33 protein-coding genes (1 of these 33 running past the window's edge) are annotated in these 57,671 nt (G+C 45.0%); 3 read left to right on the forward strand and 30 right to left on the reverse strand.

The genetic code is table 11. The features are described 5' to 3' along the window. Positions 1–109 precede the first annotated feature (109 nt). From H8B06_RS17655 to H8B06_RS17705, 11 genes are all read right to left on the reverse strand, one after another. A complete protein-coding gene (locus H8B06_RS17655) occupies positions 110–481 on the reverse strand; it encodes a hypothetical protein (RefSeq protein WP_190995530.1) in 372 nt (123 codons plus the stop codon). A gap of 293 nt (positions 482–774) precedes the next feature. Beyond that, positions 775–1,425 (reverse strand): hypothetical protein, encoded by a 651-nt coding sequence (locus H8B06_RS17660; protein ID WP_190995531.1) that lies wholly within the window; start codon positions 1,423–1,425, stop codon positions 775–777. Between the two features lie 21 nt (positions 1,426–1,446). Beyond that, on the reverse strand, positions 1,447–2,991 hold the full coding sequence (locus H8B06_RS17665; protein WP_190995532.1) for a right-handed parallel beta-helix repeat-containing protein: 1,545 nt from the start codon (positions 2,989–2,991) through the stop codon (positions 1,447–1,449). Between the two features lie 87 nt (positions 2,992–3,078). Then, positions 3,079–4,842, reverse strand: coding sequence for a RagB/SusD family nutrient uptake outer membrane protein (locus H8B06_RS17670; RefSeq protein WP_190995533.1), 1,764 nt, complete (start codon positions 4,840–4,842; stop codon positions 3,079–3,081). Between the two features lie 24 nt (positions 4,843–4,866). Continuing rightward, on the reverse strand, positions 4,867–8,067 hold the full coding sequence (locus H8B06_RS17675) for a SusC/RagA family TonB-linked outer membrane protein (protein WP_190995534.1): 3,201 nt from the start codon (positions 8,065–8,067) through the stop codon (positions 4,867–4,869). A gap of 9 nt (positions 8,068–8,076) precedes the next feature. Beyond that, complete coding sequence (locus H8B06_RS17680) at positions 8,077–9,537, reverse strand: fasciclin domain-containing protein (RefSeq protein ID WP_190995535.1); 1,461 nt, start codon at positions 9,535–9,537, stop codon at positions 8,077–8,079. Positions 9,538–9,543: 6 nt separating this feature from the next. Next, positions 9,544–11,196, reverse strand: coding sequence for a fasciclin domain-containing protein (locus tag H8B06_RS17685; protein ID WP_190995536.1), 1,653 nt, complete (start codon positions 11,194–11,196; stop codon positions 9,544–9,546). 13 nt (positions 11,197–11,209) lie between these two features. Continuing rightward, positions 11,210–12,703: a RagB/SusD family nutrient uptake outer membrane protein gene (locus H8B06_RS17690; protein WP_190995537.1), complete on the reverse strand. Its 1,494-nt coding sequence runs from the start codon at positions 12,701–12,703 to the stop codon at positions 11,210–11,212. 16 nt (positions 12,704–12,719) lie between these two features. Further along, complete coding sequence (locus H8B06_RS17695) at positions 12,720–15,992, reverse strand: SusC/RagA family TonB-linked outer membrane protein (protein WP_190995538.1); 3,273 nt, start codon at positions 15,990–15,992, stop codon at positions 12,720–12,722. Between the two features lie 9 nt (positions 15,993–16,001). Continuing rightward, positions 16,002–18,230 carry a fasciclin domain-containing protein gene (locus H8B06_RS17700; RefSeq protein WP_190995539.1) on the reverse strand — a complete coding sequence of 743 codons (2,229 nt, stop codon included), beginning with the start codon at positions 18,228–18,230 and terminating at the stop codon, positions 16,002–16,004. A 319-nt stretch (positions 18,231–18,549) separates the two neighbouring features. After that, entirely contained in the window at positions 18,550–21,294 is a 2,745-nt protein-coding gene (locus tag H8B06_RS17705; protein WP_190995540.1) for an exo-rhamnogalacturonan lyase family protein, read from the reverse strand. 40 nt (positions 21,295–21,334) lie between these two features. On the opposite strand from H8B06_RS17705, the gene H8B06_RS17710 reads away from it, so the two are divergent. Beyond that, a complete protein-coding gene (locus tag H8B06_RS17710; protein ID WP_190995541.1) occupies positions 21,335–22,030 on the forward strand; it encodes a DUF6250 domain-containing protein in 696 nt (231 codons plus the stop codon). A 243-nt stretch (positions 22,031–22,273) separates the two neighbouring features. Here H8B06_RS17710 and H8B06_RS17715 read toward each other — a convergent pair whose 3' ends face one another. From H8B06_RS17715 to H8B06_RS17755, 10 genes are all read right to left on the reverse strand, one after another. Further along, positions 22,274–24,250, reverse strand: a complete 1,977-nt coding sequence (locus H8B06_RS17715; protein ID WP_223857750.1) for a RagB/SusD family nutrient uptake outer membrane protein — start codon at positions 24,248–24,250, stop codon at positions 22,274–22,276. A gap of 7 nt (positions 24,251–24,257) precedes the next feature. Beyond that, positions 24,258–27,323 (reverse strand): SusC/RagA family TonB-linked outer membrane protein, encoded by a 3,066-nt coding sequence (locus tag H8B06_RS17720; RefSeq protein WP_190995542.1) that lies wholly within the window; start codon positions 27,321–27,323, stop codon positions 24,258–24,260. Between the two features lie 231 nt (positions 27,324–27,554). After that, a complete protein-coding gene (locus H8B06_RS17725) occupies positions 27,555–30,443 on the reverse strand; it encodes an exo-beta-1,4-galactosidase (RefSeq protein WP_223857751.1) in 2,889 nt (962 codons plus the stop codon). 131 nt (positions 30,444–30,574) lie between these two features. Continuing rightward, a complete protein-coding gene (locus tag H8B06_RS17730) occupies positions 30,575–31,744 on the reverse strand; it encodes a Gfo/Idh/MocA family protein (protein ID WP_190995544.1) in 1,170 nt (389 codons plus the stop codon). A gap of 19 nt (positions 31,745–31,763) precedes the next feature. Next, positions 31,764–32,756: a sugar phosphate isomerase/epimerase family protein gene (locus H8B06_RS17735; RefSeq protein WP_190995545.1), complete on the reverse strand. Its 993-nt coding sequence runs from the start codon at positions 32,754–32,756 to the stop codon at positions 31,764–31,766. 34 nt (positions 32,757–32,790) lie between these two features. Then, entirely contained in the window at positions 32,791–34,074 is a 1,284-nt protein-coding gene (locus tag H8B06_RS17740; protein ID WP_190995546.1) for a Gfo/Idh/MocA family protein, read from the reverse strand. 352 nt (positions 34,075–34,426) lie between these two features. Beyond that, positions 34,427–34,552, reverse strand: coding sequence for a hypothetical protein (locus H8B06_RS20840; RefSeq protein ID WP_262891615.1), 126 nt, complete (start codon positions 34,550–34,552; stop codon positions 34,427–34,429). Further along, positions 34,542–35,858 carry a rhamnogalacturonan acetylesterase gene (locus H8B06_RS17745; protein WP_190995547.1) on the reverse strand — a complete coding sequence of 439 codons (1,317 nt, stop codon included), beginning with the start codon at positions 35,856–35,858 and terminating at the stop codon, positions 34,542–34,544. Before H8B06_RS17745 ends, H8B06_RS20840 begins: the two co-directional genes overlap by 11 nt. A 61-nt stretch (positions 35,859–35,919) precedes the next feature. Next, positions 35,920–38,610, reverse strand: coding sequence for a hypothetical protein (locus H8B06_RS17750; RefSeq protein WP_190995548.1), 2,691 nt, complete (start codon positions 38,608–38,610; stop codon positions 35,920–35,922). Positions 38,611–38,642: 32 nt separating this feature from the next. Continuing rightward, complete coding sequence (locus tag H8B06_RS17755; protein WP_190995549.1) at positions 38,643–40,487, reverse strand: rhamnogalacturonan lyase family protein; 1,845 nt, start codon at positions 40,485–40,487, stop codon at positions 38,643–38,645. 245 nt (positions 40,488–40,732) lie between these two features. Between H8B06_RS17755 and H8B06_RS17760 the strand changes: the two genes are divergently transcribed. Together H8B06_RS17760 and H8B06_RS17765 are read left to right on the forward strand one after the other, a co-directional pair. Then, a complete protein-coding gene (locus H8B06_RS17760) occupies positions 40,733–42,316 on the forward strand; it encodes a rhamnogalacturonidase (protein WP_223857752.1) in 1,584 nt (527 codons plus the stop codon). Between the two features lie 84 nt (positions 42,317–42,400). After that, the gene (locus H8B06_RS17765; protein WP_190995550.1) at positions 42,401–44,299 is read left to right on the forward strand and encodes a family 43 glycosylhydrolase; all 1,899 of its coding nucleotides are present in this window, start codon (positions 42,401–42,403) and stop codon (positions 44,297–44,299) included. Positions 44,300–44,312: 13 nt separating this feature from the next. On the opposite strand, the gene H8B06_RS17770 is transcribed toward H8B06_RS17765, so the two are convergent. From H8B06_RS17770 to H8B06_RS17810, 9 genes are all read right to left on the reverse strand, one after another. Continuing rightward, positions 44,313–44,645: a type II toxin-antitoxin system RelE/ParE family toxin gene (locus tag H8B06_RS17770; protein WP_190995551.1), complete on the reverse strand. Its 333-nt coding sequence runs from the start codon at positions 44,643–44,645 to the stop codon at positions 44,313–44,315. Beyond that, positions 44,635–44,862, reverse strand: coding sequence for a hypothetical protein (locus tag H8B06_RS17775; RefSeq protein ID WP_190995552.1), 228 nt, complete (start codon positions 44,860–44,862; stop codon positions 44,635–44,637). The genes H8B06_RS17770 and H8B06_RS17775 overlap by 11 nt, the downstream gene beginning before the upstream one ends. A gap of 363 nt (positions 44,863–45,225) precedes the next feature. Next, a complete protein-coding gene (locus tag H8B06_RS17780; RefSeq protein WP_190995553.1) occupies positions 45,226–47,181 on the reverse strand; it encodes a S8 family serine peptidase in 1,956 nt (651 codons plus the stop codon). 103 nt (positions 47,182–47,284) lie between these two features. Then, complete coding sequence (locus H8B06_RS17785) at positions 47,285–47,662, reverse strand: hypothetical protein (protein ID WP_190995554.1); 378 nt, start codon at positions 47,660–47,662, stop codon at positions 47,285–47,287. A gap of 138 nt (positions 47,663–47,800) precedes the next feature. Then, positions 47,801–48,931, reverse strand: coding sequence for a glycoside hydrolase family 88/105 protein (locus H8B06_RS17790; RefSeq protein ID WP_190995555.1), 1,131 nt, complete (start codon positions 48,929–48,931; stop codon positions 47,801–47,803). 6 nt (positions 48,932–48,937) lie between these two features. Next, positions 48,938–51,091, reverse strand: coding sequence for a hypothetical protein (locus H8B06_RS17795; protein WP_190995556.1), 2,154 nt, complete (start codon positions 51,089–51,091; stop codon positions 48,938–48,940). A gap of 33 nt (positions 51,092–51,124) precedes the next feature. Next, positions 51,125–54,715: a DUF4450 domain-containing protein gene (locus H8B06_RS17800; protein WP_190995557.1), complete on the reverse strand. Its 3,591-nt coding sequence runs from the start codon at positions 54,713–54,715 to the stop codon at positions 51,125–51,127. 10 nt (positions 54,716–54,725) lie between these two features. Continuing rightward, positions 54,726–56,417 carry a glycoside hydrolase family 28 protein gene (locus tag H8B06_RS17805; protein WP_190995558.1) on the reverse strand — a complete coding sequence of 564 codons (1,692 nt, stop codon included), beginning with the start codon at positions 56,415–56,417 and terminating at the stop codon, positions 54,726–54,728. Positions 56,418–56,581: 164 nt separating this feature from the next. Further along, positions 56,582–57,671 carry the 3' portion of a glycoside hydrolase family protein gene (locus H8B06_RS17810; protein ID WP_223857753.1) on the reverse strand. Its footprint extends 11 nt past the window's final position, so 1,090 of the gene's 1,101 nt are visible here — the last part of the coding sequence; the start codon falls outside the window, past its right edge; its stop codon occupies positions 56,582–56,584.

Genomic DNA, 57,671 nt, shown 5'->3' on the forward strand with positions numbered 1-57,671 from the left:
GCTGGCTGGAACTGTCATCACTGAAGCGGTCCTTCAGTAAAATCTCTTTCTGTTTTCCTCCTGTTGATTTTGACATCTTTTTCCTCTTTTTTACCGAAAAAGTGTCAAGCTATTCTAGGAATAGACAGAAGGACGAAAGTATCCTATCTATGCATAGAAGAACAGTTTCCCTGCACAGAGAAATAAGCGGAAAGACCATCTTTATCACTTCCCCGAACGGATTGGCCACATTTCCGTGCGACGACATTGTGTAGTTGTCCAACGAACCGTCCAAGTCGTACGACGACATGACATCGGCGTATGGAGAAACAGCAAAAAGATATTTCTTTGCGATTATGTACAAGTACATGCGAATGCCTGTACGGAACATATTTGCTTTGTACAACGTCAGCATCAACATGTCACGTGACTTTACCGCTAAATACAGAAACATATTCGTCAATGCAAGTGACATCTGAATACCTGCGGGGTACAATACCATTATAAAGCCTCATGTAATCGATCTGTTGGGGGATTGGTTCGTTATGTCAGGCAACAAGTGGATTTTGCAACGTGTCAATATCGACTTGTGCAGTATCTTATTCGTTATGTCACTGTACGTAGCCGTTATGTCACTGTACATAGCCGTCATGTACATGCTCGGCGGGCCTATGTACATGCGCAAAATTGTGCCTTTGCTTCAAGTTATCCAAACACGGAATTTAAGGTTATATCTCCAAGGAATGCGGAAGAGTTCCTGCTTTAAGGATCCTGTTATATCCGTGATGACAAGAATTACGGCAACACAAACACCAATTCTCCTTTTTGCTTTTCTTTATAAAATACTATTGTACAAAGGTTTTTACTCCGGTCGATTGTCAATATTTCCAGTTTCGTTAACGGTATATCCTGCTTATTGTCTTCTCCAATAATACGAAGCGTCGCTCTCGGCTTTACACCAACAGCAAATTCGCCATTCCATGACAACACAAATTGCTTCTTTTCGGTGACATTGGTCAGCGCAATCTTATTTCCCATAATAGTTGTACTCCATTGGTTAGCGTGCTCCAAACCAATAAGACCGTCCCAATAAAAGCGGGGATCGTCCGCGCTGAGTACCGCGGGAATTACTTTGACATCCACCGCTGCTTTTCTCCCTGTCCCATCCATGATGAAAAGACGCTCCTCACCATAATTTTCCGTTGCGGTAAATGTAATCGTATTCCCGTTAACCTCCACTTCAACCAGCGAAGTCTCTGAAACGGTATAGTCTCCGTTACCACTTATAACTTCTACTGTTGACGTATAGCTTTCCAGTATCTCCATACTGTTTTTATCCAGCTCCAGCGCCTGTAGCGGCACTGCTTTCTCTTTTTCACAAGCTGCCAATATACTTCCGCACAACAACAAAAGCATGATAAAGCGCATATCTGTCCTATATTTCATAATCATTTTATTCTATCCTCCTTATTTCGTTATTTTCAACCGGATCACATCGCCACCTGCGGTAGCCGCACGAAGATCCACCTCCCCTTCATACGTCGTTAAGTCTACTCGTCCCGTATTAAAGGGAATCCGTGTACCGTTGACAAAAAAGCTGTTAAAACGTCCCGCACCATTCCCCACAATCCGGGCCACATTATGCTCAACGACAATGGTCGGTTCTTCAATCCACTCATAAGACACGATACTACCCAAGGGTGTATAGAAATATCCCATCCCGGCGGCATAAAATGTACTACTCGTCTTTAATTTCAAGAAATCAATATCCGGTAAACTACCATCAGACTGCCGCGGCCACAAAAGCTGAGCTTCATCCAAACTCATAAAATCATTTGCCGTTACTTCCATATTCACCGGTAGAAAAGAGTTATTGCTTATTTGAGAAAGTTCCTGATTTACATTTACGATATGTTGGCCGGCGGTACGCGGGCTATAGGATAAGTTATGGCGGATAACATGTCCATATCCATCTACATCGACAGCCTCTTCCCTAGACTTACGGGTCAGCATATTAAAATTAGAAGGGTTTCTATAACCCGTATTGTTTTCCCATAGGATTCCACCAAGATGGTGATTCGCATACAACCCTTGGTTACGATTTTGAAACGCAATATTATTCCGGACAACATGCATCGGGATTGCCGACGGTGCGTCCGCATTCTCTCCCATACCATAGCCTCCTGCTTTTATACCCGTTCCATCTCCCGCGGTTTCAAAAGTTCCCGGTTTATAACCATTATAAAATGCCCAACAGTTTTCAATCGTATAAGCGGCATAAGCACTGATTAAATCGAAGCCGTCGTCACTGTTCCACCATGCCCGGCAACCACGAAACACATTACCGGCACTCGTGGTATTCGTCGGGTGCCCACCAAATCCGTCAACGTTCCCTCCACGGCCACCATCGGAGATATAATCCCAGTTGTTGTAAGCATCACAGTTTAAAACGAGGTTATTGGACCCTCTCACCAAATAGAATCCGATCGCCATACCGTCATGCATGGCGAGGTTTTCATAGATATTATTGTTCCCCCCATCGTTACGGAAGCATTCCGACTGCGTATGTCCTACAATAGTCACTTGTGTGCCGATAACTTCAAAGTTTTTAAAATGGAGATTGGAACCACTGACGTAAAAGACAACTACCCGACGATCGGCCGGTTTCACGTCAGACATATCGAATATGGGGCGTTCACCTTCGTACCCGAAATAATGTATGCGTTGGTTTTCACTCGCCCCGCTTTTACTCATATCAAATACATGTGCCCATATCCCTCCACTGGTAGGCGTCATAATCTGTTCGGGCTTAATTTTGTACGTTCCTCCTCGGAAGTATACCGTATCCCCAGATTGCACCAGTGATTGTGCCTTATTCAGTGTCGCAAAAGGAGCTGATTTTGTTCCCTCTTGGTTATCATCGCCGTCCACAGCGATGTAATATGTGCGCGCCGACACCGAAAAACCGATGGTACACAACATCATTAAAAAAAGATAAATGTATTTCTTCATAGTTTTTTGATTAAAGAGTAACAAACAAAGACGATAGACTGCACCTTGTTCATCACTCATTACTTATAACTCATCACTTATAACTATCTACTCCCAATTAAACGGCAAATACCAGTTTTCACGACTCATCAGCTTGTTACGGACAGCATCTGCCTGTGGATGGCCTTCCTTACTCAATTTCTCATAAATCCTATTTGCAAGGAAAGACGGATCGTTACGCCTCATCGCTATTCGGACTAGATCCTCCCAGCGACTACCCTCAAATGCCATTTCCAAAGCGGCCTCTTCGATCAGGTAATCCTCTACCTGAGTTAGGCTATCCGTCGGATTAATCTCTCGGTTCGTTACATAAGCTCTCCCTCGGAGACCGGCATGTCGGTGCCAGGTGGCTCGAAAGTGTGGATTATTTCCATTCCGCGCATCAAAATCGTACGGAAAAGGCAAAAAGGTCTGCATGACATCCGTTTTATCCGTTAAGTTCGGATCATCGTAAGCATTACCTATGGTACCGTTTAAGAAAGCTGCCGCAAGCTTATAATGTCCATCCCGATTGGCGGCTTCGGCAAAGCGCAAATGAAGTTTCGCTGCCCGATACAAATGCCATTTACCCCCACGCTGAAATTTATCGATAGGCAACATGGTTTCGATATCTGAGAACTCGTCGGTATACTTCGTCACGACCCCTTCCTGTCCTATCATCGACACGGACAAATCCCGTCGCGCGTCGTAAGGTATGCCATTCCGTTGGGTTTGGTTACCCCATAGGTCCAACGATTCTTGACTTGGCTTCAGCAAGTGGTCGCCTCCATTTGCGGCAAACAAACCAATAAACGGATTTTGCGGACTAAAATTACTGCTGAAGGGCAACACCCAAACCCATTCCCAATTCCATAAAGCATCCTGAGAGCGGGAGAACATCGAGCGCCAACCCTGTGTTTTGCTGTTAATCAAGGTGCGTACATCTTGCTCCCGGTAACGTAGATACCCAACGGCAATATCATTGTTACTTTGAACTTCGGACCACCGCATTTTATATCTGTCATATCGATAACTATCGTTACCTAAATTATCATAGCTGGTCATCACCAGCTTATAATACTCCGCCGCTTTCCGGTAATCGTTATTCCACAAATGCAGATCGCCTAATAGTGCTTGTTTATTGATATAGAAGCGTTCCATCTCATAGCCATCTACGGCATACATCAGTGATTCCGTACTTGAATAAAGTAGCTTATAGGGGATGGATTCCATATCGGCAATAAGCTTCGTCAGCAATTGCTCAAATTCCAATAGTGGATATTTGTCTTTATTCAATACCGCATCGGTGTCTTCCAACGGATCCGTGATATAGGGTACACGTCCGAAGTGTATCCCCAATTGCAGGTATACCCAGCTCCGCACCGCCATGATATCCGAATAGCGTTGATTAAACTCTTCCGGTGTAAATTTATTCTCCGCACGCATCACCTGAAAATTCGTCAGCACGTCATTGCAGTTGAGGATCACCTCGTAAAACTTACGCGGATTGACATAGGGGTTATCAGCACTGATGGCTCCCACATCATTGGTATTGATTTCCTTTAAATACGGGTTGGCCCGGTTAGTCACGGTCAGCAAATCGGCACGCAGTTCATTCCATAGGATGTGCTGCTCCGCTAATGACAATAGCTTACCATACACGCCGATAACGGCAGCATCCGCATCGTATATATTTCGATACGTCTGTTCTTTGACCAACACCTCCTCGGGCTCTACGTCCAGAAATTTGCTACAAGAAGGCAAGGCAAAACAGGCCAATGCAGCAGATAAGCCATATATCGTCGTACGTTTTATTATATTTATTCGGTTCATGTTAACTTTCCTTTCATTGTTGTCTTAGAATCCTGCCTTAATACCTATTTGTATTGTCCTAAATTGCGGTGTCATACCGATATCGATGCCCTGGCTATAGATCGAGCTATTCGCACTAAATTCCGGGTCGTATCCTAAATACCTAGACACCGTAAACACGTTATTAACCGTCAGAAAAGCATCAAATGATTTCAGAATATCGTGATTGACTGGCACATGGTAACCAAAATTGATCGTGCGCAGGCGCAGGTACGAGCCATCTTCGATCCAACGATCGGAGAACTCGGCGTTATTCAATGGGTCACCCCAGTTTGCGCGCGGCATATTGGTAACCTGGCCTTCCTCTTTCCAGCGGTAATTCGCCGCTATGCTTTGGTTATGGTAGTCGGATACACTTTCCAGACGATGACGTGTTGCGTTATACACATCGTTGCCCAGCGAATAGGTAAACAGTGTATGCATCGAAAAACGTTTATAGCGCAGCGTCGTGTGCCACGAGCCGAACCAGTTCGGATTCGGGTTACCGATCACTACCCGATCCTTTTCGTCGATGATATTATCGCCATTTTGATCTACGAAATGTATGTCTCCCGCTTCAAAAGGCAACAAACTACCATCCGTTAAGCGTCTGCTCAAACCCGTATTCGCCGCGTCACGTGCCGTAGCGAATACACCATAGGTCTGTAGGCCGTAAAACTGGTTGGCCGCACCTCCCTCTTCGGTAATCATGCGGGCGCCATAATACGTCGTCTCAAAGGCACCGCCCGGCAGTGTTAATACTTTATTCCGATAGGTCGCCAGTTGTAGCCCCATATCCCACTTCATATCCGGTTTGTTGATTAGCCGTCCTGTGATGTTCAAATCCAATCCGTTATTCTGCATTGCTGCCCCATTCGTAAAGGCTAGATCCATACCTGTCTGCGCCGAAAGTGCTTGATAGGTAATTATGTCTTTGAAACGGTGGTTATAGAGATCCAACGATATATTTACCCTTTCTTTTGCTATCGACAGATCAAGTCCTAGATTGGTTTTGAAGGCACGTTCCCATTGCAGGGCCGGATTTCCGATATTGCCCCGGATAAGTCCTTGTATGCCCAGAAAATTTTGGGAAATATAATAGGTACGTGCAGCATAGTCGCCAATATCATCATTCCCGGAGATACCGTAAGAAGCCCGTAATTTCAAGAGGTTGACAGCATCCGAACGGAAAAAGTCTTCTGCCGAAACCACCCAAGCCGCATGGAGCGCTGTATTCAACGCAAAGGCATCCTTACCTAGTTTCAAGGCACCTTGACGAGCCTCGTTACCAAAACGCGAGGAACCGTCAAGAGCGGCATCCCAACGCAATAGATAGCGCTCCTTATACGCATAATTATGCGACATGTAGGCATTTACCCAATTTGCATTCCCAAAACCACCACGGATCTGACGCAACAGGTTACTTCCACCCGTTACGTTCACATAATTGTCATTCGCCGTATTAAACGCTAAACCATAATCATATTCCGCGTTGCGCTGCTGTAAACGGAAGCCAATCCGATTGCTTAACTTATGATCTGCCCCGAAGGTATTGTTCGCACTAAAGTACGTATCGTTAAACAACGCAAAAAGTTTACGGTTCTGAATCCCCGCTTCGTTCCGTATCTCTGCCGTCGGTTGATCTTCGGAAAACACACCCAGTTCCGGTAGGAAGAAATTCTCCCGACCCTTATCGTATACCAATCCCGCAATTGTACGCAAAGCATAACGCTCATTAAACTGATAGTTGAAATGCAAATTCCCGACAAAACGGTAGCTCTGGTTCTGCCCTATGGTGTTCTCACTAACCAACACCGCTGGATTACTCTGATTAAAGACATCCACATCTGCAAATACCGGCGACATATTGCCTTGCTCATCAAAACCATAGGGTGCCAAGAAAGGTGATTTGATCAGCGACTGGTATAACGGACTGGAATGCGAGTCCACGCCTTGGTTTCGAATATCCTGTCGGTTATAGAAAAAGGACAGGTTGCTTTGCACGGTAAACTTTTCGGATAAGGTCAAATCGCCGTTGAGGCGCATGTTATAACGGGTAAAGTTATCGTATTTCAAAACACCCCGATCGTTGGTATAACCTGCAGATAGTGCATATTGTGCGATATTATCGCCTCCCGCCACTTTAAGGTAATAATTTTGGTTGATACTGTGATCCATGACTTCCGATTGCCAATCGGTTTCATTCATATAGCGATAGCGCTCCGTATTTTCCGCATCTAGTCTGTAATAGGGCAACCGTCCAATAGAATCCGCTCCCAAGCCCTGCGTACTCAGCAATTCCGACAGGTAAGTTCGATGGCCTCTACTATCCAGCAACGGCAGATTTTTCGGCCTGTTGTTAAAACCTGTCGTCGCGAGGAAATCAATTCGCGTTGCCAGTTCTTTCGCGCGTGCCGTCGTAATAAAGATAACACCGTTGCTACCCTTAGTTCCATAAAGCGCCGATCCATCTTTTAACACGGAGATGTTATCAATATCTTTCACGTCGATATTTGCTAGGCCCGATTCGCTGTAATTAGCGAGTAGGTCGGCACTATAGTCCTCATCGTCGTACAGCACGCCGTCTACCACCAAAAGTGGTTTGGAAGTACCGTAAAACGAGTTGATCCCCCGAAGGCTCAGATTTGCTCCCGTATTGGTTGTTCCTGAATTACGTATCACATTTAACCCGGCAATTTTTCCTTGCAGAAATTGTGCGGTATTATCGTTAGATGTCATTTTCCACTGGTATTTCCCCAAATCGACGGTCTGTACCGCTGCAACCTGTGACAGGACGCTTTGCTTCTCGTTAAACAAGATCGCTTCCTGACGAATAGGATTATAGCCTTCCTCATACAACCAAATCTCCAAATTTGATTCTCCTGTTTTCGCAAACACGATTTTCTCCTGATAACCGGGCGCATTGATGGTTATTTTAGCCGTCGGCGACGGTAATTTGAGGGAAAATGTTCCGTCATCTTCGGTGATGGCTGCAGAAAATCCAACCACCTGTACATTAGCGCCTACAACGGGAGTACCACTGTCTGCTGCCCGTACGGTTCCCGAAATCGTCAACTCCTGAACAGACCTCGTTGATATCTCCAGTTTTACGAACGGTGCTACCGATCGTGCCTGCAACGACCCGACCGACATGCAAGTGGCTAATGCCGCACCTCCGATAAATATTTTATATAGCAATTGCATCATCTAATTGGTTTAGTTGGTTTTCAATTTGGGTACAAAGCGTAGATAATCCAGCACCAACGTGTTGTCCCCGTTTGTCGTTGTCGCCGCCCCCTGCAATACAGGTACAATCCGGTTATAATCTGCCAGATTGAACTCCCCCAGATAGACTTCATTGTAATCATTCTGCTCCACATTGGTATACGGAAATACATAAATGCTTTCTCTGACTTCTATATCGGGATCGTCTTCGCTCGGCCGCGTATCAAATTCAAAAATACCGAGTTGCTGCTGGAATACGTTTGCTTGCACATCGTTCAAAGCACGCCAATACACGTCATATGTCGTGCTATACATCCGGGCGGTTTGATATGCCACCTGTAGACTGGAAACCCCATGGTTTTGTATCATGATATCCTTAAAGAACTCGCCGTAAGGGTCTTTGCGTATCCGGTGGAAGGTACTTGCTGTTACCGAAGCAGAAAATCTCCAAGGCTCCTCCCCTTGTACATAAGTGTCTATCAGTTTATTAACAACCGGCAGTGTCGCTCTATCCAACATATGCACCCAGCCGTTGCTCAATCGCACCGATTGGCTGATAGCCGATTTATCTACGGGGAACGGCACATTCGAGGCACTCAGCAACATAGCGGGGAGATTGTCCTTGCTATACGCCTGTTTAAAAAGCATATCTTTTACAATTTCGTACTGGCCAATGGCATACGAGGAATCAGCATGGTTACGGTAGTTTACATAGGGTAAAAACTGCGCTACCTCTGCTGTAAAATCAGCGTCCTTCAAGACAAAATAGGTAAAACGTTGATTCTCATCCCGCATATCACCCACATTTCGCAAAAACTCGTTGTTTAAATAATAATCTGCTGGGTCTTCCACAACCGCTGTATCGTATAAGTTATATTCGTTCAAGCCTAAGATAAACGCATTTTGCAGTTCATCGCCGTGATCGCTCATATATTCCCATAAGCTCTGCCGAGGTATCAGTGCGTCCGTAATAACATGATACATGCCATCAACTCCCGCCTGGTTCGACTTGCTAAAGGCTGCACCATCAATTTCACTATTCACGAAATCCAAGGTTTTTCCGCTGAGCATGGTCAGGCGGACAGTATCCGCCGAAGCATTCAAGCGATGGGTAGATACCGCAATATGGTTTTTCACAAAGCGTTCCAATGCTTCCGCATCATTTTGTAGCGAAGAGGCTACAGTCTGCACGCTATTGTTATCTGGCACAAAAACCGTATAGGCATTGTTCCCATCTAACACTTTGTCTACGCCTGATGTACGTAGCAACTTCATAAATTCGCTGGCCTCGGATTCTTCGTCTAAACGTTCCAACAGCGGTTCGTTTGTCAGTCCCTCGTTATCCCGGGCGTGTTCATCCCAGGGGTCTGAACAACCGACTTGTAACAGTAGGATGTAGATCAGTCCTATCAAAGGTGTTAATATATGGTGTTTCTTCATTATCTTCATCATTAAGGTTTACGGATAAACGGCATTTCCTTGCGTATCAAACTGCGGATAGATCTGCTCTTGGTCTATCGGGATAAACTGAATAAAATCTAACCAAAACTGGGCGCTTACATTAGTATTTGTTTCAAAACGTAAAGTTTGTCTGTCGGTAACATCAATATCCACAATACCGACCATTTTACAATTGTAATTATTGACGCCCGAAAGGTTGCCGGCAACATGCTTTTTATACCCTAATGCTTCTAACTCTCGATCAGGCAATGTACGTATCCGATATTCTCCAAGATTGAGTGAACGTGATAATTTTACGCCATTAAGATATGTATCAACAGTATTCCCTCCATTTTGACGCCAACCAACCCATACCTTATATCGTCCACGAACGACCACGGGCGTTTTAAATTCAATCCACGGTATGGTCGCACTATTATTTCTCAGCGTAATCTCCAATCTATCTCCGTTAACCGCCCCTTGCATATTTGAAGCTGTCGCAAGTCTATACCAAATCGTTCGATTATCAGCGCCTCCCCATGTCACATCTCTCAAGTACCCTTTCGGAATCTGCAACTCACTTCTCCCATACACCCCTGCCAAACGAATCTCTGGCTGATCCGCGGGATCCCAATCTACGCGAAAAGGTGAACGCTGCTTGATATAGATATCATCTTTGATATAATGCAACACACCGTTAACGGTCGTATTATCGCTGGCTTCCCGATCTACTTCCGCTCCCTCTTCCAATTCCCCTAGCCATTCCTCTTCGTTCAATATGATTTTCTCCCGATCCACTTTAACCAACAATACTTCCCGTGGTACCTGCGTGGTATGTGAGCTGGAGAATGCCAAATCGGATACATACTTCAAATCGGGTAAAACATGATAAGCGATATGCATATACAAGCTATCTTCGGGATTTTTAGGATTTCCGGTATGATTGTACTTATCAACTAAATCCTGTATGGTGTTGAAACCTCGCTGCGCAAAGGTCGTATTGCTCACGGCGAGCACGGAATAGAATTGCTCTTCTACTCTCTGATTAAGCAAGGCATCCAAACCGGTCAAGTGCAAGGCCTCTGCAAATAGACTTAAATTCGGGTCGGCATCAATTTCCTGCATCACGGTATTCGTTACCTTCGTAAACACTTTATCTACGCCGTGTACAACGCCATTTCCGGTCCGAATATTCGGCATAATGATCTTGGATTCCTTGTTGAGGACGAAGTGGGACTCTCCGTCAATATTTTGCACAGCGGTGGTGATAAACATCCCAAAAACAGAGTTACGTTGAATCTTGCCATCCCGAAACTGTGCTGTAGAGACGGTATCCTGTATAATATGGAGGTTAACCAGATCTTTCACGTCGCTCTCGGAGAGATCACCCACATTACCTTTTCCCTCGCTTTGCAAAAAAGCTTGCATCGCGTTGTTGTTCGGTGCAAATACTGTATACGTTCCCCAAGCGTCTAGGTAGGAGGCTGCCCCAGCCTGTCTAAGTGCTTCCGAAAAAAGGCTATAATCCTCATTCGTAGCGAGGAAACTGTTTATATTCGGGCTGGTGTCTGTGGTCTCCGTAAAATTCTCCTTGGTACAGGAAAACGGCAACCATAGCACGGTAGCCAGCAGCAACAACCCAATCACTTGATATCTTTTCTTCGTTTTCATTGCTATGTTATTTTTAGTTTCCATAAAAAGGGTTCTGTTCCAATACGCCGCCACTGCGCTGCATTTCGATATAATAAATAGGCAGGTAATGACTATTGACATCCCGGTATTTACCTAGCATGGCCTGTTGCCGATCTGCCGGTGCATAGCTCACGATCATACCGGTAATCAAATCGATCCGCTGGTAATTATTCCGGCGGGCGTTACGTAGCACATCAAACCAGCGCTTTCCTTCGTACGCGAACTCCCGTGCACGTTCCTCTACAATAAATGTCGTGATACCCTGCTGATCATCTGCCCCCGGATCCAAATCTGTTCCCTGCATCGCATTTCCACGCTCCCGGATCGTATAAATCAAATCCAGTGCTTCCTGCCCGCGATTCAAACCATTTAAGGCTTCGGCTTTCATCAGGAGTATATCCGCATAGCGGTACACTATCCAATGCGTATAGGACTCATCCTGTGATTTAGTCTGCGTCCGGCTAAAAGCATGGTACTTATAAATCATATTGGTTGCAGTTGATAAAGCGCCCCGATCGCCACGGACATCAAAGTTTTCGGGATCAGCAGCATCAAATTGAAATAAACTTTCATATACATTTTGCCCCGCCATATAAAGGGCATTCAGCCGGAACAACGGAAAAAATGGATTCAGTTGCTGCCGGTCATATTGCAGTTCAAATATTCCTTCTATCGAGTTACCTTGTCCGAATAGTTCGTTTATCCAGGTCGACGGATCACCCGACACCAGTTCAAATATCTCGGCATCGATAATTAAATCACAGGCATCCGCCGCTTTCTGAAATTCGTCCTGCCACAGATAAGCGTCTGCCAGCAGTGCATTTACGGTATACCGGGTAATCTTTCCTTTATCCGCTGCAGTACTGCCAAACGTTTCGCGCACCATCGGTTCGGCCCGGACTAAATCCGCTACCACCGCGTCCAGCACGTCACTTTGTGATGATTTGGCAATCGAAGCCAAATCTTCGTCAGAAGCAGTGTAATGCAATTTAATCGGGACGTCACCCCAAATACGGGCCAAATTAAGATACATCCAAGCCCGGATTGCCAAAGCTTCGCCGACGTAGGCATCAAGGTCTGCTTGTGCAAACGTTGGGTCAAGTTCTTTAACGCCCGGCGCATTGTCGATCACATTATTACAATAGTTAATAATCCGATAAAACGTGCCCCAATTGCTAAACTGATTGGTAGACAACATATCCGCAAACCGGTATTCGGTATAGGGTTGAGGCGCAAACGTACTGATATCGACCATATCGGTACGAATCTCCCCATGCATAAACAGCTCCTGCGTGAGGCTGCTATTAATTAGCGATATATAAAGTCCATTGACCGCGGCTCTGGCCTGTTCCTTCGTCTGCCAATAATCTTCTGCGATCACCCCTTCCTGCGGTTTCAGATCCAGCCATTTGTCACAGGAGCCCAAGCTTAGGAGCGCGAGTGCCAATGCCGGAATTACTAGTTTTTTTGATAATATATTCATCATAACATCTTCTTCTAGGTTAAAAACTTGTCGATAAACCGAATGTAAAGCGCATGGTCGGCGGGGTACGCGATTTATCCCGCGCCACGCCGAAAATACCTTTCTCCATGTTGACCTCCGGATCCTGCCCTAAATAGCGCGTCCAGGTGTAGAAATTCTCTCCGGTCACATACATACGTAAATTGCTCATCCCTAGTCGATCAATCACACTGCCACGGTTAAAGGTATAGCTGACCGTTGCCGAACGGAACCGGAGGAATGAAGCATCCTGTACATAGCGGTCAGAACCCAGCCAGTTATACCCCATACCCATTAATGCACGCGGCATATCCGTGACATCGCCTTCCTTCCGCCAGCGGCTTAATACGGCCGTCGATTGGTTATCGTAGTTCGTCATCTTTGTCGTTTGCATCAATGCATCGTTGATGGCTTCATAGCCTAACCGGAAGTTGAAGAACAGGTTAATCCGCAAACTATTCTTAATGGTAATCGATGGGCCAAATCCCCCCGTAAACTTCGGATTAGAATTCCCAAGGTATACAATATCCCGTTCATCAATACTTCCGTCGTGATTAATATCGGCGTATTTCGCATCGCCTGGCTGGAACACATAATCGGTATAAGGGTAGTTAAACCGCATATACACCGGTTCGCCATCCGGACCATAAATCGCTTGGCCGTTCACATCTTTTGCGATGGTTTCGTCCAGCGTGGAATACACACCTTCATATCGGTAGCCGTAAAAAGAACCAATAGGATTATTAATCCGTAGATACCTTTTATAATCGCCGTTATTCGTACCCGTACCTGCTTCGTTCACAAAAAACTCCGGCACTTCCCGCACCACGTTGAGATTCCGTGCAATATTGAAAGCAAAATCCACCATCAAATCTTTGGTACGATACGGTGTAGCATTCAAGTTCAATTCCCAACCTTGATTGTCCATCACACCGTAGTTCAGCCAAATACTTTCAAATCCCGAGGTGTTGGGTACGCCAAGGTTGTCGAACAACATATCGGTCGTACGGTTTCGATAGAATTCCATATCCAAACGGAAACGGCGTTTCCACATCTCCAGATTCAGTCCGACATTGGCCCCTTTCACCCGTTCGAATTTCAGATTTTTATACGCCATATTCGCCGGAATGGTACCCGCTTCATCCAGATAAGTCTGGTCATAGCTAACAATATTGCTGTAAAAAAGATAATCCCGGTTCGGCGCCTTCCCCGAATGCCCGTAACTTGCACGGAAACTCAACTCATCAATAAAGGGTAGGTTCTCCATAAAGCGTTCACCGGAAACACGCCAACGCGTGGAAATGGATGGGAAATATCCGTAGCGGTAATTAGCACCGAATCTGGAGTTCCCATCACCACGCACCCCCACATTTACAATATAGCGGTCCAGGAATTTATATTGGGTACTGAAAACAGCCCCTATGGAGCGCGATTGTCCTTCACCGCCTTTTAAGACTAACTCATTATTTTGCGTCCGACCCGGATTCGATGGGTCTGTTAACAATGTGGACGCTGTATTGGAAATCATCGATTCATAACTCAGCCCTCGAAAATCATCCGTTTGCCAAGAAAATAACATCTGGAGATCATGTTTCATTTTATCGCCCAAATTTGGTGTGTAAATGAGGTTTGATTTGGTCTGTATCCGAAAATCGTCACGATCAGATTCCCCCGCACGGTTCACAACCGTTTCCGTATAAGGCCTCCCGGTTGCTAGTTGCGGCAAAAAATTGTTCACCCGTGTGTTATTCATATCGAACATCACGCTAAAATCAGAATATAGGATTCCCTTAATCAGTTCATAGCGTAGGTTAAACGTCGGGGTAATCCGTTCACCCATATGTTTATTATAGGCATATTCCGCCATCGCCGCTGGGTTATAAGTACTTGGATATGCACCTTGAATATTTCGATCGGGCGAAAAATAAACCGGCATGATATTGCCATACGGATCGTATTCCCACAGGCTCATGTTTGGCATTTTAATATAGGCTGCACCTCGGATATTGTCCTGATCATCTTTGGAATTGACGTAGTTCCGGTCCGTTACCGTATGCGTATAGGCAATATCCGTACGAAATTTAATACGTTCGGATATATCATAATCGAGATTTAGTCGTGCAGAAATACGGTTTAAGCCGGAGCCAACAGTTACCCCACGCTGACCTAAGTAAGCGACCGAAGAATAATAGCGCGCTTTCTCGCCACCTCCTTGTATCGAAAAAGTATGGTCGTTAGACAAGCCAGTCTGGTTGATCGCTTTGATCCAATCCGTATTTTGACTATAGTTATTGTAGTAATAAACATCCCCTGGATCATATTGAAATTCCTTGCTCGCCAACGTGTTCAACGGTAGCCCGGTCCGGTTCATATACATTTCAGGGATCAGCGAAGAGTATTGATCGCCACTAAGTAACGGGATTGCACTCGGCACCGTGGCAAGCGCCCCACGAAAGGAATACCCCACGCGTGGCTTCGACATGGTACCGCGCTTGGTCGTAATCAACAAGACACCGTTGGAGCCTCGTGATCCCCACATCGCTGTCGCAGCGGCATCCTTTAACACCGAGATGGTTTCGATATCTGCCGGGGCGACATTCAACAATTGGGCATAGGCATCTTCATCCGCCGCCCCAAAGTTAAAATCGCCGGGAACCTCGGTCTCGTAAGGCATGCCATCAACCACAATCAAGGGTTCCGCACTGCCACTTAGAGACGACGTACCCCGGATACGGATAGACATTCCTGAACCGGGATCACCCGAATTGGCCGCAATATCTACTCCTGGTAGGCGCCCTTGTAAAGCTTCATCGATGGAACTGGACTGCATTTCTTGCAATACACTCGCGTTAATCGTCGCTGTCGCTGTGGTTAAATCGCGCGCCGATATATTTAATAAACCTGTGTTGGGTTGTGCTCCACCGACACCGGTGATAACCACTTCTTCGATTTGACTATCACTCGTGCCCAACGCTATATTTATCTGATTTCTACTATTGATGCGGACCACCTGTGCATTATAACTGATAAACGAAAAATTCAATCGGTTCAATGCCGTGGTGACAGCTAAAGCGTAATTACCTTCTATATCTGTTGTGGTTGCGGCTACCGTACGGTTGTCGGCACTTAGCTCCGATACCGTGACACCCGCTAAAGGCTGTTTGGATGTTGCATCCACTACTTTTCCGCGCACAATGTGTTGCGCGACAGCCGTATGCCCTACACAGCACATCCAAAACAATAAAAGTGTAAAACTATAGGTTAATTGTCTCATAATCTGGATTTAATTGTTGTAGTTTAAATATCCATTCAGTTCATGCAATACGATGCGGTCACTCAGGGGTAGATCGGAAGTATAAACTGTTGGTACTGTTCGCCCTTTCTTATCCACAAAGCGCAGGTTACCGACGGCATTGGAAACATTGACCGTCAACGACTCATCGTCGACGTCTTTCGCTAAAGTAACAGCAGATAGAATATCCGAATTACCATCAGCTGCAATATTAACATTGGTCAGGATATGATACTTAATAAAACTTTCTATCTGGAATTTACCAACGATATCTCCCGTTGCCGGATCGGCCGGCAAGACGCCGTCATCAATGGCCTGCTGTATCGCCTCATTGTTCGGCATCAACAAGGTGTAGGAACTTCCACCCGCCACCCCGGTAATCACCCGGTCGTTCGCTACGTAGAGTGGTGATTTGGAGACATACTCCCAGAATCGGCTAACATTGGGATTTTCCGTCGCCACACGAGCCATCGCCTCACCCGCCGTTTCGTTTGAAAATTCCAATAGGTTGTTCACATAATAGACCCGGCCATTGTTGCCGAATTTCGCTGTTCCCACGATCTGTACCGGTTCCTGTAAACGTTCGTTGCCAGCCGCATAAATATTCCCATTTCTCCATTTGATAAATTCGCCTGGCAACGCCCGATCTCCTGTCTGGATAAAGCCCTGTGTATTGTTAATATTTGCCAGCTCATCATTTGGCGTTTCCACCATATGGCTATAGATCAGACGAGCCAATCGTGTCTGTGTTTGACCATGTCCCATTGTATTCCCATTGCGATCTATCCAAGACCATTCGCTCAGCCGTTCATTATAGTTATAGCCCAAGCTATTGAGCAAGCTGTTGGAAAACAAAAACAAGGTAAAATTCGTTCCGGGATTAATCACTAAGCGTTTATGTTCCCGCTCCAGTAACATCAGCATCAACGAGTAATCCGGATCCAGAATCACATGTTTATATACCGTATTGAACAAATCGGATTCCTGTATCTTGTTGGTACCATAAAAGAAACCATTACTCAATAGTTGTTTATCCGTAATATCGGTTTTAGTAAAGCGGGCCGGTTCTTCATGTTCATTCATTTTCCCGTCAAACTGACTGGGCCACACCATACTCTTCCACAACATGGTGTTTACAAAATCCGCCATGACGCCTTTGGGCACCCGATTCAGCGTTTTGTAATGTTCCAGAAATACGTTTCGTATCCAAGGCTCTATCACATTATTAGCCGGGACAAACATGCTGTATCCATCTTGTTGTCCATCATTATCCGCCTCTTTTAGAAAATTCTCATTATTGGGGGAAAAGGCTAACAGTGGATCATACACCTTGATGTACACTTCTTCGACCTGCCCTGTCCGGTATTCGTAGGTCTTACTTGCTGCAGGACTATATTCGTACGTCACGAAAAACTGATTGAGGATAGAATCCCGGAAGAAACTGTATTCATCGTTTTCTTTCAGATATTGATCCAAACTCGGACGGGGTAACGTCACTACATCCACCTCATGGATCACCCCATTCTCGGCGATGATATCGGTTTTCGCCACCGTTCCACCCATAAAGAAGAAGTTGGACGCCGCTAAAGAAGGGTAAAAGAATTGATAGTCATCCGCAGGAAGACTGTTAAACTGCCTATACTTCTCGTGAAAATACGTGACATATTTATTGTTGTTGTCACCATCCACATAATACGGTGTTCCGAAGTTCACCGTCACGTTATTCCGGTTTGAAGCACCTACAACAATCTCTTTTTCTACACCATCAATCTTCACTTTTTCTTTCCGAAAGCCATCGTAATAGGCCGTACGTCTCCGAAAGCCCAATCCCTCTTCCCAGCCCAAATTAGACTGGTAATCCGAAATGTGGTTAGTCTGAAAAGCATTGTACACCAAGGCATAGCGCACGATTTGCTCCGCAATAGCATCCGGCACCTCTTCTACCGTTGCATAATTTTGCGCTTGTAAAAATTTGTTGACCGCATCATCATTCGGGGCAAACAATGTCCAATATCCGGCTTGGTTGAGGGTTTCCATATAGCCGGCCTTTTCAATCAGGCGGCGGAAGTGGGAAAATCTCCCTTCCTCTTCCAAACGGGTATATATAGGTGACTCCAGATCATCCGGGCGGCTGTAATAGTCATCGAAAGCTTCTTTCCGACAGCTCAAGCAAAATGCTGTTAACAGCCCCAATAAAAAGGTTAATTTGTAAAAACGCATACCATAGTTTTATAGGTTTATAAAAATTTAAGTTACGATCGCAGATCAGTTTATTCGTTTATCAAGCATTGCTACAGCATAGGTCTACGCATACTATCGTTAGTGTATATAGTATCCAGACAGTATGTTTTACCCTCCTGTCCGAGTCAGTGCCTTAGCGCTGCTAACTATTTATTATTTGTTCGGTTTTTTAGTATAGTTTATTTCTTATTTTACTTCTTCTCAATTACTGTTTATCGTTAGTTCTAATGGTTATTTAATTATTTATATCAAATATATTACGAAGTCTCTGGAGCGGCAACCTGTGGCATCCTGCTATTTACGCTCCTTTCTCCATCGGATCACCCGCGAATGCAAGACACTGCATCGCAGCTAAGCCCCATTGGGCAACGGCATTGGTAGACAAAGGCGCTTCATCCCGCTCACTGAGCACTTCTGGCGGTGCCAAACGGATTGTTGACGGTATGCCTAATTTCATTCCCGAAGCACCAGCATAGAATTCCTTCCAAGCACGTTCCTTAAGTGTTAGATCTTTTAAAAACCATCCTGCATAAGCCGTGAGTCGGCTGTGCCCCTGTCCTAAATTCGGTTTGCTAAAGGTTTGGCCAAGGTACCGTTTCTGCCAGGCAGGGTCAGCATTATACGCTTCGCAATACTGTAACCATGCCTTCGTAAACACCGGAACATGCAACGACCCGATGAGCTCGGCACAGATTTCCGGCAGGCCAAATGCCGCGCTGAGGTGCGATACATGGATGTTACTATTCCCAACCCGTTCAAAAGTCCCACTATGCACATCCATATTGGCTGAACTCGTCAAAAAACCCTGGGGCTGATTGCCAATACTTTCCATACTATTCAGTAAACGTTGTTTTATCTCTTCATCACCCGTTCGCTCCCATTCCGTAAACCAAGCTGATGCTAAGGCTCCCCAGTCGGTGCCGAATGACATACTGACCTTATCCTCGCCCTTAGCTGCGATCTGGCCCACCTTCCGACCAGGCACAATTCGTTGGAGGGCATGGACTGCCTCAATCTGCTCCCGCATAAGATCACCTATCCGCTCGTCCGCCGTGAGATAATAGAGAAAACGTCGATTCATAACAGTACTAATGCGCAACTGCTTCGCGCTGCAGCCCCAGTGCATCACATTGTGTCGTGACCCTAGGGGCGCGAAGCGACCGATATGGTGCACATCGACTTCACCGGTATGTCGCGTCATCGCCTCTGCCATGCGGAACACGTCGTGCCGACCCGAACGCAGAAAATAATACCATAACCAAAGGTCGGTAGACAACTCGGAATTATCCCATGCATATCCACCCACATCATACCGCCAGACATGACGGTCGTGGTCGTAATTATGCATAACATCCCCGTAATTCCAAAAGCCGTACCATCGATGTTGTTCAATCTGCTTTTTGTAGTAGTCAATATAAAAGGCAAGCTGCTCTTCAATAGCCTTTTCAGCTACACTTTTTGGTGGACCAGCCGTAAAGGCTCCTCCAAACACACCGCTTTTCTCATAATAGGTAGGGTTACATACCAGCAACGGAGGATGCTGCATATCCTTGACCCTGTTCGCGAGTTCTGCATGCGTTGGTGTACGATCTACCGCTAAAATTTCAAGCTCACTGGTACGGGCGACACCATAGGGTGTACCAAATTCCGGTTCATAGTCCTCGTACGTGATATCTAAACCGGCCAGTTGCTCTTCATAAGTGTCTTGCCCCATACCGTCGTGATAGAAACGGAGATCCATGGCGGGTGCATGGGGCGCCCACAACCAGAGGGTAAGGCCTGCCGCGTCGGTATGTGCATGCCGAATATCAATCTGAGCAGGGTAGCTTTGCCAAAAATTTCGGATACCAAATACCAATCCACCGCTGGCACCGCCGATATATCCCGCCCCTGCAGCACGTGAACCGTGGGCTGAACTGAGCCAGCCATGACCGGCAGTTGTTCGCTTACGGATTTCAAAACCATCTGGCGTGAGTTGGGTAAGCGAATAGTCTCCAAAAGAAGGTATATAGGGTAACCCTTTTGCCACGCTCGGGTTGAATGTTGAAATTGGCGGCGTTGCGTTCCCGGCAATCTGGGCATCTCGAATTTCCTTACCAGGATCACGCCTCAACCCTGTCAATCCTTTTACCGCTTCTCCGAATACCCCTCCATTGTCTCCACAAAATCGGATGTGCCGATCGTATAGCGGGTCTGTCATCGGTACAGTAAACCGTACCCCCAGCCCACGGATAAAATCGGTATACTCGTCCGCATCATACACCAACGTATGTACCATGCGGATCGATGATGTATCGAGATAGCAATAACAGCGCACTGTAAATGGCAACAGCTCGCGACCGGTATCCGAGCGATGTATACCCGTGGTTTTGATAACCACCCGGATAGGCCCCGCATGTTCTACGACCGCATCCCGGATTTCGCTCGTGAGCACCTCGCTTAGCAACGGTTCTCCTGCCACTTGTTCCGGCAGGTTTTGCCAGTAGAGCACCAATTGGCCATCGGTGGCTGTCATCCGCGTTCCTAATTGGATAGATTTGATAAGGTTGCCTCCTTTTTTAGGGAAGACGCATTGTATGGAGCCTGTATTCACACGAATGGCATCATCATCTTCGGCGACGACAATTGATTTGTCTACCCGCACAAGCCTCGCTCCTTCTTTGTGCAGAACAAGATCTGCTCCAGAATCTTCCCTTCCTAATACAGCAGCATGCGCCGACCATTTAACCGACCCGTCAGGCCATCGGGCTGTCACCCAATGTTGCGCACATAGATTGGCTTCTCCAGCAGCGGCCAATACTAACGCTTCCGCGTCTTTCAACGCTCCTTTGCTCCAAGGAACACCCCAGGTGACACCGCGTTTCGTATCCGGGGCATGATTCCCCAACCAATGCAGGTTTGTTCCATGTTGGTGTTTCGGAATTGGAAAAGGCATCGCGAAGGGCACTTTACCATAGAATGGTAAACTGGATAACAATACCGATGACTGTTTTAGAAACTGCCTCCTGGACTGCTGACTAGGCTTTTTTTCTTGTCTACGCATAACGAACTGTTTTTGGCGTTTATTTATTTATTTTTGTTTCATGAGATGTATATACGCTATTCTTTTTCCGATTTGGATACTCACGACGTTCGTCTCCTGTCAATCCAGTTCGACCAGTTCAAGCGAATCCGAACTCCTTTTTGAGGAATCATTTGAACAAGGCTTGGATAGCGCACTATGGATAGCCGAAATAGCACCCGAGCCTGGTTCACAAATCTATGTAGCAGACGGTAAACTTTGGCTCGACACCTATGGCGGCGTAACCGTATGGCTAAACCATCTGCTTGAAGGTAATTTTGCCATTGAATATGAGCGTACGGTAGTCGTAGACACCAGCTCAAATGACCGGCTTTCCGATTTGAATCAATTTTGGATGGCCAGCGATCCGTCAAATGAAAACCTGTTTTCCCGATCTGGTGTATTTGAAAGCTATGACTCCTTATCATTATATTATGTAGGTATGGGTGGTAACAACAATACGACAACCCGTTTCCGAAAATATGAAGGTGACGGCACCAAACCGCTACTTTATGAACACGACCGTCGGCTGGAAGCCAACCATACCTATCGTATCCGCACAGAAGTGATTAACGGCGTTACTACCTTCTCCGTGGACGGTCAAGAACTATTCAGCCATCGTGATCCAGATCCGTTGACACATGGTTATTTCGGATTACGGTCTACATACTCCCGCCAAGCGATTGACAACGTACGCATTTATCGCCTGAATAACTAAACGATGTATTTCATGAAGCAATGTCCTATACGAGCTTATAATTTTCATCATATTCAAGGCTGTTTTACGAAGTTATTCTTTTATAAAATCGACAGCAACCTGCTGCATCCTGCCACATCGGCAAACAGGCTTAATATTTAATTCACGATTCCAAGCCTCGTCTCAGTTGTCATACAAAAAAACAGGCTGTTCGCGGAGGAACAGCCTGTTGAAAAATAAATAATAAAAACTTTTAAAATAGGATCAATAACCCGGGTTTTGCATAGCCGTTTTCTCGGCTGCGTTCAATGGGCGACCGTCGACGTGGATATTATCCAAGAAGCTTTGCGGAATAGGCCGCACATAATGTCTATTTTCTTGCGGTCTAGCTTCATTATGGAATACCTCGTTTCGCTTAATCAGCGTTTTGGTTCTTGCTAAATCCTCCCAGCGCATCAGTTCGCCCATGAGTTCACGTGATCGCTCGTTTAAGATAAAAGCTAAGAATTTCTGTTGGCTAGAATTGACTCCCAGAACGTCATAAAATTGATCTGTTGCATCCAAAATATCAGCTACCGAGCTCAATACCATAGCGCTTTCGGTCGCATCCGTCGTTTCCGCTATATTATTCGATTCGTAGTAGGTATTTTTTTCGGAATACGAAACAAATGCACCTGCCGGAACAATCGAATTATTTTTATATGCGACACCACCATCTACATAAGCCGACCTATCCTCTCCATCTTTATAGGCTGCACGTTTACGAATTTCATTGATGTAAGGTAGGGCTTGATCGTAGTTCTCTTGACGACCATAAGCTTCAGCAACAATAAGGTAAGTTTCTGCCAAACGGGCCAAAATTCCATCCCGATAGCCAAATTGTGATGCGACAGAATTACGGGATCCATCTGCAAATTTAGACATGGTTACATATCTGCTGGCAGCATAATTTCCGTGATTTCCTTTGTAATCCTGATTGTCACCGGCGAAATAACGAACGAACATGTGTGGCGCACGGTTTCTAATATTTTCTTCGGTGTACCTGCTGTCGCCCGCATCGTTCACAATATATTTTATAGAAACTTCTCCTCCATTGAATTTTGGTTTACCAACCAAATCCGAACTCGGCGCATAATCTTCCTCCCATAATGGTGCCGTTGCCGGCCGGTTACTTAAATATTCTGTTTTGAAACTTTTCCAAAAACGGGAGTCGTTTACACGATCAAACACATCCAAGGCGTAATCGGAGGTCCGCAAGCGCTGAAATTCCCTTCCCCCCGGAATATCCCTTTGCATGCCGGGTAGGTTTTGATACACCGATGGATAGTGCAAATGAATTTGATTACCATAGCGACCGATAGTAGCATCGTTATTGGAGAATTGTGCCGCCAAAATAATCTCTGGCAATGTTTCGTTAACATCATCTGGCTTTGTGTAACGCCACAGGTCGGAGAAATTTGTCGCCAAACTATGGGAACTTTGTTCGATCACTTCCCGTCCATATTTGATGGCCTGTTCTAAGTCCGCATCACGCGTATCGGCATTCCAATCCGCATATAGCTCACTCGCCCGGAACAGGTATGCCTTTGCTAAAAAGTGAGCAGCAGCCCATTTCGTAATACGACCTGTTTGCGCCGACGAAGGAGGTAACAACTCATAAGCACTTGTAAAATCTGCAATAACCTGATCGTATACCTCCTTGGCAGATGCCCGGGTAAACTCGAGCTCGACCGAATATGAAGGTTCTAATTTAAGTGGAACTCCTCCATATTGCTTTACCAATTTAAAATAGTTAAAGGCGCGGATAAAATGTCCCTCACCTAAGCGTGTATTTTTCGTTTCCTCATTCTCATAGAATTCCGGTACATTCGCGATGACGGTATTCGCTGAGTTTATTGCACCGTACATATTATCCCAAATCACCCCCACTTCACCCGTAAAACTGTTAAAGTTGGCACTATACGTTCCCCACATTTCTTTAATGCGATCGCCTCCAACCCAAAACTCATCCGTCCCATAATTAGTGGACGCATATGCCCATTCATAATTGAAATGAAATTTCAAGCTTTGGTACATGCCGGTTACCAAGCCGTCAAGTCCTTCCGTCGTTTCATAATCTGCCGTATTTCTTGCAGTGATCATTTCTTCATTCAGAAAATCTTTCTTACAACCCTGCATACTTAAAAACGGAACCGTCGCGAGCAATAGATATGTATATTTATTTTTGATTATCTTCATCATCGTAAATTTAAAATCCAACATTCAATCCAAAAACAACCCCTCTGTTAAAGATGGAACTGCCCGTATCGGGATCTATCCAATCGACTTTCGAATACAACAGTCCGGGATTCATAGCCTGTGCATAAATACGTAGGTTAGCCAATTTAATCCGGTTGGTAAAATGCTGCGGGAAGGTATAACCCAGCGATACATTCCGAAGTTTTATGAAACTGCCATCTTGATAATTCATCGCGCTTCGAAAGGGGTCTCCCGAGAAACTATTGTAATTAGGGGCAGGATATTCATTTGTTGGATTATCCGGTGTCCAGTAATCTACAACACGCTGCGCAAAACGACCTTGTAGAGATTCTGCTCCGCTTTCAATCGTAAAGCCCATCCGACCGTAAATGAAGAAATTGAGATCAAAGTTTTTATAGGTAAACGTATTGCCAAAACCAAAATTCCAATTTGGTGCGGAATGTCCACGGATTTCCCTATCATCATTCGCATCTATTTTATAATCTCCATTTACATCCTTCACTCGAATCGTTCCAGGACTAAATTCATGTCCATTTTCGTTAAACTTTGCCATCTCCGCCAAATCTTCCGGTGTATCTTGCCACAGACCTTCTTTCACGTAATCGTAAAAAACAAATAGTCGCTGACCAATAAACCGCACATTGGCCATATCATCCAATTTCCCATTCTGCAGCTCTACGATACGGTCTTTACTATGTGTAAAATTTAGTGTTGATTCCCACGAGAAGTTAGCAGACGAAATATTCAGGCTATTCAATGTGACATCGATACCGCGATTTGCCGACGTCCCCACATTATCCCAAGTATGTACATATCCATTCACAGATGGTATCGAACGCGACATTAATAAATCCGTCGTCTTGGATGTAAAATAGTCTATTGAACCCGACAATCGATTGTTTAACAAGGCGAAGTCTACACCGTAATTCACCTGTGCCGTCTTTTCCCAGCTCAAATTTCGATTGGGCATGGGGAGCGGATCGGCTAGGGAAGGGTCGCTAGGTACATAGCCGTCTTCGACAATATTCCCCCAACTGTAATACAATGGTGTAAGCATTCCTAACGTTCTGTATGGATCTACCGACGAGTTCCCTGTAACACCAAAACCTACGCGGGCTTTTAAACTATTGACCCAGGTCACATTTTCCAAAAAACTTTCCCGGTCCAACCGCCAAGCAACAGCCAATGACGGGAAGAAGTCCCATTTATTGCCTTCTGCCAGTTGGGAAGCACCGTCCCAACGCACCGAACCCGTAAAGAGATATTTACCGTCAAAATCGTAATTTCCACGCACCATATAAGAGGTTAGCTGGGTCTCCACCAAATCCGAGTCAAACCCTTGTAATTGTTCAACCGAACTTAGTTTGTACCACATTTGACTACTCCAGGGCAAGTTATTCGCCCGCATGGACGAAGTCTCTGTTCTGTTGGAAGTTGCACTTTGCAAAAATGTCAACCCCATATTATGCTTATCAAACGAGCGATCATAATAAATCAGGTTATCTAATGTCCAAGAGAATCGCATCGTTTGATCTAGTCGAGCCTCACTTGTTGAACCGGGTTCTCCGCCTCCTCTGTTCACTGAGTTTGCATCAGCGAAACGTCCATTTCTGTTACTATAATAATCCGGTCCAAAATTAATGCGATAACGCAATCCATTGATCGGTTCTAATTCTGCATAAATATTTCCGAAGTTCCGCCATACTCTTCGCTCATTCACATTATAATCCCACTCCGGCACCGGGTTTAGGATATTCACATCTCCGCCCGGCTGATTAATACGATTACCTTCGTCATTAAATGGTACGGCATAGGGAAGCATGCCGCGAGCTGCTGCATATAAATTACCCGGACCCGTTGCATTACTTGTCTGATAACCATAGTTCTGATTGCCAAGAGTCGAATTCAGTACGGCACCCATCTTGAACCAATCTTTTGGCTTGATGTCGATGGTCAGCTTCCCCGAAAAGCGTTCATAATCTTGTCCCTTTTGTGTACCGTCTTGTTTTAAATAACCGAATGACCCGTAGGCTTGTGTTACTTCCGAGCCTCCACTGGCCGAAATAATGTGATCGTGGGTTACGCCGGTTTTCGTTACATAGTTACCCCAATCGGTTGTCGGAACTAAACTGCCGTTCCATTGTCCATTTACCCAACCCTTTTCAATATTCGCCCAAGCATAAGGATCTTTGCCAAAAATAAGCATGTCTTTATCATAATCAATACCTTCAGGATACTTCACATCATCGTTTGTATTTTGCCGAAAGGCATTTCTATATGCTTCTCTACGAAAGTCAATATACTGCCCTGCATCCATCATTTCTGTCCGATCATTCAGCTTTTCAATGGTTGAGGTCACCGAATAATTTAACGTTGTTCTACCTGCCACACCGCGTTTTGTCGTTACGATAATAACCCCATTGGCACCTCTGGAACCGTAGATAGCTGTTGCAGATGCATCTTTCAATACATCTATCGCTTCGATATCTTTTGGATTTAGAAATTCAATGCCTCCTGAACTTAAGGGCACACCGTCAACCACATATAATGGAGAATTTGATGCTAATAGCGAACGTTCTCCACGAACCCGTATAGACCCCATTTCGCCGGGACGTTCGTTGGATGTTACATCCAGACCCGCTGCACGCCCTTGTAATGCCTGCAATGGGTTCTGTACGGGCATTGCGGTAATATCCTCACTATTTATCGAAACAACCGAACCCGTCAAATCTCCCTTTTTAACGACATTATATCCCACCACTACAACTTCTTCGACCAACTCACTTTCTGATTCCAACGTCACTGTTAGTGAACTGCGGTTGTTAATATTTTGTTCCTGACTCCCGTAACCAATCATAGAGAATACCAACGTTCCCGTTGGTGGTACACTGATACTGAATGTTCCATTATTGGTTGTCGTCGTAGCAACAGTTGTCCCTTTGAGCTGTACCGTAACTCCAGGTAATGAATTTCCTTCAACATCCTTTACTGTTCCTGTCACTGGTGTCTGAGCCCATGCCGGAAATGTCCATAAGCAGATTATACAGATCAACATGAGACATCTGTTCTGTAGATCGATTCTCCTCGTTTTCGTCATTTTTTCTATGTACATTTTTACTAATTAGTTAACATTCATGATCTACCTTCCCTTCTTTATTAAGGCGTAAAAAGTAAAGTCATTTTCCTTTAATCGTTTTTTCTTAGCGTTTATAGCGGCAAGTTATACAAACGATAAAATGATGGCAACCTGCCGTATCCTGTACAGTGTGAACTACCGTATCCTGCTTTACTGCTGTATCATCTCGTTCAGATTTGGCTTGAGTTCATCCGGTGATGACACTGTATAAGTATCAAAAGTCAGTTTAGATTCTTTCTTCGTCAACCCATCAATGACATCCAATTCCAATCTATGCGCTGGCTGGAACGACGACGACGCCATATAATTTACAAGGCTATGGTATAGATTTCTTCGCACCAGATTATCGGTCTGTTCCGAGAGATCTGCCGAGGAAACCAAGATTCGTCCGTTACCAACCTCAGCCTCAAAAATCAAAGCCAACCGTCTGTTCATAAACCAAGTATCGATCGGTTGAACTAGTGGACGAAACGCTGCCGGAAAATCCTCGATGTGCATCACTTGTGTCTTATGAAGCACATCCCACCATTGCATCGTGCTGTAGCGCTGTGTCGGAAAAGAAGAAAAAGCCAAATGTGTCTCGTCTAATGTAATGCCCAACGTATGAGGTGGCCGCATTTTAAACCAAGACGTATTCCAAAACACCGGTCGAAAATGCTGTACGATTTCTTTGCCCTGCGTAATCGTGCCTGCGAGGTTTAGGAATACTTTTCCGCCTTGTTCCAGTACCTGACGCACCGTATCGTCGATTGCGGTGGCATAATACACCTCCTTTGTTTGCTGAGGCAATTCTTTTGGATAGATATAAAAATCCCAATCGTTTCGGACAGACGTGCCCTCTAGCTGTAACTCCAACTTCATCTCTCCAGCAGTCTCCATTCCATCCAATGCAATATCGATCTCTCCAAGTTGCTGATTCAGTCCTAGTTCCAAACGATCTATCGTTATCTTTCCCTCTTTGTATGCCTTTCTTTCTGTGTTCAGCAGCCGCCAGTGCAGTACTTGCTTATCTAGCTCCTGCCTTCCGAAATGCGCTATCTCTACCGGCAAACGCATAACCTCGGTGTGATCAAACACAAATTTGGGTGCCCGGATCAACAATACCGTTGTATCACAGGCCTTTTTGAACTCATCGGCCGTCAAATAGCCTTTTTCTTCCCAAAAAGCATCCAAAAGCCCGACTAATGCTGTTCCCTGACCGGAATAGTCATTCAATGACAACAGCTGGAAACCACCGTAGTTAGGCGTACGAAACGCGCGTTCCATTTCATGTTTATACGCCAATGCCTGAAGCTTTCCGGAGGCATGAAGAAACGTATTTGCCTGATCACCCATGTGGTGGTCGTTTAAGTCTTCCTGAAAAAGCTCAAAGTTTTTGGCGCGGTACGCACCGGTATATTTTTTGATTTCTTCAAAATTAGGAAACACACAGTGCTGTCCCAATTCATGTGCTACAAAAGGCACCTCAAACTGTGCAATTTTATCGCTAAAGTCACTCTCACTCTGAGGCCTTCTATCCCAATCGACTCCCCTTGCACCGGCACGTACCATAAATTCATTATTCGGAATGACAGGCCAGCTTCCGCCAACTGACGCTCCCGTATAGAGGCGGCGCGAGTCCTTCGCTTTCCAATAGTTGACAAATGCCATCAGATAAGGAACCTGATTCCCACGGGGTTCATTCCCATAGGCCATCATGCAGAAAGAGGCGTAATTGCCATATTGCTGTGCCATACGGTTTGTTTCGTCGTAAATAAACCGATCGATAGGGCGTCCCTGACCTAAAGACGAACCGTGATTGGCCCAACTTGGCCCTTCGGGCTGCAAATACATCCCCACGACGTCTGCGGCTTGAAAAGCGGCTTCAGGCGGACACCAAGAGTGGTAGCGAACATGATTCAGTCCATAAGATTTGATTTTGCGGAAAATCTTCAACCAGCCCTCCACATCCATATCCGGATATCCCGTTAGTGGGAATACCGCATTATCACAAGTACCACGCAAGAATGTCTTCCGGCCATTCACATAGAAATAGCGCCCGTCTGCCTTGAATTCCCGCATACCAAAAGTCACCTTTCGCTCATCCAATAGCTGTTCTCCATCATACAAACGGAATGTTGCCCGATATAGATTGGGGTTAAATTCATCCCATAGCAACATGTCTTCTCCTAAGGCCAGTTCTAAATCGACCGTATCGGTCTTGCTTTCGATTTGCAACAGCTTCGAGTGTATTGCGGTTGTGTACGTGCTATTCGTATTAAAGCTCTCTGCCATATATTGAATACGCAGTTTTTTAGGTTGGTTGGTATAGACATTTAATCGAATAGCCGCCGTTTTTTGGTGGATATCGGGATAAAGCTGAATATCATCTAAATGAATCTTTGATCGTTTTTCAACGCCAATACGCCCTATAATCCCGTTCCAATTTCCCTGGGTATGATCGGTCAAACTATGAGAATCGGGTCCCACGTTGATCTCTTTTATCCGATTATCTACCCGGATGGTCATGGTGTTCTTGCCTGCTTTCACCAGATCCAGAAGTTCAAATTGATGTGCAACAACCATACTGTTTTGCGTACCCACCAGATGACCGTTTACCCATACCATCGTTTCGGTGTGTGGCTGTTCCAAGAAAAGTTTGAGATGCTGCTTCAGATCGGCAGCGGAAAGCTGAAAATCCCGTTGATACCATGCCGGTCCTACGTAATGTTTTAAAGGGCTAAGCCAAAATGGAATTTTTAAGTTATCCGTTTGTCGGTATTTTTCTAATCGGGGGTGGTAATAGAACGAGCTATCGTAAATACTTCCCGTCCATTGGGTTTCCAAGGTGATGTCATCACCAATATTTTGTTCAATCAGTGATCCCGGTAGCTTTACATTGCCTTCTAGGTTTTGATAAAACCATTTCTCTTTTATACCCTTATCCATTCTGTCTAAGGCAAAACGCCAAGTTCCAGAAAGATCCAAAAAATTTTCCTGTGCCTGTAAGTTGGAAACAGTAAGCAGAAAGAGGGGAATAAAAAACAAGTATCTATACATGGCAGCCATCATATTTATCAAAGATTTACACTTGGTATTTCCAAAGATATCGATCTGCTATGTCACGGGCAACCCGTGGTAACCTGTTCCTCAATTCCTCATCCGACGTTTCTATCTCCTACTGAAGACACCTACTCTACCCAATTCACCCATTTTGTATCGTCATTCCAACCCGCTTTCACAATCGTTTCAATAAACTGCATGCCTCTCACGCCGTCGTGCACATCGGGAAAGTCCAGCATTTCCGCTGTTGGGTGTTCGCCTGCTTTGTGCGCGGCCACCGTAAGCGCGAAATTATGGTAAATATTAGCGAAAGCCTCGATAAAACCTTCCGGATGCCCTCCCGGCGTCCGTATATTCCATTGGGCGCGTTGGCTTAAATAAGGATAATCTCCACCGATATAAATAATCTGCTCGGGATTATGGCTGGTATTGAAGAATAACTTATTGGGATCTTCCTGCACCCATTTTAGGCTGCCCTTCTCTCCATAAACACGGATATTAATATTATTTGCATTACCAATAGCGATCTGACTTGCCGCCAGCAAAGCTTTCACGCCTTGTTCCATCCGCATCATGGCTGTGCCATCGTCGTCAATAGGGCGCCCGGGGACAAAGGTATTCAGTTCAGCACACATTTCTTTAACCTTCAATCCGGAGATATATTCACAAAGATGCCAGGCGTGCGTACCAATATCGCCCATACAGCCTGCCTTCCCCGACAGACTGGGATCGGTACGCCAACCGGCGTTGTTTCCACTTTCGATTTCGATACGTTCTGCCAACCAACCTTGCGGATATTCTACATAAATGCGGCGTAGCTTACCAAGTTCCCCTGCGGCTATTCTCGTCTTCATTTCTTTGACCGCCGGATAACCAGCGTAGACATGCGTCACAGCTAATACCAACCCCGTCTCCCCTACTTTCTGCTGCAAGATCTTCGCTTCTTCCAAGGAGAACGTCATAGGTTTATCCAGTACGACATGTATCCCGTTGTCTAGGGCGAGCATAGCGGGTTCAAAATGATGGTTGTTCGGTGTGACAATAACGACGAAATCCATCCGCTCGTCTTCTGGCAGTGCGATCTCCCGCGCAAACATCTCCTGATAGGAGCTATATATACGGTTGTCTGGAAGATTATAAAACCTTCCCGACTCTTTAGAGACCTCCGGCTTTGAACTGAAACAGCCACAAACCAATTCGATCTTATTTTCCATGAGCGCCGCACGCAGATGAATCGCACCGATAAAACCAGTAAGTCCACCACCAACCATGCCCATCTTTAGTTTTCTACTTTTCATATTTCCACAATAAACAGGGTTAATCTTTTGCAAAAAAAGCATCAAAAGCATGCTTTGAAGCTTGAAAATCGATGCGTTTCGTAAACGCACAGGATTCACGCGCACCATGCTCACGGTCCATGGCACTATCTTCCCATTCTATAGATAGTGGCCCTTGGTAACCAATAACGTTCAATGCACGAATGATATCTTCAAAATTGATTTTCCCTCTCCCTACGCTTCTGAAATTCCAGTAACGGCGCGGATCACCAAAAGCAACATGGCCGCCAAAGACCCCCACCTGTTTGGGTGTGTCGCTCCAATAAACATCTTTCATATGGACATGAAAAATCCGCTCTGGAAACTGGTAAATAAAATCCACGTAATCCACACCTTGATAGCCCAGATGACTGGGGTCATAATTAAATCCAAATGCAGGGTGATAATCAACTGCTTCTAATGCTCTACGAGCCGAAAAGGTATCAAAAGCAATCTCCGTAGGATGTACTTCCAGCGCGAAGCGAACACCTATTTTCTCAAACTCATCCAAAATGGGAATGAAACGGCGGGCAAATGCTTTATACCCCTCTTCAATCATCGATTCAGGAACGGGGGGAAACGCATATAGCAGATGCCATATTGGGCTCCCTGTAAACCCGACGACGGTGTTTACACCTAATGATTTCGCAGCTTTTGCGGTTAATATCAATTCTTCTGCCGCACGTTGCCGAACACCTTCAGGCTCGCCGTCACCCCATATATAAGCTGGTAAAATACCTTTGTGCCGCTCGTCGATTCGATCACATACCGCTTGTCCGACCAAGTGCGAAGAAATCGTTTTTAGCTGCAATCCATACTTTCCTAACAGGTCTTTGATGCCCTTATAATATTCAGCATCCGTTTGCCTTACGTCCAAATGATCGGGTAATCCAAGTTCCAGTCCGTCGTAACCAAATTCTTTTGCTTTGGTACATACATCCTCCAAGGATAGGTCTCCCCATTGGAGTGAATATAATGTTACTAATCGAGACATATTGCTATATTTATAAGTTTAGTAGTCCGGGTTGTTAAATTTGGGGCAGTTTATACCCGTTATGGTATGCTGATACCAGATAACGATTCGCCTCCGCGTCCGTAAATTTTCGATTTTCTTTATTCCAATAGAGTTTCTTTCCGGTTCGATAAGCAATATTTCCCATCTGCGAAAAGATCGCAATATGCGCTCCTGCTTCGATCGGCGCATGCAATAAAGTCTGGTCATTACGCTGTATGGCTTGTACGAAATTTGCCATGTGATTGTCCAATCCACTGTCCTGACTTTTTTGAAACGATACCGCCTCCATCCGCTCGCCTTCCGGGATAACTTCCCACCCCCCTCTGTTCAGTACCAGCGTTCCATTGTTACCGACAAAAGCAACGCCGTGGTTCTTGCCATACGGTCCAAGATCAATCCCCGTAGCCTGCTCCCATTGTATATTAAAACCATCAAACTCAAATACTGCCGTCAAAGTGTCCGGTGTTTCGGCTGCATCATCCGGATAGGCAAGTTTACCTCCCGCAGCCATCACGGACTTCGGATCGGACACCTGCATCCCCAACAGTGCGTAATCCAACATATGCACGCCCCAATCGGTCATCAATCCGCCGGCATAATCCCAAAACCAGCGAAATTCAAAATGGAAACGGTTGGGGTTGAATGGTCTTTTCTTGGCCGGACCTAGCCATTGATCGTAATGCACACCTGCCGGGATCGGCTCATCGGGCTTTACCGGTATGCTTTTCATCCAGCCCTGATAGGCCCAAGCCTTTACCAACCTAATTTTCCCAAGTTTGCCCGAGTGCACAAAATTTATGGCGTCTCTAAAATGTTGTTGACTACGTTGCCACTGTCCTACCTGTACAATGCTGTTATATTTTTGTGCTGCTGCTACCATGAGCTCACATTCGCCGATAGAATTCCCTATTGGCTTCTCCACATACACATGCTTACCCGCTTTTACGGCATCTACCATTTGTAGGCAATGCCAATGGTCAGGTGTTCCGATAATGACGGTATCCACGAGATCGCCTTCCAACAACTCTTTATAATTGATGAAGCGTTTGACTTCAATCTGCCTTTTCTGAAGTTCTTCAATACGCTGGTCTAAAATGCGTTCATCGACATCACATAACGCAGTACATTGCACGTTAGGTTGCTTCAGCAGTGCCATTAAATTGGCCCAGCCCATCCCTTTTACGCCGATAAGCCCCACTTTAAGCGGCTTGTTTTCGATGGAAAAAGCATTTGCTTTATAAAACATGGTTGAAGCGGCTAATACAGCAGCACTTTTAATAAAACTTTTTCTTTTCATTATATAAGTTTTTAATATCTACAGGTACTTTACGTCCCTCTTTACCTTTTGGCAATGGGTTGAAGGAAACCGGTTGCATACAATATGCAATTAATTGCTTAAGTTACATTTAATGAATAACTTTTACAACATCTACGTCTAAAATCTTAGGAACAATTCGGTAAGTTTTTGTTTTCCTCCTAAAGAGATTCACCAAATAATCAGGCTTCTATTGACGAAGAGGAGGCGTAGGAATCAAGGATAAAAACATGATAAAAGAGACAAAAAACGCCTGAGGCACAATACCCCAGACGTTAAAATTCACCAACGGCGCCTTCGCCGCTTCCCTTCCAACAATCGGCTGGTGAAGTAACTAATGGCTGCGCCGATGATCGCCATTAGGCAGGTCTGTACCACGTTTCCCCAGTCCAGACTGCTCCATACCAAGCAAACGGTCTTGAATATGCAAAATAATAGCTAACAACACATTAGTTACCATCTGGTTTTTCCACTTCATTATTTACACTCGGCAGCCAATTCCATGCCGACGGCGAGCTGGGCTTATTCGGATTGTACTTTTTAAAATCGACGATGTGTTTACGTAAAGGCAATTTCCGGTCTTTCACACCTTGAACGACCATCTTACTGATCTCATAAGCACCATAGGTGTTGAAATGAGTATTATCCTGCAGCGGTTGATCTTGGTTTGGAAATGTATTTGCAGGATAGTGTACCAAAGCTTTTTTCGACTCCTCTACACCCAATGCTATATAAAACGCGCGTGTCATCGCGTTGAGATCAATTAGCGGAACATCTAATTCTTTCGCTACAGCCTTCGCGGCTTTCGGATAGTCGCCCAAGGTATGCTGTAACTCGCCTTCTTCATTGAAATGGCGGCGCTCTGTTGAAGTTACAATGACCGGAAATCCTCCTTTTCCCCGAAATGCTTTTACAAAAAGCCGTAATCTTTCACTATAGTTCTTAAAAGCACCCGCATTTTCGCCTTTTTCTTTTTGGTCATTATGTCCAAACTCAATGAATAGGTAATCTCCTGGTTTGGCAATAGACAAGATTTTTTCCAGACGATTTTGGTACAAAAAGGATCCCAACGTAAGCCCTGATTCGGCGTGATTGGCAATAACCACATCCGTATCGAAAAATCGGGGGAACATCTGCCCCCAAGAGGCCCATGGCTCATTCTCTTGATTAACCACCGTCGAGTTTCCTGCCAAAAATACTGTCGTCACATCCTCGATCGCTTCGATCTCGATAGCAGCAATATTATTTTCACCTTGAAACTCTAATGTCAATTTATGATCCCAATCCAATTTACCGTTTTCTCTTGGCTTCTTTAATTGAACTGATTTTGTACTATCGATACGTGCATCTTTTATATGGACGTTAAAAGATTTTGAAACCCCTTTATTGCGTTTGATCTTAACATGTTCTATATGCAATCGTCGTGATTCAGACCGCACGGTACTGTGATAATCCCTATCGGACATTCCCTTATAATGTATCGTCACGGTATAATTTCCTTCTGGAACATCAACGGAAAAGTAAAACGGTTTATGGCTATAAAGCGACTGCTGTCCCAGCTCTTGTTTTACTTGTACATGCTTCTCCGTATTTAAATCAAAACCGTACGTCTTCCCTTTCTGACCGTAAATGATTATTTCAGAAATGGGGATATGATGATTTTTTTGCTCCGTCGAAGCGAAATCGAATATTTTGTGAAACGGCTGGGCATATCCCGTTAGGATACCCAACAAACAGATAACTGTTAAAAAGAATCTTGACTTCATAGAAAAATATGGTTTTGTTTTATTCATCGTATTTATATTAACTTTCGAACAAGAAATCACATCACTTCTCACTGACATGGACATCCATGATCTTTCTTTCGACCGTTCCATACAAATCCAGTCCTTCGATCACTAGACGATACATGCCGGGTTCATCGGAGGTATAAAAATCAAACTGGGCTTTACCGGACTTGTTGATAACGATGCTGGGTTCCCAATGAATCGTTGTCCTGAGATCGCGCTTTTGGACTTGTCCTTCTTGGTCGATCTCAAGATGGACAGGTTTATAAAAAATCCGGCTGATATACAGCCCCTGTGGACTGATGAGTTTGGTATCCGTACGGAGACTCGGCTTGCTAAAGGCGTATCCTTTGGCTCCGGGTTTTGTGGTCATAATAAACACCGTCCACGGTTTCCTGTCGTTGGAGAGGTTATAGGCAAACAAGTAACGGTCGTTCCGAAGGACTTCTACACTCTCCAAGGCATCCAGATTAATCATCAATGCGCGGGCGGAGTCGATCGGAACGCCATCGACAACAAACAAAGCTCTTGAGGGATTTCCTGTTTCAGGATCCCATCGAACGCCTATCGCTTCGTATTCGATGCATTGTTGCAAGGTCGTACCTCCTTGGAGGTCGTTGGCGTCAAATACATAATCGGCATTTCCAGGGCCGTTGACGTTAGCCGATCTTTTTGAAGCCTTGTTCCGTTTAGCATCGACTACAACCGCTTCAATAAGAATGGAGCCATCTTCTGCTAATTGCTGAAAATGCTGCTGTACCCGTCGAAGCTGATCCACGAACAACCCATTTATATCATTCCGTTCCATGGGGAGATTTCGGCTTATGGGGAGGTCGGGCGCCTGCTCTTCGTCCAGATCCATCGCTGCCCTTATTTTTTTGCCTCTCTTGTCGACCACAGATAACATAAATTCTGTGCCGTCCAAAAACATCAAGTCTTTAAAGGCAAACTGTCCGTCTTTGCCGATCTCCGTTTCCCGATAGTTCAAATAATCATGGGCAGGAAACAGTTGCATCTTCGTGTCCGAATCTAAATTTCCGCCAACTGATTTCTTGACATGCCCAGCTAAGGCTAAACCATGTTCGACCGCATATTCTGTACGGTCTTTTCTATCGATATGGATCCAGTCGATGTTTCTCCAGCCTTGTGTCAACATCAAATAATCCATATCCTGCGTCCGTAGGCTATCACCACGAAAATAGAATCCGGGCTTTTCGATGAAGCCCTTCACATCGGCACTTAGCAATAATGTCGACAGGATATTGATTTCTTCATCTAACATTTCCGCATCAACAGAGGAGAGGTGAACAACACTGGCGGAATATGTGCCAATCCGGGCACGATCTAATCCTTGCTCCCATTCCATCGTGACATTCACCTTTTCTCTCGTACTATAGATTTCCTTATCCAACGCAACAGATAAAGGAGCTACACCCCCGTTGGTGTAACGAAAGACCGGACGTTCCGCAATGGGCATCAGCTGTTCATCCAAGACGCTTACTGTTAGGACTCCATTCGGTATACCTGTCAGTGATAACGACGTTGTAATTTCGGTGGCAGATAGCTGTTCTTTGCTGGTTTTGAATACCTTTCCCAAATGGTGCAACACAAAATATACGGTTTGGTTATTCATCAGATCATCCGAAACATGTAGCTGTATGGACAATGCCGTGGTATCCTGGGCATCCACCAGCAACGAATAGCCCGAGGTATGTATGGGCGGCATCGGCACTTCTTTCTTTGCTCCGCTTTGGCCTACTAGGAATGCGCGTATACGATGATCCGTAAGGGGTAATATCTCCGCACCCATCCCCAATGGGTTTGTCTCTATCACGGCAATAATACCGGTATCAGACCGAAATTCAAGTTTTGCCTGTGCCCCAAGTCCTTGATCATCCACGACCTTTGCGGCAATCCGGTTAGGTCGATCCATCAATAACTTGCCTCCTTCGGGAAATAACTGCACAGTTAGTGCTTCCCGTTTTATGACCGGACGGATAACTTTACTTACCGAAGATTTTTCGTCATTTTCAAAATGGTAACGTATCGTACGGCCCTGATGCTTCTTATCCAGAGATAAACGCACCAAACCATTATCGTCGGTCTTACCCCTTTTCTTATCCCGCACATCTTCTCCTTCCATAATCTCAAACTGTATAGATCTATTGGATAGCGCTTCTCCCTGTAAGTTTTTCAGCTGTATCGTATAATCCGTACCGTTATCCTGTTGAATGGTATGTGTAGAGGTTAATGTTCTATCCGTTAGCCCATTGGTGATGTATATGGGTCTATCATAAAAAAACTGTTCGTCGGCATTTCTCATCCAATTGCTGTACGCACGCAATCGATATGAGCCTTCGATGCTGGTACTATTCAGCTGAATATCGGCAAGGCCCAATCCATTAACCAGAGGTATTTTAATGAAGGCTACCCGTTCGTCTGCAGGGTCGATCAGCTCAATATAGACTACTTTGCTCAGATTTGACAGCAAATTCTCTATCCCAATAGTTCCATATACTTTTATCCAAATAGTCTCTCCGGCAGCGTACAGGGGTTTATCTATATGGAGATAGAGTTTCTCCTGAAAAGGATGTTCTTTCTTAGATGCCAGATCACTCAAGATGGTCTCCGCATCTTGAGCAACTAAGCAGCGGACGTTTAATATCAAAAAAAGCGAGAGAATAAGATATATTTTCGCTTTTACCAGTAACTCTCGGTTCTTTGTAGCCAAGTTGAATGATTATATTATACCGATAAACGATACTAATTCCCCAAATAATAAGATGGAACCGGTGCTTGTGGATAACCCTGCGAACGCTGCAACACATAGCTCCTATACACGCCGTCTTGCATTAAGGTTACCTTTCGGCCCTTCGCTGGAATATGGGTATGGTAGATCCGTAATTCGCCGGGCAAGGCGGTCACCACCTCTTCACGCCAATCGCCAAACAGATCAGCTATCATAATGATATCACCGTAGATACCATCTGCAATTTTATCACCCCTCCAATAGCCGATAGACTGACGCCTTCCTCCTGACATCGATTCTGCGCCCCAACGGTTATCATCCCCGAAAAACAATTGGCGGGTATTTCCGGCATCCCACCAGATCCAGTTCCGACAAGGAGGTACATCGGCATTGGAAGCTAATTTTTTACCATCGGCACTCAACATGTATTTATCGGTAGAACCTCCTTTTTTATCTTCTGCGGCAAAACATTCCAATCCGGGGCTATTCGGATCGATGTCTGCAACCATACCGTCCCCCACATGAAACGTTTTATGCCCTACTCCCCAAATCCGCTCGCCGGTACTCGCGTCCACTGTGCTCACACCATAACCATTATCTATCCAAGGTTCGATCGCCAGAAATACTTCCATACCCTCCCGGTCTGGATCGATATCCGTCATATAGGCTTTATCGGAATGCCCCAAGCCTGTCGACCAGCGCAATGTTCCGTTGCTGTTAAGCATACAGGAACCGAGCAAAATCTCATCTTTTCCATCGCCGTCTACATCGCCACAAACCATGTTATGTGCGCCTTGGCTTCGCACGACAGGGTTCTCCTCATCGCCATCCCATCGCCAGCATTTTTCCAGCTTCCCGTTATTCAGTTGCCATGCATCTACAACCATCAGTTTATAGGTACCCCGAGCTGCCAGAATACTGGGTGTCTTCCCGTCCAAATAGGCCATACCGATTTGATTTCGGTTTTGACGGTTTACATTGCCGTATCGGTCATTCCGTTCCGGCCAGTCCACACGGGCTATCTCCTCCCCGGTCATCCCGTCCAAGACCGACAAATATTCACTGCCCCCATAGATGCGTGCAGCATCGTTCTTTAGATAATCGTCTCCGGCAGTTTTTAGGGCGATTTCGGCTTTTCCGTCCCCATCAAAATCATACGCAATAAAGGGCGAATACCACACACCCGGCTCAATTCCTAGTCCTAAATCTTTCGTCCACAAATACGTGCCGTCGTGCAAATAGGCTTCTATCTTATACGTTGTACCATCATCGGGGTTCGGCACACCCGGATCAACATTTGTATGGGGATGGCGAATTATATAATCGTATTGACCATCGCCATTTAAGTCAGCTACGGCAACCTTTCCCGCCCGCACATTTGGATCTTTCAGTTTTATACGATGATAATTGACTTCTTCGCCATCATGTTGAGCTAAGGATTTCTTTTCGCTGGTCGTTTTCTCCGTACCGTTGATCGCTTCTACCCAATAGGTCGCATTGGCTCCCTTAACGGAGGTGTCGACAAAATCCGTTGTGACGGTGATCGGCCTTTGATTCAATTTCTTCTGTTTATTATTTACAGCGCGATATACGTTAAATGCGATAGCGTCATCATCCGTTTTTAATAATCGCCAACTAATGTGAACCGCACCATTTTCGTTGATATGGGCTAAGGTCAACCCGCGATCGAGCTTCTCTTCAACTCTTGTTTGGGCAAACCCCTTTACCTCTTGTTTCGGCTCGTGACTAGGATTTAAAATCTCGTACATATAGGTGCGCTCCTTCGGATCTTGTGAAAAAGCATGGAAATTCCACAAAAACAGCAACGCGATGCTCCAAAGGATGTGTGTGTAGTTCATAACGGCTTATCTATTTAAAATATGATCATTTCCATTTTTCATGGGTTTATACACTGGTAATTACGAAGTTATTATTTTATATGCGCGACGGCAACCTGCACCCTCCTGCCTGCAAAATACATTTGAATTGCTGAGTTTTCATTACACCATGGTGAGAAACGACTAAACAAGGACAGCACAGGTTGCACATGCCATTAAAAAAATATACTATTGTAGCTGCTGTATCTTTTACGTAAACCTGCGGTATGAGAAAAACGACACAATATCCCTGCCTATCTACACAACGATTATCACTTTTGTTGGCCCTATTTTTCCTAATTTTCTACCAGTTTTCAGTAGCAATGGTTCAAAAAGACAAGCGTGCTTTTTACAACGTGATGGATTACGGCGCCAACGGCGATGGCATCCATCTCGACCATATAGCCATAAATGGCGCTATTGATGTTGCTGCCGCAGCCGGTGGTGGCACGGTGGTTCTTCCGGCAGGCACCTACCTTTGTTTTTCTATTCGTTTAAAAAGTAATATCACATTATATTTAAGTCCCGGGGCAACAATTGTTGCTGCGCATAAGGACGAACATCCCGGGCAATATGACACTCCGGAACCTAATCCGTGGGCCGACCTGAAATATCAGGATTTCGGACACAGCCATTTCCGCAACAGCTTGATATGGGGCGAACATCTCGAAAACATAGCCATTGTCGGAACGGGTATGATCTACGGTAAAGGATTGCAAAAATGGGGTGATCCCACGCCGGGACTGGGGAATAAATCCATCGCCTTAAAGGAGTGCAGAAATGTTGTCCTCAAAGATTTTTCTATTTTACAGGGCGGGCATTTTGGGATACTTGCCACGGGCATTGATAACCTGACCATCACCAACCTCAAGATCGATACCAACCGAGATGCCATTAATATTGACGGCTGTCGGCATGTTCGGGTTTCGGATTGCCTGCTCAATTCGCCTAATGATGATGCGCTGGTCTTAAAATCATCGTATGCCCTGGGCCGACCGATCCCGACCGAGCATGTCACTGTCCAGAACTGTTCGGTATTTGGTTATGATGAAGGCACCTTTCTAGATGGTACATTCCAGAAAACACAAAAACAAGCACCAGACAAAGGTGTCGTTACCGGGCGGATAAAATTCGGAACAGAATCTAATGCAGCTTTTCGGCACATCACGATCACTAACTGTACCTTTGAACATTGTCGTGGCTTGGCACTCGAAACCGTTGACGGTGCTGTATTGGAAAATATAACGGTATCCAATATCGTGATGAACGACATCCTTAATGCGCCTTTTTTCTTTCGCTTGGGGCGACGGATGCGTGGTCCGGACGATTTACAGATCGGGACATTCAAACGTGTCTTGGTGGATAATGTTGTCATCACAGCAAGCAACCCTGTCTATGGCTCGATGCTGATGGGCATTCCGGGACATGATGTAGAAGATATCCGTCTCTCCAATATCTGGATCCGCATCACAGGTGGTGGCACAGTCGAGCAGGCGAAGACAGTCGTACCTGAGCTGGAAGAATCGTACCCGGATCCACAGGAGTTTGGCGAAATCCCCGCTTATGGCTTCTTTATCCGGCATGCCAAGAATGTATATATGGACAACATTACACTGGAGTTTGAAAATCCAGACTACCGGCCGCCATTTATTCTGGAGAATGTAAAAGGTGCTTTTTTCAATAATATTACCGTCCAAACCATGCCGGGTGTAGCTAAATTCGTTTTAAAGGACGTGGAAGATTTTCATTTAAAGGAAAACAATTCGAAGCGGCAGATGCGACTGAAAAAAGTAAAAGCAAAGTCGTTGTAAAGAATTAGGGTATCACAGGTTGCCTACCCTATTAAAAAAACATCGTATTGTAATTAGTATATCTTACGAACTTAAATTTATTATATGAAACAAATCAAAACAACATTCCTTTTATTATCCCTGCTATTATCCGGGATCCAGTTATCGGCGCAAGGAGGAAACATACTTGAAAAAGATCTCGGCGGGTATCTTTTCACCTATTTTGGAGGAGGTGAAAACGGTGAGGCAGTCCGGTTTGCCATTAGCTTAGATGGGTACAATTACTTTTCGCTCAACGATAACCAACCTGTTTTAGACAGCAAGCAGATTAGCTCGGCCGGTGGACTGCGGGATCCGCATATCCTGCGTGCCGAAGACGGGAAGACATTCTATATGGTGGCTACAGATATGATGGCGTCCAAAGGTTGGGATTCCAACCGTGCTATGGTATTGCTGAAATCGACCGATCTGATCAACTGGAATTCCAGTATCGTCAATATCCAACAGAAATATAGCGGACAGGAAGATCTGAAACGGGTATGGGCCCCACAGACGATCTACGATAAAGAAGCTGACAAATACATGATCTACTGGTCGATGAAGCATGGAGATGGTCCGGATATTATTTATTATGCTTATGCTAACACTGATTTCACGGATCTGGAAACGGAGCCCAAGCAGCTTTTCTTCCCGAAAGAAGGTAAGCCATGCATCGACGGCGATATTATCCACTACGAAGACAGCCTTTACTATATGTTCTATAAAACCGAAGGGCATGGAGACGGTATCAAACTGGCTACAACGGCATCGCTTACTTCCGGTAAATGGGATGAAAAAGAAGGGTATAAACAGCAAACGCAGGAATCTGTCGAGGGATCCAGCATCTTCAAGCTAAACAATTCAGACACCTATATCCTGATGTACGATGTTTACCGCAAAAAGGAATTCCATTTTACAAAAAGTGACGATTTAAAAAATTTCACACCGATTGACCAGGAGATATCGATGGATTTTAAACCGCGTCATGGTTCGATTGTTTCCATTACCAACGAGGAGCTACGTCGATTGATCGGTAAATGGGGCCAGCCCGCGAATCTTCCTAAAATCAACAAAAATCCGATTATAACGGGTTATTACGCTGATCCAGAGATTATTTATTCACAGAAAGACAAAAAATACTACTTATACCCAACCAGTGATGGATTTATGGAATGGAGTGGACATTATTTTAAAACATTCTCTTCCGAAAATCTCGTGGACTGGAAAGATGAGGGTGTGATCCTGGATCTGGCAAAGGATGTGCCCTGGGCGCGTGAAAAGGCTTGGGCTCCGTGTATTATAGAGAAAGAAAAAAATGGTGTCTACAAATATTACTATTATTATACCGGCGCGGGAAAAATAGGCGTCGCGGTATCCGATGAGCCAACCGGACCATTTATCGATTCGGGCAAACCGTTGGTCGACTGGAAACCGGAAGATATAAACCGCGGTGCCGAAATAGATCCGGATATATTCCACGACCCCGTATCGGGCAAGGATTATCTGTATTGGGGCAATGGTTATGTGGCTGTCGTCGAATTAAACGACAACATGGTTTCGATGAAAAAAGAGACGTTGCAGACCTTTTCTTTACCGCGTTTCCGGGAAGCGGTAGAAGTTTTTTACCGCAACGGAATTTACTATTTTCTATATTCGGAAAATGATACCCGCAGTGAAGATTACCGCGTGCGCTACGCGATGTCTAAATCTCCGACCGGTCCTATGGAAATCCCCGAAGACAACCTTATTTTAGCAAAAGTTTCTAAAAAGGGTATATACGGTACCGGACATAATTCCGTATTGCAAGTCCCCGGTACAGATGAGTGGCATATTGTTTATCATCGCTTTAGCCGTCCAAACGGCATCGATATGGGACGTGCCGCAGGCTATCATCGTGAGGTGTGCATCGACCGTCTGGAATTCAATGATGACGGAACGATAAAAAAAGTGGTGCCGACTTTGTAATCGGCACCACAATTTATATCAACCCTTCACCACGCAAATTTTGCAAGATTTCCTTTTCATTTATCGAACTATAATCTGATTTGTCATATACCTCAGCCAATAGTAATTTTTCATCTTGATAAAGGACAAAAGTTATTACTCTAGCACCTCCTGACTTTCCTCTTCCTTTACTTTCTATAGCTAATCTGACCTTAAATAGATTCCCTCCCAGAGGAATTCCACTTTGTGGATTCTCAGACAGTTGCTCAACTAAAATTGCTAAGTCATTCTTAAAGGATGGATATTTTTTCGACAGGGCTTTGGCAGATCGGCGAAAAACATCACTAACAACAATCTCATAGCTCATCCAACAAATCCTTTACTGGTCGTGTTTTGAGTTTACCTTGTTTAAATAGATTTACATCTGTCAATACTTTTTTGAACCGTAGAGATAATTCAGCTTTTTCGAGTTTTTCTTTCAGATATTTACGCTCTTTTATTATAGCCTCCCATTCGGTCAACGGGACCAAAACACTGGTCTTTTTTCCTTTTTCGTCACTTACGTATAATATGCTCCCTGCCATAACAATTACATTAAACCTTATTTCAAATTTACGAAATAATTTCATATTACTTTGGCTAGTAGCAGAAAAGATAAACATCAGTGTCGGGATGGAAGAATTAAAAAAGTGGTACCGACTTTGTAATCGGCACCTACCACTTATTCCACCAGCCTATAAATCTCGCTTCCCGCAAGCAACACACAGCCCAGACCATAGTCCTCAAAGTCTGGCACTTTGTCGACAGTTACCGGCTTGCCATCCTTCAGTTCCTTTCCCGTAGATTGGACATATCCTAAAAATCCATTCGGTTGAATCGCTTCGTCAGTTATCGCTGTCTAGCTTTTTTTATTATCATAAAAAATTACGATAATCATTTCTTTCAAACTAATTAACAGTTACATAAAATGGTTGAGAAAAAACATTTCCACATGGAGTTTGTATCCTCACGGAAACAGCAAATGTCCCGATGTCATAAAACATAATTTCAACTTCACCAAAACTAAAAAAATCAATTTGGAAGTCTATGCCTGTTTCTTGACCATTAACCAAAAAGATATACTCTGTATAATAATCCCCTGGATATGTTGTTGGGAACGTGAATAAGCCTTTCGAAAAAATCGCGAGATTGTATGGACCATTGACGTTCATATCCCAAGGTACAGGTGCCGGCCCAACAGGCACAGATAATTTTCTTTCGAACGGACTTCCACAAGAATTATTTATCGTTGCCGTAACCGTTGCCCAACCAACAGAAGCGAATTGTACGTTTACGGGATTCGAGGTATTTGCGCCTACAATGTTCAGCTGTTGCGTAACGTCCCATGTTATTTGGCTCCCTGAAGGGAGATTTTGCATTTCAAACGTTCCATTAGAGCAAACGATTTCGGATCCTGAAATCTCAAAAGGCAATGCTTTTTGAATAGCTTTATACGCGTTTAACCGTCCATATCCCATCTCATTATTCCAAGTACCAAAGGGGTATGTAGTTCCATAATTCCCGTATATTACTCCTCCCACCTTATCTGTTGTTGTTCCCAAGATTTGATAGACATGATATGGAGAATAATTTGGCTGACATTGAAGAATCATCGCTGCTACTCCCGCTACTATTGGTGTGGCTAATGAAGTTCCCGAAGAAATAGTAAAGGTATCAGAATACGCCGTAGTAAAAATTCCATCTCCTGGTGCGACAATACCAATGCCAGCTCCGTAATTAGAGAAAACGGATCTATTATCATTATCTCCCGTCGCTCCTACGGCCATTGTGTATGGACTAGATGCCGGAAAATTTATCGAAGAAGCATAGTCATTCCCTGTTGCAGCAAAAATAGGAATGCCTTTACCACTTCTTCCCCCATTTGAATACGCTAGTTGAAAACCCGATTGAACGAGTGCGCTGGGATTACCCAGACCAAAAGAACAACTGAGAACATGGACGGGAGCATTGTACACCGCATACGCCATGGCACCATATTTCCAAGAATCTATACTATAAAACGTTGTATTGTTCGGGTCAGAAGATGGATTATATCCTATTCTTATCGGAATTATTTTAGATTTATAAGCAGCTCCAGTAACCAGAATGCCGTTGTTTCCTATAGCAGCTGCCGCTCCGGCACAAACAGTACCGTGCCTATCAGTTCCTATCGGCATACCGGTTGGATCGTATCCCGGCAAAGTGGATAGATCAATATGGTCAATTTGTACCGCTATATCTACAATCCCAATATTGATAGTATCACCGCTCGCCCAGCACCAAGCTTCTGGTGCTTCAATTTTGGGTAAGTGCCATGAGGAGTTATAATAAGGGTCGTTTGGAGTAAAAGCAGTTGTCTGTATTGCTGTAAAAAAGTTTGGTTGAGCATAGATATATCGCCCAGTTTCAAACAGAATATTTGATAAATCCAACGCATCTAACTCTGATACCTTATCTAACGTTAGTATATATGTGTTTACTTGACCCAATACCGTTATAATATCAACAATGTGAAATTGTTCTTTTAGCCTCTTTAGATCTTCTTCCGTTGCTTCATGCTTAAACTTCACTACTAACTGGTTGATAAGACCATAGTTTGTGGTAGTTTCATCAGAAAACATCTGACTTACGTTCAAAACCTGTTCTGTACGCTCATACGAAGTTAGATCACGCAGTATTTGATTTTTATTATCAGAAATGTTCAGGTCTATTTCTAAAAATGGTGGAAGTTTGCTAGTGATATCGATTTTCTTCTCTTCTAAATATTCTGCCAAAGCATCTAATCCTAGCGTAGAAATAGAATTATCTCCGTCCTCAGACAGATCCTTTAATTGAAGGAGAATCCGATTTCTAATCGGATTCAAATATTATTTTATCACCTGTTTCACTGTAATAAAACCTCTGCACGTCATTACGTAGTAATTGTTCAACTGCTTTCATAATAAATAGTTTAAATTATTTCTTAGTTTATTTACTGAGATAATAAACACCGTTGACATCGTTCTCTATTTTTTTGTTATTAACGATAATAGAATCGAGTCGCAACCCCATACATTCTATTTCTCGTATTTTAGAGCCGAAATAAACCAGTGTATCTATGTCATTTGTAGAAAAAACAAGATAACAGGTATCCCCTTGACTTGGAGGAACAGTGAGCTTTAAAAATTTGGGTTCCTTATCCCTTACAGTAAATGGTAAATTTAAGTGCTCTCCATTGACCTTTCGGACAATCTTAAAATCATCTATTATATATTTGGAATTTTCGCCAAAAAACACGTCGTTCCCCTGTTCGTCAACGATATTAAAATCCACAACAAATGGAGGTAATACCGGCAGACAATCCATATTGCTGTCATTGTTTTTTGAACAAGAATATATGATCAACAAAAAACTGTATATAATTACGTGAGATAAAAAATTCTTCATCATAACAAAGTTTATAGTTTACAATTCTAATATAGAACGGTTCTGACGTCTTCGTCGCTACAATCCTACCAGCCTATAAATCTCGCTTCCAGCCAGCAACACACAACCCAAACCGTAATCTTCAAAATCCGGCACTTTGTCGACAGTTACCGGCTGGCCATCTTTAGGTTCTTTCCCCGTGGATTGGACGTATCCTAAAAAACCATTAGGTTGGATAGATTCATGGCTTATGGCTGTCCAGCCCTTTTCCACGATAGGCCAATAAGTCGCCTTATCCAATATGCCGTTGTTCATACCCCAAGCCATTCCATATACAAAAAGGGCCGTGCCACTTGTTTCCTTACCACCGTAGTGATTCGGATCATGTAAACTCACATTCCAAAAGCCATCTGCACGTTGCAAAGGAGCTACGCCTTCGGCCAAACTTTTAAAATCTGCTAAGTATTCCGCATAATGCGGGTCAGTGGTGGGCAACTCCTGCAATACAAGTGCTAAAGCTGCTAGCACCCAGCCGTTACCCCGCGACCAATAACAGTCTTCGCCGTTCGGCTCTGTATAGGGCGGAACGAAATCCTTATCGCGCCACCATAGTTTATCTTCCGGATTGTACAAGCCGTTTCCGCCCTCCACATATTTGATGTGGTGGTACATTTTGTACATGTAATCGAAGTACTTTGTATCGTTTAGTGTAACCCCTAACTTCACATATATCGGCATAGCCATCTGGATAGCATCGATCCAGGTCCAATCATTATAACGGCCGCTATTGATCACCGAGTCGATATTTTTCTGGATGGCTTCTATCCGTACGGGTTGTGGATCGATACGGTACAGGTCAATATAAGTCATCCCACAGTTTTGGTTATCCGCATGCCGGGTGTATACTTCTCCACGAACGGGTTTCCAGTCATGCTTTTCGCCCCATTCTACCGCATAGTCGTAATATCTTTTGTCCGGATCAATCTTATAGAATGCCATGAGCCCTTCGTAATATACCCCCCGCGTCCAGATATTTGCCCTACGTTCTTTGTTGGTGATAATATTTTTGCCCGGATCGGGCCATTTCTTCATAAAATAATCATTCACCACACGTAACTGTTTCACCACATCCTTTTTAGTCGTGAAATCTTGTGCCGTGGATACGATACTTCCACAGCCTATTAAAATAAATAAAAACAACTTTTTCATATGTCTCTAGGGCATCTTTTTAAATCCTTCTTTTTTAATCTTCCATGTCCCATCTTTCGGGAATCCGGGGAAATCCCCTTCCGAAGCATCCCACCCTTCCAACATCATGGCCACGGCTGTCAGTGTTCCACCGTTGCCCGGTAGGTAGATGCGTAATCTGCCATCTTGATAATTATGTCCGTTCTTGAGGTAGGTATTGGTCTGTATGTCCATAAACAGGGCATCCAATGCTTTTTCGGGCAAATCCAGACGCGCTGCATTCATGGCCGTCATCGGAAAATCCCAACCCCAGGTTTTTTCCCAGAACCATTTCTCCCATACGGTCTCCAGCGTATTCTTCATAATACCTTTGTCCAGTTTTGGAGATTCAGGAACCATCCCCAAAGCGCCCAGCACAGCCGGGTGATCCGTCATCCATTTCGGAAAAGTATAAGAGTCCGTTGCTGTTTCGGTAGCTAGATAAACATCGCCCTGCACCGGTAACGGAGCCAGTTTGTTAATGACCTCGTCCCATTCGGCAACCCGCGGTTCACCTAAGCGCTCTTTCCATTCCTGTGCAACGCGCAATGCCCAATCCCAATAAGCCACCTCGTAGGTAGGGTTAATGGTTTTCGCCGCCGGAAAGACTTCCTGTGCAGGGATCACGCCCAAGCCCAGGTTATAGCGATCTTTTTCTGTATCGTAATGTGCGTAATCTGCCATAAACTCAGCCGATGCAAAGACCAAATCTTTATATTTTTCCAAGACCTTTTTATCTTGCTTATCGCGATAGGCCAGCTCCGTCATATAGATGATATGGGGTTGCTGCCAGATCAGGAAAGCCGCGACCGAAGACGGACTCTCATTACCGTCGTTGTCCGACATTTTAATCCACCGTACGCCTTTATATCCCTGACGTTCTGCCAATGCTTTTGCTTTTTCAAACGTATGGAAATAATAGTTCAGCGTCTTTTCCATAATTTCAGGACGCCCCCAGAGTGCAAAATGCACCCCATGCCACCAGTGCATCTCGGTATGCGGTTTGCCATACCAGCTATTGAAGGTTAGACCTGTTTCCTGTGGCGGATTACTACCCCCACATTGTACACGGGTGAGATATTGTGACAGTATAAGTCTACGCTCCAACTCGTGTGCCCTAGGATCCGTACTTCCCTCAAAATCTACCGCTGCACCACTTTCCCAAAACGCTCTCCAGCTATCTTCACTTTCTTGAGCAGCTTTTTCATAGTCCGCGGTACCACGTTCAAAGTTATTTTCTTCCGCAAACGTGAAGGAAAACACAAACGTCTCGAGATTCGACGCCGGTTGATATACAAAATGGTGTTTTCCGGCCTCTTCGAGTTTTCCTTTTGAATAGTTCAGCCCCGTAAAATAATTGGTTCCCGACAGGACATGTTCCAATACGGCAGTTTCATCTGCCTGCGCAAAAATTTTGCTTTCGTGCTGATCTTCCTCTTCATAATAGGCTGCTTCGTCCAGAAACTGTCCACTTGGGAAAGGGTAACGTATGAATACCTGCAAGCGTTCGGATTGGATCAAAGGGGAAGACACCTTTACCGCAATTTTATCGGCTGACTGTGCCGCCGCCGTCCACACTTCTACCGGCTCACCTTCTATTGTAAATTTACTGTAGATCAAGCCCGTCCATAAATCCAGCGTCTGTTCCGCCTGCTGTATATCTTCGACCGTCGCCTGTTCGCCGTTTTTCAACGTAAAGGCTAAACCTACGTTTCCGAGCTGCAACCGATGTGGATTTACCCGATAGTATTCTGTGGCTTCCGTATTCCTCCCGCCTTCTTTATGCTGGACACTGTATTTTGCATCCCGTCCTTCGTTGTTAAAATCATATGATTTTAAGGTTTCTTCGAACAAGTAGTTTTCATCGTTATCGAAGGTATTCCATCCCCATTCGGACTGCGTGCCCAATGACACCCCTTTTTTGTAATATACCGGAAAAGACTGCATCCCGGTGACATCTACCGTATAAGCAAATACACCATTTCCAACGGTTAGTGAAGCCAGTGTATCGGCCGATTGATTAACGATATTGTGACGCTGCACAACCGCTTTTCGATCAATTTTTCCGCTCTCGGGCGTCGTCTGGCAGGAGGCGAAGATCAAGAGGGCTGCGCCAAGTCCCGTTATCAAATTTCTGCTCATCTATATGTATTTTTTGTATGTTAGCAATGGATTTTACTTTGTCAATAATGTGGCGGCGATAAGACCGACCACCACGTCGTTTGTTTCTGCGATAAGCTGTAGTGCTTTCAGGTTTTTCGAACCATCTAAAGGCAAGTCCAATAGGGTTGCCGCACCGCCGTCAATCCCTCTACTATTAAGCCCTTTAATCTCCGTGTATTTTTCCAGCTCACCACCACGATATAATTCACCTGTTTTGAGTGCTACACGATAAGGGATGTCCTCATCGGGGATCTCGAAAGCATAATTATCATCCAGATAATCCTGTTCAATCGGCCACCAGTTTGTCGGATTTTTCAATTCCAAAACAGCTTCTTCTCCATCCTCATACAACACTTTCACACGTGCATTTACCATCTGGGATTGCATAGGGTTTGTCGAGCCTGCCATCAGCAGATATACCTTATCTGCCTTGCCCTTTAACGGCATTTCTTGCACGGTTGGGTAATTATCCCATTGGCTGACAAATAGTACATTTTTTGTATCTCCTTTAATCAGGAATGGAATGCCCAGATAGTTTACTTCTTCCTGTTTACGCGCTGCCATTAAGCCGCTATCGTCAATCGAAGGTTCGACCAGTGGATAGCACCAGTTTCCGATCCCCTGCCACGGTAGCTGTAGTGTAGGAACAGCAGGCCGTGGCGATAAGTAACGCTGCTTAAAAATATCGCTGAGCTGGGCATTATAATGCGTAGAAAGATCTTGGGTTCGGTACGTCCCTTTGTTTTTCATCTCCCACTGTACATGTTTCACCGGTATCTGCGTCCCTGCTACATCGATCTGAAAAACATTGGTACCTTTCGTGAGCGAGGCGCCCGGCAATTCGACTTCCGTAACGGCTGACGGCGAAAACGACACGGCTTGCTTGAAACCGGCTTTCTCCATACGACCTGCCAATTGTTTCTCCGTATGATTTCGTAAACGCAGACGAGGTTGTTCCTCCTCCACCCGTCTATCCACGCCAATCGGCGCGGTCAAAGAAATGTCTACCGCGTGCCACCAAGTTACATTCCCCTGTTTCAATTTCACGAAGAAAGTACCCTTATGCTCTTTCTGTACGTAAGAAAAAGTACTGGCCGTTTGCCCGGTAATGAGCTGTTGTGGATCGTAGACGTCTACCAGTTTCACACTTGTCGATAGCGGAAGCGTAAGTTCCTCTGTGTAGGGATGTTCGATCAGCGCATTATCCGGAAAATCCAACTGGCCCACACCGTTTATTTTTATAGAAAAGTCTGCTGCGGCCGGTGCTTCAAACGTCAACACAGGTTTATTGATCGACGATCTTTTGATTGACCAATCTACCGGCTTCCCGTTCACCTCTACGGAATTCATATAGGCAAAGCTAAACGGCACTTCCATTTTTAAGGCTACCGGTTTCTTATATTTTGTATGAATCTCGTAATAGAGATTCTCTGCTTCCCGCCGAAAAGCATAGCTCCATGCGGGTAATTCAATCTCCGCAAAATCCCAATCCTCCGGAAACCCCGGTTTTATCAGTATATGTTCATCCAACAGCTTGGGGTAAAAACCAAATAGCCCTTCCGTTAACGTCCGTGAAGCCACCCCGATAGGGTCTGCAAAGTCTCGGTATAGTTCGCCACGGAAGGCATCGTAATGCGATAACTGTTGAAAGTTGCCCGGACTTATACCATGGTACATACTTTCCATGATGTTGCTCTTCCACAAACGGAAGGCGTCGTCCTGCCGCCCCGATTGCCAATAGGCTAAGGCTCCCTGCAAGTTTTCTGCGAGCGCCACGTTGTTGATCGACCAAGTATAGGGCTGCCAAGTAGTTGTCGCTAAGGTGTAAAGATCCTCCTGTTCTTGCCCCTCGACCTGGATCGGGATATGGGGCAGGTGATTATCGATATATCGTGTATTTTGATAGCTATCAAATTCATCCAGCAAATAGGCATCTGCTATATGATAGACGGTCCATAGCCCCGGTTTGTCGTGTACCAATTGCTGGCCTAGCGCATCTTGATATTCGGCAAAATAGCCTTTTTCTTCTAGCCAGAGTCGTTCGCGCAATGCTTTGCCGATCTCCGCTGCTTCCTTTTCGTAAAAGGAAGGATCTTTTCCCAGCAGTTTAGCGAGTTTTGCAGCCGCTTTATTCGCTCTATAATTGTATGCCGAGGTATGGGCTACGCCTCCTCCCGAATACTGCAACCCATCGCTCGCCCAGATCGCACAATAAGCATCGTAGAGACCTCCTCTCTTGAAATTACGGCGCTCCCAATCCAGATGACGTTCAATAGTAGGCCACATTTCCTGTAAATACGTCAGATCGCCCGTATAATCAAAATGTGTAAATATTTGATCGAAAAATACGAGGTTCATATCGTAGTGGTGAGCGACCGTATTGTTGTTTGGATTACGGGAAATATATCCACTCGAAAACATGGAAGTTCCCATTTCCTCTATATGCCGTGCAAGGTGTAAGGCGGTGTCCATCACCACTTTTGCTTTCGCGGGTTCTAGCACCTGGGAGTTTGCATAACTGGAAAAATGTTCTTTTGCGCGATCATGCCATCCGAGAGCATCTGCCGCATAGGCACCTCGCCAGGCATTCAGGCGCATGCGCCAAGCGACGGCGCCGTGTAGAAAAGTGGGGCTTTCCCAGACACCATCTGCAGCGACCGCCAAAGCACTACCAAACGTATTTAAGAACCGATCCGGCGTTTTTAATCTTATCCGTTCCGTGAGTTGCAAACGCGTCTGTTCGGCTTGTTGGTATCGGTCAGCCAACTCGGACGCACGATATCTTTTTCCTTCCAAACGGCCCTTTGCCACTTGAATATATACTGGTGCATGTTGCAGTGCGTAGGTGCTATAAACAATCGGGTTACCCCTCGCTTTCGTCTCCGTCAGTTTCGTCAAATCTTCCAATACCTTCGCATCCGAAAGCTGAACCTGTTCGGCGCCAGAAAAAGTACCGTATACAAACTCCTCTTTTCCTTTCCCATCAAGGTAAGTCAACTCAAAATTATTTTGCGCTAACTGATAACGATTATGAACAGTATATTCCGGCAATAAATAAAAGCCCGATTCTGGATCGGCTCCTATATCACCTCCGCGGCTAAATTTCTGCCCACTCGCTCCGCCATACAACGCATGTACCCGGACATCGTCGGGCATGTTTGTCGCTTCTAACTTCACGATCATCCCTTCTTCATTCGCCTGCGCCAATACGGTAATATGGAGGGTACCACCTCCGATTAGCGGATCTTGTATCCGATAGACCATCGATCCCGAACGATACCGCGTTTCTATATGTTCCGCATCAATCAGCTTTTTGAAAGAGCCTTCCTTTTCCATGACAAACTGCAGGTTGCCCGCCATCCCCGGCATATAGAGCGCAAATTCCGGCAGATCTCCGGCCTCAACACGCGAAGGTTTGTTATTGCCATAGAGCGCTCGATTAAAACGATATTTCCCATTCACAAGCAGGAAGTCGCCCTGATCTTCGGTATAATGCAGGCTACGCGGATTCTTTTGCCAATGTCTGGATTGAGCCACCCCATCTGCTCTTGCACCCCATGCTATGGCCAAGGAAAGACATATATATCCTATTCGTTTCTTCATGATAGATGGTTTATTTAACGGCATGTAATTTCAAGATATCCGATGAAGCATCTTTTCTGATCTCGATTTGTCCTTCCTCGTAATCACCATGGATGGCAATATCGGATGATCGACGTCCGGAAATATCAAATATATTGGATTCCGTATCTGTTTTCAGTCCTTCAATGTGGACATTTTTAACATTGCGCAATGTCAACACCGGCCCTTCCTCTGGATAGATCGTCACATCTTTGAGGTTGATTTTCTCCGATTCCAGAATCTCGCCACCTACTTTGGAGTGGACAACAAAGTTTTCTACGTTGATGTTATCAATCATGTGTTCCGGCAGCCCGTAAAAATAGAGCGCTCTTCTGGCACTTGCACAGACCACATCGCTGATATAAATATTTTTAAACGTTGGCGTCGTTTCATCCACTGGTGGGATTTCCTCCACGATTTTAGACTCATCACCATCTTCCAAGGTTTCCACGACTGATTTACCTCCATAGTACAGGTTGAAGTGAAGTGGTTCGGTAGCAATATCAAACATACTGATATTGCGGATGAAAATATTCTCAACCACCCCACCGCGACCTCTGCGGCTTTTGAATCGTAGACCGACATCAGTCCCTAGGAATTGGCAGTTGGACACCAGGATGTTTTTAACACCCCCAGACATCTCGCTACCTACCACAAAACCGCCGTGGCCTTTGAATACCGTACAATTGTCGATGATGACATTTTCCGTGGCACGGCCGCGTTTCCGTCCGTCTTCGTCCTTACCGGATTTAATACATATCCCATCGTCGCCCACATCAAAGGTGCTGTTGACGATAATCGCATTTTTACAGGATTCCAGATCCAAGCCATCCCCATTCTGTGCATACGACGGATTTCTAACCTGTACCCCGTCCAAGATTACATTCTCGCACATCAGCGGATGAATATTCCAGGCGGGTGAGTTCTGAAAAATCACACCCTGCAGGAAAACGTTCCTACATTCCACAAAACTGACCATTACCGGCCGTAAGAAATCTCTCACGGACATCCATTCTTCTTCCGTTTTTAGATGACGTGGCACATTCATATCACTGGTGGTATCCGCATGTAAATACTGCGCCGACGGCATCCAATAATCGTCACGTTTGAACACCCCTCCCGAGGAAGTTGCGCGTTTCCAAAAGCTCTCGGAAACCTTATCTTTTTTCAGCGGACGCCAATAATGTCCGTTTCCGTCTATCGCGCCATTACCGGTAATCGCAATATTCTCCAAATTTCTTCCTGAAATGGGAGATTGACATCTACGGGTGTCGAGTCCTTCGAAAGAAGTTTCCACGATGGGATATAAATCTTTGTCGGGAGAAAACAAGATAATCGCGCGGTCTTCCAAGTGTAGGTTGATATTGCTCCTAAAAACGATAGGACCGGTAAACCAGACTCCTGCCGGCACCCGCAATCGCCCCCCTCCTTTTGCTGAGAGCGTTTCCATCGCTTCCGCGAATGCTGCTGTATTCAATGTTGTGCCGTCTCCGATACCGCCGAAATCTGTAATCGACACCTCGTTATTTGGAAATGTAGGCTGTGATACAACGGGCATATCAAAAGGTAAATCTTCATATAAATAACCATAATCGGATGGTCGGTGATCATGGTTGCACGATATACACCCCAAAACGACCGATATCAGCAAGCATCTTTTTAATATATCTATTATTCTTTTCATCCTTTTATTATCTCTAAACAAACGAAATTAGCCGAGGGCTTGTCTTACGTATGACCAAACGTTATCAAAACTAAACTAAGCGTTCTTTTTTTACTTTTAAAAATTGATACAATTCATCCAAAAATTAATAAAACATCTAAATAATGTAGATTTTTAACAGATTATCACAGTTTATATGATAAAATATCGAAGACAAATGTTGTCGATGTTTCTGCGGCTCCTCCTTGGGTTGCTCCAAACAGATAGCGGGGCGTTCCCTTATCTTTGTCAAGCAGGAGCATGGGACGTTCTAAACGTCCAAAACGTTTGAGGTGTGCCGGAGGGTTGCCCTCCTGCACGTAGCTCTTCATATCCAAATAGGAGACCCGAGGTTCCGACCAACGGAGACCGTCCGTAGAAGACAATAATAGCCCAAACTCATGGTTGTAAAATCCCATATCCCGGGCAATCATGTAATACATCCCTGCTTCTTTCCACACAAATGCATCTTCCAATTGCGCATTATTGGGGCGTCCGGAAAAGTCGATAACGGGTTTATCCGATACTTTTGTATAGGGGCCTTCGGGGTGGTCGGCTTTTGCCAGACCATACTTCCGGTTTCCGCGCACCGCCCCCGATTGATTTTGGTATTCTGCGGTGTTCCAAGATTTATAAAATAGCCAATATTTGCCACCATCGCCTTCCACAAAAGCAGGGTTTGTTGTACAATGGTCGTCCCAAGCCCCCTCTTCTCCCGGCATTAGCGCCGGGCTATCGGGACGCTGCCATGGGCCGTCTAGACTCTTTGCCGTCGCAATACCGATGCGTTTGGTATCCGTCTTTCCATTCGAATTGCCCATGTAAAACAGGTAATAGGTATCCCCTACTTTCTGAATAAGGGGATTATGACAAGTTGTGCTGTCCCAATATCCTTCCCTTGGACGAAGTACCACACCAAGATCTTTAAAGGGTGCGTCCGGGTGCTCGGCAACAGCATGTGCAATTTCAGAACCCCGAATCCAACCACTCATACCCTTCTCTTTCTTCCAACGCGAATAGAAGAGATGTACTTTGCCGTCATCGCCCCAAATCGGGGAAGAACACCAAATATAGTAGTCTGCCAAGGCAAGCGACCGACCGATAGGTTTTAGGGTAAAAGCCGGCGTAATACCCGCATTAAATGCATAAAGAGACGGTACGACCATCGCACCTGACAATAAATAAAAGCCAGCCTTTATAAAATCTCTTCTGGAATGTCCAGCTCGTTCTCCTGTT

It is taken from the genome of Sphingobacterium micropteri, assembly GCF_014692515.1.
In the GTDB taxonomy this organism is placed as follows: domain Bacteria; phylum Bacteroidota; class Bacteroidia; order Sphingobacteriales; family Sphingobacteriaceae; genus Sphingobacterium; species Sphingobacterium micropteri.

Bases quoted from the DNA above. Each gene is read 5' to 3' on its own strand.
- H8B06_RS17705 (WP_190995540.1), bottom strand. From the start codon at position 21,294: ATGCGTAGACAAGAAAAAAAGCCTAGTCAGCAGTCCAGGAGGCAGTTT.
- H8B06_RS17765 (WP_190995550.1), top strand. From the start codon at position 42,401: ATGAAACAAATCAAAACAACATTCCTTTTATTATCCCTGCTATTATCC.
- H8B06_RS17760 (WP_223857752.1), top strand. From the start codon at position 40,733: ATGAGAAAAACGACACAATATCCCTGCCTATCTACACAACGATTATCA.
- H8B06_RS17695 (WP_190995538.1), bottom strand. From the start codon at position 15,992: ATGAGACAATTAACCTATAGTTTTACACTTTTATTGTTTTGGATGTGC.
- H8B06_RS17715 (WP_223857750.1), bottom strand. From the start codon at position 24,250: ATGATGAAGATAATCAAAAATAAATATACATATCTATTGCTCGCGACG.
- H8B06_RS17785 (WP_190995554.1), bottom strand. From the start codon at position 47,662: ATGGATTGTCTGCCGGTATTACCTCCATTTGTTGTGGATTTTAATATC.
- H8B06_RS17670 (WP_190995533.1), bottom strand. From the start codon at position 4,842: ATGAACCGAATAAATATAATAAAACGTACGACGATATATGGCTTATCT.
- H8B06_RS17685 (WP_190995536.1), bottom strand. From the start codon at position 11,196: ATGAAAACGAAGAAAAGATATCAAGTGATTGGGTTGTTGCTGCTGGCT.
- H8B06_RS17710 (WP_190995541.1), top strand. From the start codon at position 21,335: ATGAGATGTATATACGCTATTCTTTTTCCGATTTGGATACTCACGACG.
- H8B06_RS17660 (WP_190995531.1), bottom strand. From the start codon at position 1,425: ATGAAATATAGGACAGATATGCGCTTTATCATGCTTTTGTTGTTGTGC.
- H8B06_RS17805 (WP_190995558.1), bottom strand. From the start codon at position 56,417: ATGAAAAGAATAATAGATATATTAAAAAGATGCTTGCTGATATCGGTC.
- H8B06_RS17655 (WP_190995530.1), bottom strand. From the start codon at position 481: ATGGTATTGTACCCCGCAGGTATTCAGATGTCACTTGCATTGACGAAT.
- H8B06_RS17690 (WP_190995537.1), bottom strand. From the start codon at position 12,703: ATGATGAATATATTATCAAAAAAACTAGTAATTCCGGCATTGGCACTC.
- H8B06_RS17740 (WP_190995546.1), bottom strand. From the start codon at position 34,074: ATGAAAAGAAAAAGTTTTATTAAAAGTGCTGCTGTATTAGCCGCTTCA.
- H8B06_RS17720 (WP_190995542.1), bottom strand. From the start codon at position 27,323: ATGTTGATCTGTATAATCTGCTTATGGACATTTCCGGCATGGGCTCAG.
- H8B06_RS17800 (WP_190995557.1), bottom strand. From the start codon at position 54,715: ATGAAGAAACGAATAGGATATATATGTCTTTCCTTGGCCATAGCATGG.
- H8B06_RS17745 (WP_190995547.1), bottom strand. From the start codon at position 35,858: ATGAAGTCAAGATTCTTTTTAACAGTTATCTGTTTGTTGGGTATCCTA.
- H8B06_RS17795 (WP_190995556.1), bottom strand. From the start codon at position 51,091: ATGAGCAGAAATTTGATAACGGGACTTGGCGCAGCCCTCTTGATCTTC.
- H8B06_RS17755 (WP_190995549.1), bottom strand. From the start codon at position 40,487: ATGAACTACACACACATCCTTTGGAGCATCGCGTTGCTGTTTTTGTGG.
- H8B06_RS17775 (WP_190995552.1), bottom strand. From the start codon at position 44,862: ATGGCAGGGAGCATATTATACGTAAGTGACGAAAAAGGAAAAAAGACC.
- H8B06_RS17770 (WP_190995551.1), bottom strand. From the start codon at position 44,645: ATGAGCTATGAGATTGTTGTTAGTGATGTTTTTCGCCGATCTGCCAAA.
- H8B06_RS17675 (WP_190995534.1), bottom strand. From the start codon at position 8,067: ATGATGCAATTGCTATATAAAATATTTATCGGAGGTGCGGCATTAGCC.
- H8B06_RS17665 (WP_190995532.1), bottom strand. From the start codon at position 2,991: ATGAAGAAATACATTTATCTTTTTTTAATGATGTTGTGTACCATCGGT.
- H8B06_RS17700 (WP_190995539.1), bottom strand. From the start codon at position 18,230: ATGCGTTTTTACAAATTAACCTTTTTATTGGGGCTGTTAACAGCATTT.
- H8B06_RS20840 (WP_262891615.1), bottom strand. From the start codon at position 34,552: ATGGTAACTAATGTGTTGTTAGCTATTATTTTGCATATTCAAGACCGT.
- H8B06_RS17725 (WP_223857751.1), bottom strand. From the start codon at position 30,443: ATGTATAGATACTTGTTTTTTATTCCCCTCTTTCTGCTTACTGTTTCC.
- H8B06_RS17790 (WP_190995555.1), bottom strand. From the start codon at position 48,931: ATGAAAAAGTTGTTTTTATTTATTTTAATAGGCTGTGGAAGTATCGTA.
- H8B06_RS17735 (WP_190995545.1), bottom strand. From the start codon at position 32,756: ATGTCTCGATTAGTAACATTATATTCACTCCAATGGGGAGACCTATCC.
- H8B06_RS17680 (WP_190995535.1), bottom strand. From the start codon at position 9,537: ATGATGAAGATAATGAAGAAACACCATATATTAACACCTTTGATAGGA.
- H8B06_RS17730 (WP_190995544.1), bottom strand. From the start codon at position 31,744: ATGAAAAGTAGAAAACTAAAGATGGGCATGGTTGGTGGTGGACTTACT.